Source organism: Sulfitobacter litoralis (assembly GCF_900103185.1).
GTDB classification, from domain to species: Bacteria; Pseudomonadota; Alphaproteobacteria; order Rhodobacterales; family Rhodobacteraceae; genus Sulfitobacter; species Sulfitobacter litoralis.
The window spans coordinates 1-57152 of record NZ_FNJD01000018.1; the positions used below are offsets into that span (position 1 = coordinate 1).

The following is a 57152-nucleotide window of genomic DNA, read 5'->3' on the forward strand; positions in this document are numbered from 1 at the left end:
AGGAAGTGATCCCGTTCTTTGCTTTTGATCCCGCCATCCGAAAGATCATCTACACCACCAACGAAATTGAAAGCTTGAACCGTGTAATCCGCAAATCGATTAAGACGCGGGGATCGTTCCCGACCGAAGACGCAGCCACGAAGCTGATCTACTTGGCGATCCGCAAGTTTGAGAAAGGCGGCCGAAATGTTCGAGAATGGTTTGCGGCCCGCAATCATTTCGCCATAATGTTTGAGGATCGCTTCAATGCGTGACTGTATCTAAAACCCGCATGGGCCAGACCAGATACACAAAGTTCATGACACTCCCGTAATCAGCCGCAACCCCACCACAGATCGGAACATTCCACCGCGCCTTGCGTTTTCACCAAGAACCCAAATGGTGAAAGGACTTTCCATGATCAAGAAATCAGGCTCCGCAAAATGGACAGGCAACCTCAAAGAAGGCAAAGGTCACGTCTCTACCCAGACCGGCGTGATCAGTGACCAGCCCTACGGCTTTAACACGCGCTTTGAGGGCAAAGACGGCACCAACCCCGAAGAGCTGATTGGCGCGGCCCATGCGTCCTGCTTTTCTATGGCCCTGTCGATGATCCTTGAAGACTACGATCTGATCGCGGACAGCATCGAAACCAAAGCCACCGTATTTCTCGAACAAAAAGATGGCGGCTTTCACGTGCCGAAAATTCACCTTGATGTTGAATGCGTGATCCCAGATGCCACGCAAGAGCAGTTCGAAGAGGCGACAAAAACCGCCAAAGAAAACTGCCCGATTTCCAAGCTGATGACCGCAGAGATCACGATGGACGCAAAACTGTCCTGACCCTGCCCAAGGAGGGCCGCGCTTGCCGCGGCCCTTGCACTTCCCCCTTCACCCTTTTCTCAAATACTCATTCCACCCTTGCACCCCGCGCCCCCCCGTCCATATTGGACATATGATCCGCATCCTCCCCATCGTCCTCGCCGTGCTCTTCGGGCTTGCCATGTACCGCTTTTCTGCGTGGCGCACCGCCAAGGAGCTTGACGAGAAATCGACCGAGCTTTTGGACCCTGCCCTGCGCGAAATGACATCGAAACTGGCCAGTGCCCTCGATCTGCCGCGGATCAAGGTCCATATCTACGAGGTGGCCCCCGTCAACGGTCTTGCAGCGCCGGATGGGCGGATCTTCATCACCCGCGGCTTTTACGATAAATTCAGGTCCGGTGCTGTCACTGCCGAGGAACTTGCCAGCGTGATCGCGCACGAGCTGGGCCATGTGGCCTTGGGCCATTCCCGGCGACGGATGATTGATTTTTCCGGCCAGAATGCCATGCGTGCAGCACTTGGCATGATTTTGGGGCGCATTATCCCGGGTGTCGGCGTCTGGATCGCCAACATGCTTGCGAGTTTGCTGGCAGCACGGCTATCGCGCGGTGATGAATACGAGGCGGATGCTTATGCCGCCGCTCTTTTGACCAAAGCAGGCATCGGCATCGCGCCGCAAATCTCTTTGTTCAAAAAGCTTGAAGCGTTAACACAAAGTAACCACGGGACGTCGCCCGCATGGTTGCTTAGCCATCCTAAAACGGCGGACCGGATCAGTGCGTTGACTGCGTTGAAATCCGCGTGGGACCGCTAACCGAGCGCTTTGGCAAGCCGCGGCAAACGCGCTTTTTTCAGCAGCGGACGCATTTCCCATGGCTGCCCCGACAGGCGGCGCGCTTCTTCCAGAACAGAACCGGCAACCTGTTGAATTAGCTCCGGCTGGGCCAGCCAGACACCGTGCAGATAGCTATCGGGATCCACCCGTGCCAAGCCTTCTTCGGCCAGAGTGCCACGGGGAAAATCCTTGGCATTCAGCGTCATGATGATATCGGCATGGCCGGTGATCGCGGCGGCCAGCACGTGTATGTCGTTTTCGTCCGGCAGGTACAACCGTGCCGCCAGACCGGGGCTTGGGGGCACTTCTGCCTTGGGCCAGGCGGCGCGCAGCACCGCGATCTCAGCGCGGGCCTGCGCCTCGCCCTCGGGGCCAAGCTTGATCGCGGCGCGCGCCCATTCCTCCAACAGGCGCGCTGACCATAGCGGTTCAAATACCCCCGCCCGCGCCGCACCCATCACCATTTCACGCATCACGGTGGGATAGAGGACGCAGGCGTCGATCAGGATGCGCAGCGTCACGACAGACGGAAGAACAGTGACTTTAGGTATCCCGTTTCGGCCAGTTGTGGCAACTGCGGGTGGTCCGGACCGGCGAAACCGGTGTGCAGCAACGCCGCTCGACGTCCTGCACGTCCAATGCCGCGCACGGACGCAGTGCGGAACTGCGTCAGATCGGCCGCGTGCGAACAGGAACACAGTCCCAGCACACCATTCTCTGCGACCAGCTGCGCTGCCAAACGGGCAACACGTTCATAGGCACGCAGCCCTGCTTCAAGCGCAGGCTTGCCGGGGGCAAATGCGGGCGGGTCACAGATCACGACATCAAACTCTTCGCCCTCGGCACGCAGGGCAGTCAGTATATCAAACGCATCCCCCTGCCGCGTCGCAAAACGGTCCGATACGCCCATGGCATCGGCACCCTGCTGGGCCAGTTCCAACGCCGGAGCAGACCCATCGACCGCAACCGCAGAGGATGCGCCATTTGCCAGCGCTGCCAGAGAGAACCCACCGACATGCGCAAACACATCCAGCACGCGTTTGCCCTTGGACAGGTTGGCCGCAAAGGCGTGGTTGGGGCGTTGATCGTAGAACAGTCCGGTTTTCTGGCCGCCTGTAAGGTCTGCCATATAGGTCGCGCCGTTCATCGGCACCGGCACTGCCGCGCCAGGCGCGTCGCCATGAAGCACACCGCTGACGTCATCCAGCCCTTCAAGGCTGCGCGTCCGGCCCGCTGCGTTCTTCAACACGTGGCGCACACCGGTTTGTGCGACCAGCGCCGCGGTCAGCGCGTCGATATGGACGTCGGCCCATGCGGCATTCGCCTGGATAACAGCCGTATCGCCAAAGCGATCGATCACGACACCGGGTAGCCCGTCGGCTTCGGCGTGGATCAAACGGTAAAACGGCGCGTCATACATTTGGTCACGCAATTGTACGGCGCGCTTGATATGGGCCTCGAACCAGCTCTGGTTCACCACCGCTTCGGAATTCTGGTCCAGCATCCGGCAGAAGATCTTGGAGGCCGGGTTCACCGCGACCACCCCCATCACCTGACGCGCACTGTCTTCCAGCAGCGCGAGGCTGCCAGGGGTCAACGCTTTGGTGCGGCGGTCGGTGACCATTTCATTGGCATAAACCCAAGGAAACCCGTGCCGAATGGCGCGGGCATTCGCCTTGGGCAGCAGGCGCACCACAGGCAAATCGGAAGGGTCGGTCGAAGCGGGAGGGGAAAGGGGCGTTGTCATACCGCCCCCATTAGTCGGTTCCACGCGTTTGGGGAAGCGCAGACTTCACCGTCACGCTTAATAGGCGGCAAGTTTCGTGCGTTTGTAGCTGCCCGGTGTCGACAGCTGTTGTTCGATCGCGCGGGCAAGATCGTGGATCAGCACTGCGTTATCTGGCTGCGCTTCGGCAACGGGCGGAGCAAAACTGTTGAGTTCGACCGCGACCTGACGGGGCTCTGCCAGTGTCTTGCCGTTGCGCGCGTCCACTACGGTCAGAATGAACTCGGCCGATGGTACGGCTGTCGCAGACCCTGCAGCGGGATTGTGAAAGCGCAGGACCTCTACCTCGAGCGTCGCTGGAACGGGTCCATAGGCGGTGACGGCACCCTGTTGGATTGCGGCCTCAAAGATAGCACGCACCTGATCGCGGTGATCGGCGTTGGCTGCGTCATGCCAGATGATGTCCGCCGATTGCAGCAAGTTGGTTTCTTGGGCGACACGAAGATGATTGGGCAAAAAGACATTGGTTTGCTGGATATGAACAGCATCCAACAGCGTATCGGGCTGGTAAGAATTAAGGTTATCCAGCAAAGACATACGGGACGAGGATGTATCATACATCGCATTCCGGCTGGCAATATCCGCCGGTGCACAACCGGACACGGCAGCGGCAAAGGCCAAAGCGATCAACAGGTTTTGATGTTTCATATTCCCCTCCAAAAGCTGCCGGTGAATAGGACTGTGCAGCGTTGATATTGTAATGCCGTCCAATTAAGGCGGGAATGGGGCGAGAATGTTCAGAACTTAAGGCAACATTTGGGTATTTCGGCACGTTTACGTCTTATTGTAGCGTTATTTAGCTTCGAGGGCGTGTTTTCCACCCGCCACGCCGTCGGGGCGTGGCCATACCGATCAACCCCTCCTGCATTACACCTGTCATCGGATGGTCCCTATTTTCCGGTGCAACCTGATCCAGCAACGCGCGTAAGGCAGCCTTGGTATCTGCCTCCATCGGCAAGCTCAGGGCCCAATCCAGGAAGATCGACCGGCACTCTGGCGGCGAGATATCCGGTATGCGGTAGGATTCATAGATCAACCCCTTAGGGTCGTTCAGATCACCTTTGGTCATGACTGTCCCCTGTCGGCCTTATCAACGTAATCGGCCAATGCCTCGCCAATGATCGCCGCGGCCTGCGCATAGCTCCGAGTCAAATGGTCGTGCAGTTCTTTCGGTGTCTCGACCTCATGCGTGCGACACAAGAACCGCAAGCCCGCCTGCCCCAAAGACTCCTCGCGCAGAACCGATGGTGACAGCAACCGCGTCGCGGCCTGCAAAGCCCAGCACGTGCGATAGACCTTGCGCAACACCTCTGCCTGATCGACACTGACGATCTTTTGCTGTTCCGCATGCGCAATGCCGCTGGCGATATCGCGCGCCGTCGTCCCCGCCAGCAATGCACCCGCCTGCGCCAACAGCTCGATATCCTGCAAGCGCCCCGGCCCGTTTTTGGCGTCCCAAATGCCGCCCGCAGCCTTGGCTGTGGCAAGACGCGCGCGCATGGCGGCGACCTCGTGCAAGGTATCGGCGCGGTCGCGCGGGCGTGCGAGCACCTTGTTACACAGCCCCGACACCTCCTGCATCAGGTCATCGGGGCCTGCCACACATTCGGCTCGGGTCAGCGCGAGATGCTCCCAGACCCAAGCCTGCCCCATCTGGTAACTTTCAAAGCTTGCAAGACTGGTCGCTACCGGGCCTTGCGTGCCGGAGGGGCGCAAACGCATGTCCACCTCGTAAAGCTTGCCTTGGGCCATGGGGGCGGTCATCGCAGTAATCATCGCTTGGGTCAGGCGTGCGTAATACAGCCGCGAGGCAAGCGGCCGCTTTCCGTCAGAGCTTTCGACATCGGCGGAATCGTAGACGACAATCATATCAAGATCAGAGGCCGCGGTCAGGCGGCGCGCACCAAGCGATCCCATCCCCACCAATACAGCGCCGCGTCCCGGTGGCGGCCCATGACGCCGCGAAAACTCGTCAATCACCACGGGCCATAGCCCGCGCAAAACAGCCCGCGCGAGATCGGCATATTGTGCGCCCACCGTCGCGGCATCAAGCAACCCGCGCAGGTGATGCACACCGATCCGAAAGTGCCATTCCTTTGCCCATCGACGGCAGGTATCAAGCCGCGCTTCGTAGTCCTCTTCGGCCTCCAACGCTTCTGTCAGACTCTCGAGCAACCCATCTTCACCGGGCCAATCGCTAAAGAAATCGCCGCCGATCACGGCATCGAACACTGACGCATTGCGCGATAGATAAGCCGCCAAGGCGGGCGATGCACTAACGATATCTACAAGTAAATCAGACAGTTGCGGGTTGATCTTCAACAAAGAGAACAACTGAACGCCCGCGGGCAGCCCTCCCAGAAATCCATCAAAGGCCAAAAGCGCCTCGTCCGGCTTGGTGGCCCGTGCCAGCCGCGCCAGTAGGCCGGGCTTGAGCTCTGCAAACAGCTCTGCCCCGCGGGCGCTACGCAAAGCGGGATAACTAAGCCAACGATCAACAATGGCGGCGTCAAAGACATGTTCGTCAGGGGCGGCAGCCGGTGTAGGGCTTGAGGTCGAGCCCGCAAAGAACCCTTCGGTCAGCTGGTGGACCTCTTCCAGTCGCCGTTCAAGATCGCTGCGCAAGGCCGGCAGATCCATGTCCATCATCGCGGCCAAACGGTCAAAGCCTTCATCGGACTGTGGCAGCGTGTGTGTTTGCGCGTCGCGGATCATCTGTACCCGGTGCTCGACGGTGCGATGTGCGCGGTAATGGTCGCAAAGGGTTTCGGCCGCGTCTGCGGGAATCCATTCCTTATCGGCCAACACAGCCATGCCTTCGCAGGTGCCGCGCACCCGCAAGTCAGGGTCGCGCCCACCCGCAATCAACTGGCGGGTCTGGGTAAAGAACTCGATCTCGCGGATGCCGCCGCGCCCGAGCTTCATATTGTGGCCTGACAGCGAAACCTTGCCCCCCAGCCCTTTGTGTTCGCGAATGGCAAGCCGCATGTCATGCGCATCCTGTATAGCGGCAAAGTCCAGATGCTTGCGCCAGACAAAGGGGCGCAGGACCGACAGAAACTGATCCCCCGCCGCCAGATCCCCGGCCGCGGGTCGCGCCTTGATATAGGCTGCGCGTTCCCACGTCCGGCCTAGACTTTCATAGTATCTCTCGGCGGCTTCCATCGCCATGCAGACCGGCGTGACACCGGAATCGGGCCGCAAGCGCAGGTCGGTGCGAAAAACATACCCCTCGCCCGTGAGATCGTTGAGCATTCCGCTCATGGCGCGGGTGGCGCGCACAAATGCGGTGCGTGCGTCGTGGAAATCAGTCGGATCAAAACGGGTCTCGTCAAACAGGCAGATCAGATCGATGTCAGAGGAGTAGTTCAGCTCGCGTGCGCCCATCTTGCCCATGGCAAGCACGACCATCCCCGCGCCGGTATTGGCGTCCTCTTCGGTCATGCCGGGCAGTTTGCCGCGTTTGACCTGCGCCTTCAGCCCTGCCGTCAGCGCGGCTTGCGTCGCGGCATCGGCGAAATCCGTCAATGCACCGGTCACGTCCTCCAGCGACCACGCGCCTGCCAGATCGGCCAGCCCCGTCATCAACGCCACACGCCGCTTGCCCTGACGCAGGTGGTTGGCAAGCTGGTCGGGGGCCACATCGCCTGCGCCGTCAATCACCCGTTGGACTGCTGCAGCGGGATCGTCGAACGCCTTGCGACACCAGTCGGTTTCCTTTTGCATCAACGCTAACAGGTATGGCGACGTCGACCCTGCACCCGCAACAAGAGCTGAAATCTCGGGGGGCGCATCAGGAAACAACGCGCGCGCATCCTGCGCCTGATCGGTCGTAAAAATGCGGGGACAGCGGGTGATCTGACGGGCAAGTGTTCTCATATGCCCAGCATTCGCTGGTTACTGGGGCTTCGTCAATGGGCGGAAAGACAGTGCTAAGCCCCAACAAACGCGGCCAAAACCAAATAATGTAAAAAACATTTACATTAAACCTTGCAAAGCAGGTCTAGCATGCCGATCTATTGTAATGTGAAAGGCATTTACATTGCCCACCACCGCACCGGCCCGCAGCGTTCAGGGCCACCACACTCTGACCGAAAGGGAACTTGATGACACAGAGCTATGCACCCTCGTACGCCGCACAACGCAGTTGGCTGGGCCGTGCCGAGGATTTTCTTGACGACAAGGGCAAAGGGGCGTGGATCGCCGCCATGGTTGTCGGCTTTATCGCATTCTGGCCGCTTGGCCTCGCCGTTCTTGCGTATATGATCTGGAGCAAACGCATGTTTAAATCTATGTCTTGCAGCAAACGTGCCCGCCGTGGCGTTGTCACCGGACGTTCTACTGGAAACGCCGCATTTGACGCCTATAAGGCCGATACGCTTGCCCGTCTGGAGGAAGAGCAAACCAACTTTGAAGCCTTCCTGACCCGCCTGCGCGACGCCAAGGACAAGGCCGAGTTCGACCAGTTCATGGCCGAACGGTCGACCGATGAAGATGATGCGCAAAAGGCCTAAGGCTTTGCGCAAAGACAACCGTGCCCTCCGCCATGGCGGGGGGACACCCATTCTTGAGGGACGAAACATGATGACCCCCACCACCCCTGATCCATTCGACCAGCCAGAATTCTATAGCGGTATCCCGACCAAACGGTTCATGGCGTGGGTTGTTGATGCTTTGTTGGTGCTGATTGCCAGCGTGCTAATCGTGCCGTTCACCGCCTTTATCGGGTTGTTTCTATTCCCGTTGTTGATGCTAATCGTGGGCTTTACCTACCGTGTTGCGACGCTTGCCAGCGGGTCGGCCACATGGGGGATGCGCCTGTTCGGCATGGAACTGCGCACCGCACGCGATGAACCGCTTGATCTGGCGTCGGCCTTTTTGCACACGGCAGGCTATAGCGTAAGCGTTGCCATGATGCCGTTGCAGGTGATTTCGATCATCCTCATCTGTTCCACCTCGCGCCACCAGAGCCTGACGGATGTGATCCTCGGCACGGTCCCGCTGAATCGTCGTGCCGAAAGCGTGAACTGACCCAAACTTGTACTTGGCGCGGTTTGGTCCAGTTGTTAGGATTTCGCGGAACAACAACGGATTTTCATGCGCCATACACTCCCCATCGCACCGCAGTTCTATGTCACTGCGCCGCAGCCCTGCCCTTATCTTGAAGGTCGGATGGAACGTAAGCTGTTCACCGCCCTACAAGGAGAGACTGCGACCAAGCTGAACAACAGCCTGTCGGGTCAAGGGTTCCGGCGGTCGCAGAATGTGCTGTACCGCCCGTCTTGCGCCGATTGCGCGGCCTGTATGTCCGCGCGCATCAACGTGGCCGACTTCAGCCCGAGCAAGGGCCAAAGGCGCACGATCAAACGCAATGCCGGACTGGCACGACGGGCCACGTCGCCGTGGGCCACAGAAGAACAATACGATCTATTTCGCACCTATCTCGACAGCCGCCATGCGAATGGTGGCATGGCGGATATGGATGTTTTCGAATTTGCCGCGATGATAGAGGAAACACCGATCCGCAGCCGCGTGATCGAATATCATGACAAGCAAACCCGTGAGTTGATCGGCGTGTGCCTGACGGATGTGCTCGAGGATGGGGTGAGCATGGTCTATTCTTTCTACAGTCCCGATCGCCCCCGTGACGGGTTGGGCAACTACATCATCCTCGATCATATTGAGATCGCCCGCTCGGCGGGTCTGCCCTATGTCTATCTAGGCTATTGGGTGCCCGGCAGCCCCAAGATGGGGTATAAAGCTAAGTTCTCGGGACTTGAGGTCTATATGGGGGGCGCGTGGCAAAAGATGCGTAACCCCGATGATTTTTCCCCCGACCAGCATCCGCTGAACACCGTTCCAATTGCCGAGCAGGTCGCCAATATCGCGCTGCCCGATCTAAGCCCGACCCGCCGCTGATATGCGACTGCGCTGCGCTTTTAACTACTCTCATTCTTAATGAAACGAAAAAAGGCACCCCGAGGGGTGCCTTTTGTTTTATCAAAACCGTGCTGCCCGTTTAGTTCGGGATCAGATCCGGCACGATTGTCACGATCACCGGGAACATCCACAGCAGCGCCAAGGCCCCAACCTGGATCAAGACGAAAGGAATGATCCCGCGATAGATGTGCGACGTGGTCACGCTCGCCGGCGCAACGCCGCGTAGGTAGAACAACGCAAAGCCAAAGGGCGGCGTCAGGAACGACGTTTGCAGGTTCACCGCGATCATAATAGTCACCCATTTCGGATCGAAGGTGCCGCCATAGATCACCGGCCCGACAATCGGGATCACGATGTAGATGATCTCGAGGAAGTCGAGCACGAAGCCCAGCACAAAGAGCACCAGCATCACGATCAGGAACACCGTCAGCTCGTTGTCAAAGCTTTTCAGCCACTGCTGGATATAGTGTTCACCGCCAAAGGAGATCACCACAAGGTTCAGCAACTGAGACCCAATCAGGATGGTAAATACCATCGAGGTCACCTTGGCCGTCTCGCGGACCACGGGGCTCAGCACGCCCGAAGTATAGAGGATCCAACACGAGAACAGCAGACCAAACACCGCGTATAGATACGCGCCGTAGGCCACGAAGAAGGCAAACCAGCTTTCGACGCTCACGCCCTCCTGGTTGATGCGAAGGTCAAAGTTCACGCCCACAAGGATGCTGATCAGGATCGCCAGCGTAGACCAGATGATCACCTTGGGTGAGCGGTCCATATCCTTGAGCTTGCGATATGCCGCCAGCATGATCGCACCACCAGCCCCCAAAGCCGCAGCAGGCGTCGGGTTGGTGATGCCGCCAAGGATCGACCCCAGCACCGCAACGATCAGGACCAGCGGCGGAAAGACCACGCGGATCAGTTCGTTACCAGCGCAGAGCTTCAGCGCATAGACCACACCATACATCACAGCCACGAAGGGCAGCGCCATCAGCACCACCAACGCCCCCGATGATGTTGCAGGGCCAATCAGCAGGATGTCCACCAACACGGCAAGAACCAGACCGATAGCGCCGATGATCAAGGGGCGCTTGTCCGCCGAAGGTGCCACACCGCGACCCGTCGTCATGACCAAGGCCAGCAGGATCAGGATGATTGCGACACCGGTGCCAATCGGCGCGGCGTCAGCGATCTTGTCTGCCTGCTTTTGGGCCAGGGCTTCTTCGGTCAGCTTTTCGCTGGCCTGTTGACCACCTGCGGCTTCGATCGCGGCTTGTTCGGTCACCGCTTGATCCCATGCACTTTGCCCGTGCAGTTCGATCATCGCGGCCTGACAGGTTTCACCGACGTTCGTGCGCAGGCTCGCACCCTGCCCGATGTCGCTAAAGCTGGACACAACAGTCGACTGGCTGCCCACCATACCAAGGTTGCCCAGAACAATCGTCCCGACGATCAGCAGCGCTGGCATGCCAAGGAACCAGGTAAAACCTTCGCCCCGCGTGATGGGTTCGGCATTGGTCGCCCCCATTGGCACAGCAGGTGCTTTTTCAGGGTTCAGCAGCGCGTATACAAAGGCATAGAGCGCATAAAGCAGCGCCAGCATGATCCCCGGCAGCAATGCCGCTTGAAACAGCGTGCCCACAGACACGACCGCAGGCTCGCCCAGATAGGTCAATGCATCCGTACAGCCAGCCGAGGTTGCCCGTGCTTCTTGCGCCGCTGAGTACAAGTCACCAGCCAATGTGCCCAACAGAACAATAACAATGGACGGTGGGATAATTTGCCCCAAGGTACCAGACGCGGCGATGACACCGGTTGAAAGCTCGGGCGAATATCCGTTCCGCAACATCGTAGGCAGGGCAAGCAGGCCCATCGTAACAACGGTCGCGCCCACGATCCCTGTCGAAGCGGCAAGAAACGCGCCAACAACGACGATCGACACGGCCAGACCACCGGGTAACGGGCCAAACACCCGCGCCATCGTTGTTAGCAAGTCGTTAGCAATCTTGGAACGCTCGAGCGTGATGCCCATGAGAACGAACATCAGAACCGCCAGTAGCGTCTCGATCGACTGCCCCGCGAGGACGCGTTCGTTCATCCGGTTCACGATAAAGCTGACGTTCCGGTCGAGTGCGACTTCCCACCCTTGCGGGAAAACCGATTCACCAATCAGCGGTAAATCGGGATAGCGGAACTTGGACACCGCGTCGTTGGGAACGCCAGAGTTCACCAGATCACGATACGCCTGGGACGATTGGTCAATCGCCTGATGCACCATCAACCCCGCACTATCGAGCGCGGCAATGATGCCGAAAGAAATGATACCAGCACCACCGATGGCAAAGGCCACCGGAAATCCGGACAGGATGCCGCCAAAGAGGCAGGCAAAAACAATGATCAGGCCAACTTCGACCCCGTCGAGACCAAATAGCATGGGACGCCCCTTGAATTAATGTGTGCCCTCATAGGCTTCTTCGCCCTCGCCCAACGTATCGCGGTCGAGATATTTATCTGCGCTCTCAGGCCCTTCTCGGAACTCTAACAAAGCACGATAAAACACTGATATTGCTTGCAAAATCACCATTGCGCAGAAGGCGCACAGCAGGATTTTGAACAAGAAGTAGCCATTGAATCCGTTCGGCGAAAAGCCGATGGTTTCTACATTCCACTTCAGCAGTCGCGCCTTGCGCAGCAACAGCTCTAGCCGGTCAGATGCCGACGGGTTCGGTGTCACCAGATGGCGCCACAGGAAGAACCAGCCATAGAGCCATGTGACAATCGCAAAGGGGATCATGAAGAACAGCGCGCCGAACATGTCAATCACGCGCTTGGTGCGGAACTTGGCACCGGCATAGAACAGGTCAACCCGTACGTGGCCGCCTTGCACAAAGGTGTAAGACACACAAAGACACACGACCAAGGCGTTGAAAAGCTTTAGTTCTTCGGCAAACCAACTGATGTCGAATTGCAGCGGAATACCAAAGCCGATAGAGATATCAGGCCGCGTAAAAATGCGCTGCATGAAGACGATGATGATCTGTTGCAGCACCATCAGCAATCCGGCCCATGCAAAGAAACGCCCCGTTGCATTGGCGAAACCTTCCAGCCCGCGCACGCACGCCCACATAACGCTGCGCTTCCAAATCCCTATGGCCGTGACGATCACCAACCCGATCAGCAGGACAAAGAACAGCTCTGCCGAGGCACCGTAGTAGATGAACCGCATCAGCGCTTCGCCATTGGACCAGTCCAGCCACATGGACGGGTTCAGCAGCGCTGCGAAGAAATTGTAGAATGCCTCGAGTAGGTTGCCCAGAACAAAGCTGATCAGGTTGCCCTCTTGGAACTGGTCCAAGCAGCTGATTTTGGCCCCTTCCGCCGCGCGGAAAAATCCTGCGCATACTGCATCTTCTGCCATTGATATCCCCCCTTCGCGCGCCCGGTTTCAGCGCGGGCTTGGTGCGAAAATTATCCTCGGTTTGCGTGCCCTGTTTCAGGGATGCAAAGTCGCGTGCGGGGCCGCCCCAAAGGCAGCCCCCATGTCATCCCAACGGGATGACTTACATTTTGCCAAGAACGCGCTGGCGTTGCTCGACATAGTAGGCGTCGGATTTCGACAGCCATTCTGCCGATGCGGACAGCGAGGATTCAAAGCTGGTACGGATGTCAGCGAACAGGGTATCGTCCATGTTCTCGTCCATAACCTCTTTGGAGGCGGCACCGAACGCATCCCAAACATCGTCGGGGAACTGCATGGTTTTAACACCCTGCTGCTGCAAACGGGACAATGCGGCACCGTTATTAGCCAGCGTTTCGGCCAGACCTGTGTGCGTCGTCGCCATCGATGCATATTCGATGATCTTTTGCTGTGCAGGCGTCAGGTCGTTGAACACATCAAGGTTGACCGATGCTGTCAGGCCCGAACCTGGCTCGTGGAAACCAGCGGTGTAATAGATCTTGGCGACTTCCTGGAAGCCCGCGCGTTCGTCCGCAAATGGGCCAACCCACTCAAGACCGTCCAGCGCGCCCGATGACAGCGCCTGATACAGTTCGCCACCGGGGATGTTCTGAACCGACGCGCCCAGTTTACCCAGAACCTTGCCGCCCAGACCGGGCATGCGGAATTTCAGGCCATTGAAGTCTGCAGCAGAGTTGATTTCTTTGCGGAACCAGCCACCGGACTGCGACCCGGAGTTACCGGCGAGGAACATCTTCATGTTGAAGATTTCACCGATCTGGTTGTGCAGATCATGGCCGCCGCCGTGCAGGTACCAGTTTGTCAGCTCCTGGGCTGTGGCACCGAAAGGCACGGCGGTGAAATATGCCAGACCGGGGTGCTGGCCGATAAAGTAATAGTCGGCGGCGTGGTACATATCCGCCTGACCGGAGGATACGGCATCAAAGACTTCGAACGCGCCGACAAGCTCGCCGGGGGCTTTCTTTTCGATGGTCAACGTGCCGTCAGACATTTCGTTAACCATATTGTTCAGATAGGTGGCAGCGTCATCGAGCACGGCAAAACCACGGGGCCAAGCGGTGACCATGGTCAGTGTGCGTTTGCCTTGGGCATAAAGCGGTGCGGCCAGTGTGGTTGCAGCAGCGGCAGACCCGCCAAGCGCGGATGTCTTCAGAAATGAACGACGGTCCATGTTGGATACTCCTCCCGAGTAATATGAGGGTGCCCGCGCTTCATTATATGCGCGCAGGTCATTTCAAGTGACACTCAATTTACGCAAATGCCCGAACATGAAAATACCAACTACTGCGTAGACAGCACAGTTTTACCGCCCAAATATGCTGCAGACGACTGAAGTGACCCGCCATATCTTGTGCACCCGCACGCATAGCGGGTGAAAGGCTCGCTGCATCTAGCACTTTGATTCGCGAGGATTTCCCAGTATCAGCCATGCATGCGCCGCCCGTCATTCCTGATCGCCCCCACCTATGCTCAAAAGCTGACGCTCATTGCTGCCGTCCCTTTGGTGCTGGCAGTGACGGCGATTGCCTTTGTGGTGGCATTACAGGCTCGCGCCGTCGCGAACCGCGAAATCTCGACGTTAGAACAGCAACTGATCGACGCCAAAAAAGTCGAGCTGCGCAACTATGTCACCCAAGCACGCAATGGGTTTTACTTTGTCTACGGCTCTGCCTCGCCCGATGACGGGGCAGCAAAATCGCAGGTCGCACAGATCCTGTCAGCGATGATTTATGGCGAAGAGGGGCAATTCTTTGTCTACGACTACGACGGCACCGCGCTCGTCAGCCCGCGCCAAACCGACCGGATCAACCGCAACTTTGCCGGCGAGACGGACAGCCAGGGCACTGCTGTGGTGGACGAACTGATCCGCATCGCGCGCAATGGCGGCGGGTATCACACCTATATGTGGCCTAAACCGTCGACCGGTGAAGACGCACGCATGATCACCTATGTGACGTCGTTTCCAAGTTGGCAGTGGGCTGTGGGCACGGGTGTATTCATCGATGACGTGCTCGCCAGCGGTGCCACCGCCCGTTTCGACGTCTTGGCGCGGGTGCATCGCACGTTCTTCTATATTGGCGCGATCACGGTCACCGCGCTTTTTCTGGTCTTCGGGTCGGGCATGCTGGTCAACCTGCGCGAACGCCGCCTTGCGGATGCCAAGCTCAAGAAGCTCACCCAACGGGTATTTGATGCCCAAGAAGAAGAACGCGGGCGTGTGGCGCGCGAATTGCACGACGGGATCAGCCAGATTCTTGTGGGGGTGCGCTATGCGCTCGACAATGCGCGCCGCAGGCTTGAACGGGGCGACACCCGCGCAGCAGAGCCTTTGGCCAAGGGGATCGACAGCCTTGCCGAAGCCATCGCAGAAGTCCGCCGTATCAGCCGTGAGCTACGCCCCAGCATCCTTGATGATCTAGGCCTTGGTCCGGCGCTGAAAACTCTGGTAGAACAGTTTGCACTACGGACAGGCGTGAAATGCCAATTCAACACCGTGGTGTTTCGCAACCGTCTGGACGACGAGGCTAAGATTGCACTGTACCGGATCGCACAAGAGGCGCTGACCAATATCGAACGCCATGCCCGCGCCACAGAAGTTATTGTCGACCTGCGTGGACACCGGCAGGGGGCGACGCTCTCTATCTCTGACGACGGGTTGGGGCTATCCAAGACGCGCTCTGTTTCAGGCGGGTTGGGGCTGCGCAATATGCAAGAAAGGATTGAACAGCTTGACGGGACGCTGACGCTGCAAGCCTCGGCCCAAGGCGGCACCCAGATCACCGCCACCGTACCACTGACCCATATGCTGCGCCCGCCGCCGATCGCCCTGCCCTGACCCCGATGAACTTCCTCCTGCCGAAAGCAACCTCATGCCCCCTTTAGCCTCTCCGCCATCCCAAATGATCAAGGTCATGATTGTCGACGATCACCCGATGGTCGCCGAAGGCATTCAGTCGATCCTAGAAAGCTACGATGATATCGAGGTGGTTGGCTGTCTGCCCAACGGGCGCGCTGCCATTGATAGCGTCGCACAACTGGCACCGGATGTGATCTTGATGGACCTCAACATGCCCGAGATCGGCGGACTTTCGGCGACTGAAATTTTGCTGGAGCGCGAACCTGATACCCGCATCGTGATCCTGTCCATGCACGATAACCCCGAATATATCTCTTCGGCGCTGAGCCACGGTGCCTTGGGCTATATCCTCAAGGACGTACCAACCGACGAGATCAAGCTGGCGATCGATACGGTGATGGCGGGCAGTCGCTATCTGTGCACCGGTGCGCAAGGGTCGCTTGAACCCAAGGACGCAACGCGTGAATCCCTGACCGAGCGGGAGCAGACGATCCTGCTGCAGCTGGCACAAGGGAAATCCAACAAAGAGGTCGCGGTGACCTTGGACATCTCCGTGCGTACCGTCGAGACACACCGCAAGAACATCAAACGCAAGCTCGGCATCTCGTCGACTGCGGGGCTGACGCGTTATGCGATGGAACATGGGGTGTTGCAGGGAACGGGAGTCCGGCTTTAGCGCCGCAAAACCGGTTTAAACGGCTACAATTTTTCAATAATTAGAAAACTTACGATTTCACGCAACAAATGAAAAGATTTTCAGCCCTCAGCGACACTTTTAGATCAAATATGCCATTGACGCCCCTTTGCGCCGATCATAATGTCCATGGACGCAACGAAGGGCCTTTGGTTATGACAGACCTAGCGATTACAGATATCGTCGTCATTCTAAGACACACGCGCATGGGCCGGTAACGGCAGACCATACCAGTCACCATGCGCCCCCGTCAAAATCGGGGGCTTTTTTTTGCGCAACGCACCTTTTGTTAAACCACCGCCTGACGGAGCACCAAGATGACACGTAAAATGACCGGAGCGAAGATGATCGTTCAAGCCCTGATTGATCAGGGTGTCGATACCGTATTTGGCTATCCCGGCGGCGCTGTCCTACCGATTTATGACGAGGTGTTCCAACAAAACAGCATCAAACACGTGTTGGTGCGCCACGAACAAGGCGCGGTTCATGCCGCCGAAGGCTATGCGCGCTCGACTGGGAAACCGGGCGTTGTGCTTGTGACCTCTGGCCCCGGTGCCACCAACGCTGTGACTGGTCTGACGGACGCCTTGCTCGATTCCATTCCGCTTGTGGTTCTGACGGGGCAGGTGCCGACCTTTATGATCGGCTCTGACGCCTTTCAGGAGGCCGACACCGTGGGCATCACCCGCCCCTGCACCAAACACAATTGGCTGGTGAAAGAGACCGACAAACTGGGCGCCGTCCTGCACGAGGCATTCCACGTGGCCACCAGCGGACGCCCCGGTCCAGTTCTTGTCGACATCCCCAAGGATGTGCAGTTCGCCACGGGGCAATATACCCCCAAGAAACCGTCGACCTCGCATTATCAACCGCCCGTCAAAGGCGACATGACCGAGATCACCGCACTGGTAGAAGCCATCGAATCTGCCAAACGCCCTGTCTTTTATACTGGCGGCGGCGTCATCAACTCTGGTCCCGCGGCCTCGCAACTGCTACGCGAATTAGTCGAGGCGACAGGCTTTCCCATCACCTCTACGTTGATGGGCCTTGGCAGCTATCCTGCGTCGGGCGACAAATGGCTGGGAATGCTGGGGATGCACGGTCTTTACGAGGCCAATATGGCGATGCACGACTGCGATCTGATGATCAACATCGGCGCGCGTTTTGACGACCGTATCACCGGCGTTGTCGATCTGTTCAGCCCGAAGTCGAAGAAAGCGCACATCGACATCGACCCATCGTCGATCAACAAGATCATCCGTGTCGACATTCCTATCGTCGGTGACGTGGGCCATGTGCTGGAAGACCTGCTGAAAGTCTGGAAATCCCGCGGCCGCAAGACCAACTCCGACGCGGTTGCCAAATGGTGGAAACAGATCGAGGAATGGCGCAATGTTGACTGCTTGAAGTTTGAACAAACAGGCAAGATCATCAAACCGCAATACGCGCTCTCGCGGCTTGAGGCGCTGACCAAGGATCACGACCGCTATATCACGACCGAAGTGGGCCAGCACCAGATGTGGGCGGCACAATACCTGAATTTCGAAGACCCGAACCGCTGGATGACATCCGGTGGGCTTGGCACGATGGGCTACGGCTTTCCTGCCTCCATCGGTGTGCAGATGGCCCACCCCGACGCGCTGGTGATTAACGTCGCGGGCGAAGCGTCGTGGCTGATGAACATGCAAGAAATGGGCACCGCGATGCAATACGGCCTGCCGGTCAAACAGTTCATCCTGAACAATGAACGTCTGGGTATGGTACGACAGTGGCAGGAATTGCTGCATGGCGAGCGTTATTCCCAAAGCTGGTCTGAATCCCTGCCCGACTTTGTAAAGCTGGCAGAGGCTTTCGGGGCCAAGGGCATCATTTGTTCCGACCCCGATGATCTGGACGATGCCATCCTGGAGATGTTGAACTACGACGGCCCCGTTATCTTTGACTGTCTGGTGGAAAAACATGAAAACTGTTTCCCAATGATCCCGTCGGGCAAAGCCCACAACGATATGATGCTGGCGGGTGCCGGTACGCAGGGTGTGATCGACGCCAAAGGATCGGTCTTGGTCTAAGCCGCGAACGGCACAAGCAAACACATCGGCGCGGCCGCGCGCCGACATTGAATACATCTTAAAAGGACAGTGTCATGTCAGCCCTAAAGATCAAAAAAGGCGCCACCAGCCATTCAGCCTACAACCTGCGTCCCAACTTTTCGGATGTGATTGAACGGCACACGCTTGCAGTTCTGGTTGAAAACGAACCAGGCGTGCTGGCGCGTGTCATCGGCCTGTTTTCAGGCCGCGGTTATAACATCGACAGCCTCACCGTTGCAGAGGTCGATCATACAGGCCACCTAAGCCGCATCACCATCGTCACCTCGGGGACACCGCAGGTCATCGAACAGATCAAAGCGCAACTGGGTCGGATTGTACCGGTACATGAGGTGAATGACCTAACCGTTGAAGGTCCGGTGGTCGAACGCGAGCTTGCCATGTTCAAGGTCAGCGGCACAGGCGAGAAACGCGTCGAAGCACTGCGTCTGGCGGATATCTTTCGTGCCAATGTCGTTGACAGCACGTTGGAAACGTTTGTTTTCGAGATTACCGGCGCGCCCGAGAAGATTGATGCCTTTGCCGAATTGATGCGCCCCTTGGGGCTGGTCTCTGTCGCGCGGACTGGTGTTGCAGCGCTGTCTCGCGGCGACTGATGCGCTCACTACGCCCGGGGTCGGCCTAGCCTAAACAGGCTGGGCCAGATTCCGTTGACGAAGCGCTGCGGGCGGTGTTTTTCTGGGCCGGAAATGCAAGACATCGCCCCCGAGAGTATCCCTTACGGTCGTGTTTGAGTGCTGCATTAGTTTTTCCGGCAGATCGGCATCCGCTTTGCTTTTCACGATGGTGGGATTGAACGCCTTGCGCAGCTTGGCATCCTGATAGACTTCGAATTGAACCAGGTCGCCGGCATCAAAGGGTGTTTCGGAAAGGTCTAGGCTGTCCGGATCGCCGTGAAAGTAGGCGAGATCGCCGTGATCTTCACACCAGAAGACGGCTTTATTGGCTCTCGCGTCGCTCCAAAGCACTACTCCGTACATTTCCGAACCCCTCCTAAATACTTCTAGACATGAGATATACTCGCGCCATTTTGATAAATTGTCGATTTTTTTACGAATTCAATTTGTGTCGGCCGCTACTTCATTTGACGCTAATCAGCGTCAAATGACATCCAATAAGGGCAAACCCACTTGCCAATTCATTCAAAGGTTGTGATGTTTAATTACTTTATTCTAATGGACTTCTTTTATGACAAGCCCAGCTGATATTAGAACGATTTTTGGCGAAAATTTAAAACTATTAATAGCAGACTACCCGTCGGTGACCTACCTCGCACATGAGCTCGGCGTCAACCGGACCCAGTTAAATCGCTACCTCTCCGGGGACAGTTTCCCCCGGCCCGACGTTCTGGCCAGAATTTGCAAGTTTTTCGGCGTCGACGCCCGGATTCTGTTGGAACCTCTAAATGACATAAAAAAACCTACGCCCCCGTCATCTGGACTGATGCGCGATTTTGTAGCGGCCCGCGCGCTGGATCTTCCCGAAGCCATGCTTCCCAGCGGGTTTTACCGCTTTTCACGCCGAAGCTTCCTGATCCCGGAAAAATTCGCTGTCGGGCTTTTGATGGTCTTTCGTCGCGGTCGCAGAACCTATGTGAGAGGCTATGAAACAACGATGGCTATGCGCATGCAGGGGTTACCGCTTAAACCTGAGTTTCGTGAATATCGCGGTATTGTCTTGATGCAGGAAGAAGGTATCGCAATCATCGCCTCACGGCGCGGCGCGATGACGTCATCTTTTAACTATCTTGGTCGCATCGGGACGTTCAACAATAATTTCTGGGTCGGCTATATTACCCGTACCGTACCCGAAAGCGCCATTGGCCTGCGTGCAACCCGCTTAGTTTATGAGTACCTGCCCCAAACACTGCCAGCGGCGCTGAAAGTCGCCCGTAGCGGCGGCCTATTTGCCGAGGAAGAGCTTGAGCCCTTCCATCGGCGTTTGCTGCGCACCGAGCACGCGTTTGAATAATCCGCGCGCTAGCCGAGTTGTGGTCGGCGGGCTTGGGGCCAATGGGTCGTCTCGTGCCAATGCTGGGCAAGTTGCAGCAGCTTCGTGTCGCTCCCGCGGGGCCCGATAAGTTGCAGCCCTGCTGGCAGTCCTGCCGCGCTAAACCCGGCGGGGATATTAACGACAGGCAGTCCGATCAGGCCAGCCGGCACCACCACCTGCATCCAGCGATGATACGTATCCATATCACGGCCCGCGATCTGCGGCGGATGTACTTGATCGACGTCAAAGGGCCACAGCTGGGCGGATGGCAGCACCAGCACATCGACCTTTTCAAACAGCGCGGTCACACAGCGGTACCAATCGGACCGCGTCAGGCTGGCCTTTTGTACCTCATGTGCCGCAAACCCAAGGCCGCGTTCTACCTCCCACTGGGCGGCGGGTTTAAGGTGCGCACGCGTTTCCTCGTTTTGGTAAAGGGGGCCAAGTCCGTCTGCTACGGCAAAAGAGCGTAGGGTAATCCAGCTTTCCCACATCGCTTCCGCATCGAAGGGCGCGGGAAGATGGGTGATTTTGTGGCCCAAGGTCGCCATCTGGCCCAATGCCGCTTGACTGGCCGCGTCGATCCCGTCCTCATACGGAAAAGCCCCACCCCAATCCCCCAGCCACCCGATGTGCAGCGGCCCAAGCGAAGCGTCCATTTCGGGAAGGTTTGGTTCTGGCGACAGACCCAGTGGCTGATCGGGGTCGTTACCGGTCATGGTATCCAGCAAAGCCGCCAAATCACGCGGGGTGCGCGCCATCGGTCCTGCGGTGCTGAGCTGATGCAGGAACATATCCCCGTCAGGCTCTGCCGGAACAGTGCCCCAGCTTGGCCGCATACCATAGACGTTGTTCCAGCCAGCGGGATTGCGCAGGCTGCCCATCATATCTGAACCGTCCGCGACGCTCAGCATACCGCAGGCCAGCGCTGCTGCCGCCCCGCCCGACGATCCACCAGCAGAGCGGGACAGATCATAGGGGTTCCGCGTGGCACCGTAGACCGGATTGAACGTATGGCTGCCAAGTCCGAATTCGGGCGTGTTGGTTTTGCCGATGATGATGGCCCCCGCCGCACGAATACGGCTGACGAACACACTGTCCTTCTGCGCTATAGTGTCGGCAAACAGAGGTGAGCCTTTGCTGGTTGGCAACCCCTTGGCATCAGACAAGTCCTTGATCGCAATGGGAATACCGTGCAGCCAGCCGGTTCTGGGCGTTGCATCGGCCTGTGCGGCCTCTGCCATCAGGTCTGCCCGGGGACGCAGCGCGACGATTGCATTGACCTGCCCGTTGACGGCGTCAATGCGCGCCAAGGTTGCCTCCATCAGCGTGACGGCGGTCAAGCTCCCGTTCGCCAGCGCTTCGGATTGGGCCAACGCCCCGATGTCTAGGATATTCATGGCTGTTTCCTCCGTTCGGGTCATAGAACGAAAGGCGGCGTCCAGATGCAAGGGGCGGCAACGCGAATGTCGCACGTCATCTCTGCGACCACGCGGTGCTGCCTAGAATATGGCCTTAGCCTTGCGCCTCGGCGCGGGACTTACCCGATACCGCAAGCGCCAGTGCGGCCCCCATCAACCCGTCAAGATCACCGTCCAGAACCCCTTTGGTGTCCGAGGTTTCATAGTTGGTGCGCAGGTCTTTAACCATCTGATAGGGCTGCAGAACATAGGACCGGATCTGGTTGCCCCAGCCTGCGTCGCCTTTATTCTCATGGGCTTCGTTGATGGCAGCGTTCCGACGATCAAGCTCCATCTGATACAGCCGCGATTTCAAAGCCTTCATTGCGATGTCACGGTTCTGGTGCTGCGATTTCTCAGAGCTGGTGACGACGATCCCCGTGGGGTGGTGTGTGATCCGCACGGCAGAATCCGTGGTGTTCACGTGCTGACCACCGGCACCGGAAGAGCGGTAGGTATCGATGCGGATATCGCTGGGGTTGATGTCGATTTCAATATTATCGTCGACCACCGGATATACCCAGATAGAGGTAAAGGACGTGTGGCGTTTCGCAGCGCTGTCAAAGGGGCTGATCCGCACCAGACGGTGCACACCGGATTCCGATTTCAGCCAACCATAGGCGTTCAGACCGCTGATCTTGTAGGTGGCTGATTTAATCCCTGCTTCCTCGCCCGCGCTTTCGGATTGCAGCTCGACCTTATACCCCTTCTTTTCGGCCCAACGGACATACATCCGCGACAAAATATTGGCCCAGTCACAACTTTCGGTGCCGCCCGCGCCGGCGTTGATCTCGAGGAAGGTGTCATTCGCGTCGGCCTCGCCGTTCAGCAACGCCTCGAGCTCTTTTTGGGCGGCTGTTTCGGCCAGTGACTTCAAAGAGGCTTCGGCCTCGGCGATCACCTCGTCATCGCCTTCCATCTCGCCCAATTCGATAAGCTCGATGTTGTCGGCCAGCTCTTGTTTGATGCCCTCATAGGTGGCGATTGAATCAACCAGCGCCTGACGGTCGCGCATCAGCTTTTGCGCGGCATCGGGATCATCCCACAGGTTGGGGTCCTCGACGCGGGCATTGAATTCTTCCAGCCGGTAGGGCGCGGTTTCGACATCCAAACGCTGCGCCAACAGCTCCAGCGATTTGCTGATCTGATCTGCTGTGTTTTGTGCATCTGCGCGCATGGTGTCCTGCCTTAAAATAGATCGCGGCCCCGAATAGCCGGGGCCGCGTTTCAAATAGACCAGCGCGGCAACTTGGGCAAGCGCTAGGGCGGTTCGTGTACCGTCAGTACAATCCGCCAGAATTGATCGAGCCAAAGCTGGCCTTGGGCCCCACGCGCGCTTTTTTACCGGTGGAGGTCGTAACCTCGCGTGCGCCGCTGCTAGACTCGTTCACCAGTGGCAGATCGGCACCCATCGCGAAGCCACCGTCAAAGGTGATCCCGAACAGGGGCTCTTCGCCATCACGGAAATATTCAGCCACAACATTCGAGCCCGAGGCACTGTCAGACAGGCGCGCACCGCTGAAGCGGTCAATCTTGATAAAGCGCCCACCGGGGGGCACTTCGAACGGACCGCCACCATATTTTTGAATCGCCTCGCTCATGAAGCGCTGGAACACCGGACCGCACATACCAGCCCCATATGCCCCACGCCCCAGCGAGCGCGGATTGTCGAAACCGATATAGCAGCCTGCTACGATGTTGCTGGAAAACCCAACGAACCAAACGTCTTTCGCATCATTTGTCGTACCGGTTTTGCCTGCGATTGGCACTGGCAGGTTCACCGCGCCGCGGGCCGTCCCGCGATCAACCACGCCCTTCATCATAGACGTCAGCTGATAGGCGGTAATCGGGTCCATGACCCTTTCGCGGTTAGAGATAATGCGCGGCCCGACACCGGGGGCAAGCGTTTCCAACTGGCAGTCGTTACAGATCCGCTGGTCATGCTTATAAACGGTGCGGCCATAACGGTCCTGCACACGGTCAACCAAGGTCGGCTGCACCCGTTCGCCGCCATTGGCGAACATCGCATAAGCTGACACCATCTGGTACAGCGTTGTTTCCTGCGAGCCGAGCGCGTTAGCAAGTACCGGCGACAGGTTGTCGTACACCCCGAACCGTTCGGCGTAATCGCCCACGGTGTTCATCCCGACCTCTTGTGCAAGCCGGATGGTCATCAGGTTGCGCGACTGTTCGATCCCCGTCCGCAAGGGCGTGGGCCCGTAAAACTTGTTCGACGAGTTGCGCGGCCGCCACATGCCCTGGGGTGTATTGATCTCGATCGGCGCATCTACGACGATGGTCGCGGGGGTATAGCCGCTGTCCAGTGCCGCAGCATAGACGAAGGGTTTAAAGCTTGACCCCGGCTGGCGCTTGGCCTGCGTGGCGCGGTTAAACACCGATGCCTGATAGGAAAAGCCGCCCTGCATCGCGATCACACGACCGGTGTTCACGTCCATTGCAACAAAGCCGCCCTGCACTTCGGGAATTTGACGCAAGGTCCAGCGGATAAATGACCCGTCGCTATCGGTGGTCATGCGACGCACAAGCACCACATCCCCGACCTCAAGCAGATCTGCAGGCACCTGTGCCCGCGGGCCAAGCTTGCCGTTTTCCAGACGTTTGCGCGCCCACTGGACATCCTTGGCAGGAATGGAATGACCGCCCTCTACTTCGTCCACGCCTTCGATCCCGATACGGGCGGCGCCATTTTCAAGGTTTAGAACGACCGCCGGATACCATTGATTTTCCAGATCGACATCACGCGGCACCCGCACGTCAGACAACGCTTCGCGCCAATCTGCCTCTGACGTCAGCTTTTCAGTCGCGATTTTCTTGCCGGTGCCGCGATAGATACCAATGCCCCGGTCATATTGTTCAAGTTGAAGCTGCAGGGACTGTGCCGCGATGGGTTGCATTTCGTTGTCGATGGTGGCGCGCACGGTCAGACCGCCAGTGAAAAATTCACCCTCGCCAAAGTTTTCAGACAGCTGGCGGCGAATTTCATCGGTAAAGTAATCACGCGGCGGCAGTTCTGCCTTAAAGCTTTCGAAATCACCATTCTGCACCGACCGCAGGGGCTGCGCGACTTCGGTGTCATAAGCAGCGGCGGTGATATAGCCGTTTTCCTTCATCTCACGCAGAACAAAGTTCCGACGCGACAGCAGCCGCTCTTTTTGGCGGACAGGGTGATAGTCAGACGGCGCTTTGGGCAAGGACGCGAGGAAGGCGGCCTCATGCGGGGCCAGCTCCCCCAGTGTCTTGTTGAAATAGGTCTGCGAGGCCGCAGCCACACCGTAGGAGTTTTGGCCAAGGAAAATTTCGTTCAGGTAAAGTTCGAGGATTTTCTCCTTCGGGAGCGTTTCTTCAAGGCGGGCGGCAAGGATGATTTCCTTTACCTTGCGCTCTGCGCGTCGGTCGCCAGACAGCAAAAAGTTTTTCATAACCTGTTGCGTGATGGTCGACGCACCGCGCACGTCCTTGCCCCGTGTGCGCACTGCATCCACCGCAGCGGCACCGATGCCGCGCAGGTCATAGCCTTCGTGGATGTAGAAGTTCTTGTCTTCGGCCGAGATGAAGGCCTGTTTAATCAGGGGCGGGATCGTGTTGGCCGGCGCGAACAGGCGGCGTTCCTTGGCGAATTCGTCGATCAACCGCCCCTGCCCCGAATAAATCCGGCTGATCGTCGGGGGCGTGTATTGCGCAAGGGATTCGTGGCTGGGCAGATCGCGGCCATACATCCAGAACACCGCGCCGATGGTCAGCGCGACCATACCGATGCTCATGGTGAGGGTGGTAAAAATACCCCCGAAGAAAGACAGGATCAAACGAAACACGGCTGGCAGTTCCTTGCAAGGAGGGTTGGTGACCCGTCTATACGCAACCCTGCGGGAATCGTCAAAACACGATGCAGTGGCCCTGTGCGGTAACCCGCGCACCAATACTGCGATTATATTTGCTGTGGATTACTGGCGAATCAAAGGCTTAAGCGCTGCATCCGCGTCGCGCCACTTGGCAATTGAATCGGCAATCGCCGAGACCATTACAGCACGCCAGATCGGGTCCCGCAGATTAGCCAGATCCCGTTTGGAGCTGAGAAACCCGATTTCGATCAGGACCGACGGAATATCGGCGGATTTCAACACCGAAAAGCCCGCATTGCGCAACGGGTGCCGGTTCATTGGCCCGCCGGCAGCTTTCATCCCCTCAAGCAGCGCGGTGGCGGCAGCGACGGACCGTGGCTCTGTCTCTTGGCGGGCGAGGTCTAGCAGCACGCTGGCCACCTGATCGTCCGAACCGGTCAGATCAGCCCCCGCGATAATATCCGCGCGGTTGTGACGGGCCGCCAGATGATCTGTGGCAGAATCACTGGCGTCATCCGACAGCGTGTAGACCGTCGCACCTTTTGCCCCGCCTTGGGGCAAACTATCGGCATGAAGCGAAATAAACAGATCCCCCTCTGCCTGATGCGCGATGGCGACACGAGTTTCCAGCGCAACGAAGTGATCGGTATTACGGGTCAGCACTACATCGATCCCGTCGCGCACCAGCGTGTCCCGCAGCGCTTGGGCAAAGGAAAGCATCAGGTCTTTCTCTAAGATACCGTCGGTTTCAGCCCCCGGATCGACCCCGCCGTGTCCGGGATCCAGCACAACGCGGAACGGGCTGGCTTTGGTATCGGCCTCAATCTTCGGCGGCGCAGCAAGCGCCATGGTCCACGCGGGATCCACAGGCGCACCAGCGGCTTCGGCAAACTCTTCGACGGTGGCCGATTTCAGCTTGATCTCGAGCGTGGCCTGACCAGAGCCCTTATTCACCGGCATCCCGATTTCGCGCGGGATCATTGGTTCGGCCAGATCCGCCACCAGACGTGACCAACCGGGCTGGAACGGTCCAAAGCGCAATCCGCTGATCCGCCCCGGCTCTGGCAGCAGGTCTTGGGTGTTGACCCCGCTCCAATCGGCCTCGCGAAAATCAACCACCAACCGTGCTGGATCATCCAGCAGGAACACGCGAAACGGCACGCCCTGGCTTAGCCCCAACGTCAAGGTTGTCCCGCCGAACCATCCATCCGAGATCGCACTTTTGTCCGGTTCAACCCGCGCAAGCGCCGTCAGATCCTGCGCCGAAGCAGGCAAAGACAGCGCGCAAACCGTTGCGATGATGGGGAAAATACGCATGCCTGTCACCGTTCTGCTTGGGGTGGTTGCGGCGGGTATAACATTCCGCCGCCCCCCGAACCAGCCTTTCAGCGTGCTGCCATATAGGCCTTGAGCCGCCCAAGACCCTCGGCGATGTCTTGTGTGCTGCGCGCATAGGAAAAGCGTAGCGTCTGATGCCCGCGTACCGGATCGAAATCCAGCCCGGGCGTTACAGCCACGCCAGCCTTGTCCAGAATGTCACGCGCCAATTCGCGGCTGTCCGTGGTCAGCGACGACACATCCGCATAGACATAGAAAGCCCCGTCAGGGGGAGCAAAACTGGTGAACCCGGCGTCGCGCAGGCCCGTGATCATCATCGCACGATTGGCGCGGTAGACGTCCATGTTTGCCTCAAGCTCTGCCGTGCAATCCATCGCAGCAAGGGCGGCCACCTGACTGGCGTGCGGTGCACAAATAAACATATTCTGGGCGATCCGCTCAACCACGCGCACGTGATCCTCGGGCACAACCATCCAGCCCACACGCCACCCCGTCATAGAGAAATACTTGGAGAAGGAATTGATCACATAGGCGTCGTTCGAAATCTCAAGCGCGGTAACGGCTTTCTTTTCATACTCGATGCCATGGTAAATCTCGTCCGAAATAAAGGACGCACCCTGCCCTTGGGTCGCGTCAATCAGCGCAGACATCGCGCCATGGTCCAGCATCGTCCCCGTCGGGTTGCCCGGCGAGGCGACCAACAGCCCCTGAAGGTCCATATCGGCGAAATCCGACGGCACCGGCTGCAAACGGTTCTCGATCGAGGTCGGCAGATCAACCGGTGTGAGGTCCAGCGCCTTGAGAATTTGGCGATAGCTGGGATAGCCCGGCGCACCGATACCGACGCGATCGCCCGTATCAAACAGCGATGTGAACGTCAGAATAAAGCCGCCCGACGAACCAGAGGTGATCACCACGCGGCTTGGGTCCAGATCAACATTGTACCACTCGGCATACATCAGCGCGATCCGCTTGCGCAGCGCCGGCAGGCCAAGCGCGACCGTATAGCCAAGCGCGCCCTGCTCCATCGCGGCTGTCAGCGCGGCGCTGGCCCCTTTGGGCGCGCCGGTGCCCGGCTGACCGACTTCCATATGGATGATGTGGTGCCCCTCTGCCTCGGCGGCAGCGGCGGCCTGCATTACATCCATCACGATAAAGGGATCGACCTGAGACCGGGTTGAATTGCGCATGAGCTTGATCCTACTGTTGGGCTTGGACCTTTCACCGCACCCCGCTGGTGCCGTCAACCCTTGTGCGTGCGTCCAAAATCGCGCACCAACCCTGCAACCGGTGCCTGCACCCCCGCGCAACAACAAGCGAGTGACCCTGATGAAAAAGCTGATCGCCCCCGCCTTGATGGCCCTGTCCCTGACAGCCCCCGCCCAAGCGATGGACCTGACCGAACTGACCGACGCCGAGCGCGCGCAATTCCGCGCGGAGGTTCGCGCCTATTTGATGGAAAACCCCCAAGTCATCATGGAAGCGGTCAACCAGCTACAGCAACGCGAGGCCGAAGCGCAGGCGCAGGCAGATTTCACGCTGGTATCTGACAATGCAGCGGCGATCTTTGATGATGGCTATTCCTATGTCGGCGGCAACCCTGACGGCGATTTAACCATCGTCGAGTTCATGGATTACCGCTGCGGCTACTGCAAAAAAGCGTTCTCCGAAGTCGAAAAACTGGTGAACGGCGACGGCAACATCCGTTTTATCGTGAAAGAGCTGCCGATCCTGGGCGAGCAATCCATGGTCGCCTCGCGCTTTGCCATCGCGACCAAGATCGTGGCGGGCGACGAGGCCTATAAATCTGTTCACGACGCCCTGATGAGCTTTAACGGTGACATTACGCAGACGTCGCTGAGCCGCTTGGCCAGCAGCTTTGATCTGGATACCGACGCGATCCAGAAAGAAATGGACAGTGCCGAAGTCACAGCCGCGATCGCAAACACACGTGAGCTGGCTCAAGCGATGCAAATCTCTGGCACCCCGACGTTCGTAATGCAGGATGAACTGCTGCGCGGCTATCTTCCCTACGACCAGATGAAAGCCATTGTCGCAGAAAAGCGCGACTAAGATGCGTCTGGCACTGGTGTTTTGCGTGACCGCCCTTCCGGTGGTCGCGCAAACCGACTTTGGGGCGCTGACGGATGCTGAGCGTTTGGCGTTCGGAACAGAGCTACGTGCCTTGTTGCGTGCCGAGCCGGAACTGGTCGCTGCTGCAGTGACACCCCCGAACTACGCGGCCGAGGCATATCAAGAGAAGGCGCAAGCCGATCTCGACCTTATTGCGTCCCTCACACGGCAAGTGCTGGCGGGCACGCAGATTGCGTTGTTTACCGGTGAAGACTGTACGGACTGTGCAAATGCTCTGGAAGAAATTAAAGCGATATCAAATACATACGACGTGACGTTCAAGCATCACGTTATGTCCGATCCGGCAAGCGCTGCCTTGGCAGAACAGCTCGGGATGACAGATGTTCCGTTTTACGTCATGCCCGACCGTATCCTGCGCGGCCATATGCCTGACATCGTCCTGCGGCGCTATTTGACGCAATAGCGGCTAAAGAAAGCGCTGGTGATAGCGCACCATGCGTTTGAAGTGCGCGTCCAACGACCGCTTGAGATGCGGCGCTTCCTTCACGTTAAGAATGTAATCGACCAGTAGATCATATTGCTTGATCTGACGCGGCAGGCGGTTTGACGGGGTCAGCCGTGACTGCCGTTCCTCTTCGTCGATGACCTGCACCACCTGCTTTTCCGGCCATTCCAATACCGGCGCGTTGGCCACCATCGGCTTGCCGTTCATCAAGGGCAATTCGGCGTCGTAATGGGCAAAGATCGACCGCTCTAATGGCTCCACTTCGGATTTGGTCGCGACGGGCCACGCCCAGACAAATGCGATTTCCCACACGTCAATCTGACGGTTTGCAATCACGTCCGAGCGTGCGGACGTCAGATGCCGCCGCACCCGTGTACGGATGCCATCAACGGACTGGCCCACGTAAATTGGATTGCCGTCTAGATCGCACAGCGCATAAACGCCGATTTGATTGGTCAGCGCCGCCAATGCTTTGCCACGAAACGCCTGCGCCGCGTTCATGCCACTGCGCCCAAGCTTTGGCGTTCCAGAATGGGGGCGAACAGCACCTCGTCCAGATAACGCACCACCGGCACAGCAACGCCGTCCCCTGCCACGCGGTAGGCATTGTTATAGGTGTCGGGCATCTTGTAGCTATCGGGCAGCCCCATCAGCCGCGCCACCTCGCGCGAGGACACAAGCCGCGCCTTGGTCTGGTTGCCTTTGATAAACATCAGGATTTGCCGCGATGATCCGCCCGCGGGCGTCCGTAGGCACCCTGCGATCCCGTCGGTGCGCAGCTCTGCCCGCTGACGGACGTTGCCGTCTGCATCAGGGCGACCACGTTTATAAATCGTACCGACGACCGTACGACCTGCCTTACGCGCCACACGCAGCCGTTCAAGGCTGGGTGGTGACATCAGTGTCAGCAAACGGTCGGTGTCCGCTGCACTGAACCACGGCATCGTGGCGCGGCGTTCTAGCACGCCCTCTAGCGCTTGTTCATCGGCGGGGGCGTCGTCAAGCTTCCACCAGACCCAGTTCGACCGCACAGGACGCGACGCAGAAGCCAGGAACTTTTGCAACTTTTTGCCGTGAAAGACGTGGGACGGCTTTGGCACCGTCAGACCCGAAATGTCGATATCCTCGCGCACACAGACCACGAACAGTCGCGGGCGGCTTTGTGGCAGGAACCGCCGCGCGTCAATCTCGAGCGCACCAACCTTGTATCCAAGCCGCACAAACGTCGCGAGCACCGTGTTCATATCAGCGCCACTGTTGCGTGACACCAGCCCGACCACATTTTCAAAGGCGATGATCCGCGGCGCAAAGCCCGCTTGGATCGCCGTCGCGATCTTGTCTGCCCAATGCGCAAAAACGCCACTGCGCGCGCCGCTGAGCCCCTGGCCCTTGCCCGCGAGGCTAAAATCCTGACAGGGACTGGAGGCCCAATACATATCCACCTGACGCGATAGCAAATCATCCGGCATCTCGGCAATATCGCCGTGATGCAGCGCATCCTGCCCCCAATTTCGGGCATAGACCTTGCATTTCATTGCATCGATATCATTGGCCAGCACACAGTCCCACCGGCCCTGCAAAGCCGCACGCACCATGCCACCGCCGCAGAAAAACTCGGCGTATGTAGGGGTCTTGGCGGCGTGATCAGGCATATCTATTGATATGGAATACGCAAATATCTGTCGATGGCAAATGCGCCGCTTTGGGCAAAGTCACTCGGCTGCTTGCTCGGCCGCTCGGGTCTCTGCCTCGATGGCTTCGGCGCGGGCTTCGACCTGTTCGACGATGTGGTCGATCATGCCCTCGTTGCCCAGCTTGTGACTTTGCTTGCCCGCAAGATAGACCATGCCCGACCCGTTGCCGCCACCGGTAAAACCAACATCCGTCATCAGCGCCTCGCCGGGGCCGTTGACGACGCAGCCAATGATGCTCAGGCTCATCGGTGTTTTGATATGTTCCAACCGCCGCTCCAGTGCTTCGACGGTTTTGATGACGTCAAAGCCCTGACGCGCGCAGCTGGGGCAGCTGATAATGTTCACGCCACGGTGGCGCAGGCCGAGGGATTTCAGGATTTCGTAGCCGACCTTCACCTCTTCGACGGGATCAGCAGACAATGACACACGGATCGTGTCACCAATGCCCATCCACAGCAGGTTACCCATACCGATCGCCGATTTGATCGTGCCCGACGTCAACCCGCCAGCCTCGGTGATCCCGAGGTGAATGGGCGCATCCGTGGCTTCTGCCAACTGTTGATAGGCAGCGGCAGCCATAAAAACGTCGGATGCCTTGCAGCTGATCTTGAATTCGTGGAAATCGTTGTCTTGCAGGATTTTGATGTGATCCATCCCGCTTTCGACCATCGCGTCGGGGCAAGGTTCGCCATATTTCTCAAGCAGGTGCCGCTCAAGCGAGCCTGCGTTCACGCCAATACGGATGGAACAGTTGTTGTCCCGCGCGGCCTTGATCACCTCTTTGACGCGTTTTTCGTCGCCGATATTGCCGGGGTTAATCCGCAGACAAGCGGCCCCTGCCTCGGCGGCCTCGATCCCGCGTTTGTAGTGGAAATGGATATCGGCCACGATCGGCACGGTCACTTCGCGCACGATTTCTTTCAGCGCCTTCGAGCTTTCCACATCAGGTACCGACACCCGCACAATATCAGCGCCCGCATCAGCAGCAGCCTGAATCTGCGCGATGGTCGCTTTGACATCGGTGGTCAGCGTGTTCGTCATCGTCTGCACAGTGATCGGCGCATCCCCCCCGACCGGCACATTTCCCACCATGATCTGGCGGGATTTCCGACGGTAAATGTTGCGCCACGGGCGAATGTGATTGAGGGACATGCAAAGCTACCTTTGGCAATGAAACAGTCGAAGGATCGGTCAGGGCCGGTTCGCCCTACACCTATTCAGCCCGTCGCGTTGTTGCAATGGTAACCGGCTTATTCAGTCGGCGAAGTCGCGGCATTCTTCAGCTCGGCCACCATCGTGGCAAGCGCGGAATTCTCTTCCAGCACCGCAGGTTCATAAAGTTCAGCCAAGGCCTGGCGATGCAGTGGCAAATTGGACGTCACAGCACCGCGATCACCGACAGGTCCGAAATACTGACCATCCATCGCGAAATAGAGCGCACCAGATTCGCCCGTCCGCAATGTTGGGGGTTCTTCGGTTGCGGGGATATCCCAGCTGTCGCCCTTGTTCATGATGCCTTCAAAGATGACCTTGCCGTCGGCAGCACGGACCCGCACCCAAGACGGATAGGCCGCAACCATACGCACCTGCGGCGCGGAATCTTCGACCACCTGCGGTACGGTACCGGGGGCCACATCCACCACATCGCGCTGGATATCATCATTTTGCGCAACACGTTGCGGCGTCACGCCAACCGCTGGTGACGGCGATCGCGAGATCGAAGCAAAGCTGCCGATGCTGCGCGGGTCAATCGTGGAAATCGGCGCATCACGGGCCACAAGCACGGGAACATCCAGCGCCGCCGGACGATAAAGCCGATCAAGCGCATCCGACCGCGGGGCGGCCATCGTTGCCGGAACGTCGGGGTCCTCGGCTGTGTCGGGCGCAGCGGCAAGCGCGCCCTGCAGCGGGTCAAGGTCGGACAGTACAACGGGGGTTTCGTCCACGGGGGACACCTGCACGCGCTGCACTTCTTTCAGCACGCTCCAACCGCCATACCCGATCCCGCCAATCAGCGCGACCAGCACCAGAACCGACCCCAATGCACCGGGTTCGATTCGTGCCAGAAAGGAGTCTCCCACTGGCGTGAAGGGGGTCGCGGGGCGGGAAAAGATGTCGCTTTCACCGGTATGTTTCAGACGTTCTTCGCGGGACGGCTTTTTAACAACCGAGGCTTTCGACGACATGCCATGCGCGACAGCAAAGCCGGATTCAGCACAGAATGCGGCAAAGGCCTTGTCGGGGTCCATATTCAGATAGCGCGCATAGGAACGCACATAACCCGCAATAAAACCAGGTGTATCAAAGGCTTCCGGGTCAGCATTTTCAATTGCCGCGATATAGGATGCTTTGATCCGCAGTTCGCGCTGCACGTCCAAGAGCGATTTACCAAGGGTCGCACGTTCGCCCCGCATCAAATCACCTAGGCGCAAGTCGAAAGCGTCGAAGCCTTTGGCTTCAACTTCCTCGTCATCTGCTGACTTGAAGGACCACCGCCCAATCATAAAAATGTCCCGTAGCTATGCCCGCTGCCCTTAATCGAAACAACATGTTGATTCGAGATTAGGCTTTTCTTTCGTTATCGGTAGCATAAATCAACGGACTATACGAAATATTCGGGGTCACCCCGCCATTTCGGCACGATTCAGCGCACAATGGGACCATAGGACGTCCATCGCGTGAACCAGCCCTTCGATTTCCAGCGGGCCATGCACAGGCGACGGGGTAAAGCGTAAGCGCTCTGTTCCGCGGGGGACTGTGGGGAAGTTGATCGGCTGCACGTAAATGCCATGATCTTCCAGCAAGCGGTCGGACAAAATCTTGGTATGAACAGGGTTCCCGACGATCACAGGGACGATATGGCTGCCGTGATCGATGATCGGCAAGCCCAACCCCTTCAGCCGCAGTTTAAGCACTTTGGCCTGCTGCTGATGCTTCTCGCGCAGCTCGGGCGCGGTCTTGAGAAATGCGACCGATGCCGCAGCGCCTGCAGCCACCGCAGGCGGCAACGACGTGGTAAAGATAAATCCCGGCGCGTAGGACCGGATCGCATCACACATTTTGGCGGAGGCCGCGATATAGCCACCCATCACGCCATAGGCCTTGGCGAGCGTGCCGTTGATAATATCAAGCCGGTGCATCAGGCGGTCACGTTCCGCAACCCCTGCCCCACGTGGTCCGTACATCCCTACGGCGTGGACTTCGTCGATATAGGTCAGCGCGCCGAATTCGTCTGCAATGTCGCAAATCGCCTCGATCGGGCCAAAGTCGCCGTCCATCGAATAGATTGATTCGAACGCGATCAATTTGGGCGCTGCGGGATCGTCAGCGGCCATTAGCTCGCGCAGGTGATCCACGTCATTGTGCCGGAAGATACGCTTGGCCCCGCCATTGCGGCGCACGCCTTCGATCATAGAGGCATGATTCAACGCGTCGGAATAAATGATCAGACCTGGAAAGAGCTTGGGCAGCGTGCTCAGCGTTGCGTCGTTGGCGATATAGGCGCTGGTGAACAGCAACGCGGCTTCTTTGCCGTGCAGGTCGGACAGTTCTTCCTCAAGGCGCTTGTGGTAGATCGTGGTGCCCGAAATGTTGCGCGTCCCGCCAGAGCCGGCCCCGGTCGCATCAAGCGCCTCGTGCATGGCGGCAAGAACAACTGGGTTTTGCCCCATCCCAAGATAGTCGTTCCCGCACCAGACAGTGATGTTTTTATCCTGCCCGTCAGGTTGCGTCCAGACGGCGTGCGGAAACTGCCCGTTGCGGCGCTCAATGTCGATAAAAGTCCGGTAGCGACCTTCCTCGTGCAGCCGGTCAATCGCCACATCAAGCTGTTTGGTATAGTCCATTGCGCCTTGCTCCTTCGTCGGTGGCGGGACCAGCAAAGGCAACCGGATCATTCGCCATATTCGTGCCTTGGAATGAATACCGTTTAGAACCATTCAATTCAATGCTTTAATGGGCACCGATTGTCGCAGGCCCTGCCGCAAGGCCCCCCGCAGCACGACCAGATGATGCGCATCGGAAACCCATGGGCTGCCCTGCGCACTGCAAGCGGATGTTTTCCAAGCGATTCTCGTACGGTTTCTATGGTGATACCCCGCGCATGTACCCCACCACTGGACATGGCCAAGCGCGCTGATACGGTCGCGCTAATATCCACCCCGACAGAAAGGTTTACCTCACATGTCCCTACCCGACGTCTTGGCACGCATCGACAGCGATCTGGATGCGGCCACCGACCGCCTGCTGGAACTGCTGCGCATCCCCTCTATTTCAACCGACCCCGCGTTCAAGGAAGACTGCGACCGCGCCGCCGACTGGCTGGTCGAGGATCTGAACAGCATCGGTATTGAGACCACCAAACGCCCCACCCCCGGTCACCCGATGGTCGTGGGTCATGTCGACGGCCCCTCAGACAAGCCGCATATCCTGTTCTATGGCCACTATGATGTGCAACCCGTTGATCCGCTAAACCTGTGGAACCGTGATCCCTTTGATCCTGCCGTTGAAGACACAGCAAAGGGCCGCGTGATCCGCGGACGCGGTGCGGCGGATGACAAGGGCCAACTGATGACCTTTGTCGAAGCGTTGCGGGCGTGGAAAACCGTGAACGGTGACTTCCCCTGCCGGATGACGTTCTTCTTTGAGGGCGAAGAGGAATCGGGCTCGCCATCGCTCGTCCCGTTCATGAAGGAAAATGCCGAAGAGCTGCGCGCCGATTATGCGATGATCTGCGACACGGGCATGTTCCAGTCCAAGGTGCCCTCTATCGTGACAATGTTGCGCGGATTGATGGGCGAAGAGGTCACCATCACCGGCCCCGATCTGGACCTGCATTCCGGCATGTACGGCGGCGTATCAATGAACCCCGCGCGCGTCCTGTCCAAGGTGATCGCATCGCTGCATGACGACGCAGGTCGCATCACCGTGCCGGGATTCTATGACGGCGTGCCCGAGCTGCCCGACGATATTCAGGCCCAGTGGCAGGGCCTCGCGTTTGATCACGACAGCTTTCTGGGCGACGTTGGCCTGTCCAAACCCGCCGGCGAGCAGGACCGTATGCCGATCGAGATGATCTGGTCGCGCCCCACCTGCGAAGTCAACGGCATGTGGAGCGGCTATACAGGCGCGGGTTTCAAGACCGTGCTGCCGTCGCAGGCACACGCCAAGATCAGCTTCCGTCTGGTCGGCACGCAAGACCCCCACGTCATCCGCGAAAGTTTTCGCAAGATGGTGACCGATATGATGCCCGAAGACTGTACAGCGAGCTTCCACGCGCATGGGTCAAGCCAAGGATCAGTGTTTGAAACCACCGCCCCCGCGTTCGAGGAGGCGCGCAAGGCACTTACAGACGAATGGAATGTGCCCGCCGCCTATGTCGGGTGCGGCGGGTCGATTCCCATCGCAGGCCACTTCCAGAAAATTCTGGATACCACGCCGGTGTTGATCGGATTCGGCAAGGATGACGATGCCATCCACTCTCCGAATGAAAAATACGATCTAGAGAGCTTTCACAAAGGTATCCGAAGCTGGGCACGGATACTGGATGCAATGACCTAAGAAAACGGGCGGGCCTCGCGGCCCGCTTTTCCCTTTTTAGGACGAGGTAAATCAGACAATCTAAAAAGGGATAAGTGGCGCGGTTGACGGGGCTCGAACCCGCGACCCCCGGCGTGACAGGCCGGTACTCTAACCAGCTGAGCTACAACCGCGCAGTAAGGGCGGAATAAGATAACCAGCCCGGAGCGTCAAGCGATTAACCGCAGAAAATTACAAAGAATTCTGGAAAATTTCAGCGCAGACCGCGCAGGGCAAAATACGGCCTCGGGCACCTCAAAATTGGGTGAAAACCAATGGCCTGAACCCACAAGCAAACCACGCCCCCAAGGGCGTGTGCTTGTCATCATGATGTATGATAAAATGCAGCGGTGGCGCGGTTGACGGGGCTCGAACCCGCGACCCCCGGCGTGACAGGCCGGTACTCTAACCATCTGAGCTACAACCGCCCACTGCGTACTTCGTCGTTGCCGTCGAAGCGTTTGGTGGTGATAGGGTCTGCTCGCGATGGCGTCAAGCAGGGTTTTGCACCGAATGGCAGGAAAATTGAAATTTTCTTTGGGCGGCAGCAAAATGCCCTGCCCGCCCCTGTTCTAGCAAAAGAAAAACCCGCGCTTTGCAGCGCGGGTCTATGTCATTTCTCGGAGTACGTGCCCCAGACGTGGTCACTCGGGGCTGGCGGCATATCCTTGGTTTGATGCAGCCGGTGCAGATTTACCTTGGCGATAAGATGGCCGGTGATCGGTGCCGTCACAAACAGGAACGCCATCACCAGAACTTCGTGCAGCGACCCTGTCTCGGACGCAAAGGAATATATCATCGCCGCCATCAACAAGGACCCGACACCCAGTGTCGACGCCTTGGTCGGCGCATGGAGCCGCGACATGCAGTTATCGAGCTTGATCAACCCGATCGATCCGACGAGCGTGAAAAACCCGCCTACGATCAACAGGGCAGAGATGATGATTTCGGGGATTAGGGGCAGATCACTCAATGATATCACCTCGTAGGACAAAGCGCGCGATGGCCACGGTGGATACAAATCCAAGCATGGCAAAGATCATCGCGCTTTCAAAATAAATGTCGGTGCCCAAGCGGATACCCAGCAAGATGATCAGTGCAATCGCGTTCACCACCATGGTATCCAGCGCCAAAATACGGTCACCGGTGTTCGGGCCTTTCAGCAATCGCAACATCGCCAACAACTGCGAGATCGACACGGCAGCAAAGGCGATATTCAAAGCAATCAGAATCATTCGAAAATCTCCTTCAAGCGCCGCTCGTAGCGCTGTTTGATATCGTCGCGCACTTCGTCAGGGTTTTCAGCATCCAGCGCATGGACCAACAAGGCTTTTCCGTCTTCCGACACATCCGCCGACACAGTCCCTGGCGTCAAGGTAATCGTGCCAGCCAGCATGGTAATCGCCTCGGGTGTGCGCAGCTCCAACGGGATCACAACCCAAGCGGGGCGCATGTTCTTGTTCGATTTAAACAAGACAATCATAGCGACCACGACATTGGCCACCAGAATATCCCACATCACCATGACCAGATATCCCACCAACTTGACCGGCTTGGCAACCGGAGGGCGGTCAGGCCAATAAGCGGCAGTCGCAATAGGGATTAACAGTCCAAGCATGACGCCAAACACAACGGTGCCCAGCTTGATTTCATTGACCAACAGACACCACGCGATCGCAAGGATCGCGGTCAGCATCGGGTGCGGAAGCAGTCGGGACAACATATCAGTGATCCTTTTCTGGTGCAGCGGCGGCGTCTGCGCCTTGGTCATCTGTAGCATAGCCTGATCCGTCGGCGTCACCGTGAGTGTCTTCGCCGTGATCGTCGGAAATCTCTTTACCCGGCGTGGTCAACACCACGGATAGATAGCGTTCGGGATTAAACAGCTGTGCCGACGTCGCCTCTAGCACGCGGGTGACGGGGCCCGCCGCAACGGTCAGCGCGACAAGAAGCGCCAGCAGGCCGCCAACAGAAACCATCGGCAAAACGCCCTGCCCCTCAGGTACCACCGGCGCGGCGGCGTCATCCTCTACCGGCGTTTCAGCCCGCTGATGCGCGTTCCAGAAAATCTGGCTGCCAGCCCGAGAGAAACCAACCACCGCGATCAACGACCCGACAAGGATCGTCGCCCAGACCCACCACATCAGATCAGCGCTGCGTGCCGCATCCAGAATCAACAGCTTGCCGACAAAACCTGAAAGTGGCGGCAGGCCTGTCATGGCAATCGCCGCAACAAAGAACATGCCCGCCACCAGTGCGCCACCTGTCATGGGGGGGGCATCCACGAAAGAGACCTCTGCCGCGCCGCGCCGACTGCGGATCACATCGATCAGCATGAACAGCGCCGCAGCGGCAAACGTGGAATGGATCGCATAATAGAGTGCGGCGGAAATCCCTGCGGGGGTAAAGACCGACACGGCAGCCAGCAACATTCCCATGGATCCGATCACCGAAAAGGCGACCATCCGGTCGGTCCGCTTCGCGCCCAACACGCCCGCCATCCCAAGCGCCACGGTCAGCAACGCCGCAGGCATCAGCCAGACGTCAAACAGTCCTTGCGTGATCTCAAGGTCAGGAGGGAAGACCAGCGTGTAGAAACGGATGATACAGTAAGCGCCAACCTTGGTCATGATCGCAAATAGTGCCGCCACCGGTGCCGGTGCTTCGGCATAGCTGGCGGGCAGCCAGAAATGCAGCGGCAGGATCGCGGCTTTTACCGCAAAGACCAGCAGCAACAGAACTGCAGCGACGCGAATACCAGCGCCATCGGCTGCGTCCAATGTCGCCACGCGCATTGCCAGATCCGCCATGTTCAGCGTGCCGGTTTCTGCATAGATCGTGCCAAGCGCGAACAGGAATAGCGTCGAGCCCAAAAGATTATAGAGCACATATTGCGTGCCCGCCCGTAGACGCCGCTGCCCGCCCGCATGGATCATCAACCCGTATGACGCAATCAGCAGCACTTCGAAAAACACAAAGAGGTTGAACGCATCACCGGTTAAGAAAGCGCCCAAGATCCCCATCAACTGGAACTGGAACAGCGGATGGAAATGCCGCCCGCGATTATCCCAGCCCGACCCGATCGCATACAGCAACACCGGTACCGCAAGCACACAGGTCAGCAGCACCATCAACGTCGACAGGCGATCCGCGACCAGAACAATGCCAAAAGGCGCGGCCCAATTGCCAAGCTGGTACAGGCTCACCGTGCCGTCAGAGGCCTGCCAGAACAATCCAACCGCCAGCATCAGCAGCGCCAGCGTGCCCGCCACTGACAAGACGCGCTGGATCAACAGATGATAGCGTGCGGCCAATACCATGAAAGCCGCCAACATGGCCGGCAGAACGATGGGAAGAATAAGCCAATGGGTCATGCCTTGCCTCCTCCGCGCTGTGAGGGTTCGGCGTTTTTGGTTCCTGCCAGAGTGTCGGGGTCGTTCACCAGATCATCGCCCGCGCTGAGGTAGGACCCGACCGCGATCATCACGACCACGGCTGTCATCCCGAAGGAAATAACAATTGCCGTCAGTACCAGCGCTTGGGGAAGCGGATCGGTATAAACCTCTACCCCGTCCCGCAGGATCGGGGGGGCATTCAATGCCAACCGGCCCGAGGCAAAGAGAAAAACATTGACCGCATAGCTGACCAGCGACGTGCCGATGATCACAGGAAAGGTTCGCAGACGCAGGATCAAATAGACCCCGGCAGCAGTGAGAACGCCAATGGCGGAAGCGACTAAAAGCTCCATATCAGGTCTCCGTCTCGGTTTTCGGTTCATCCCGTGACGGGTCGATATCCATAGCGTGTTCACTTTCCTCGATGCCTGCACGACGCCCCAGCCGCGAGAAGCTTTCAAGCGACAGCATCACCGCGCCGACCACCGCAAGGAACACCCCAAGGTCAAAGCCCATCGCGGTTGCCAGCTCAAATTTCTCCATTGGGGGGATGCGGAAATAGCCGAAAGCAGAGGATAGGAAAGGCGCACCGGCAAACCACGCACCGATGCCGGTCACGCCAGCGCAAAGCACCCCTGCCCCGATGATGCCGTGATAAGGATAGCGCTGGCGGTTGTCGGCCCAGGCAAAGCCGCTGGCCATATATTGCATCACGACCGCAATCGCCACGATCAGACCGGCGACAAACCCGCCGCCCGGTTCATTGTGCCCCCGCAGGAAGATATAGACACCGACCAGCAACACGACAGGCATCAAAACACGGGTCAGCACCACCATCATCATCGGGTGGGCGTCGCCCGCGCGCTTTTCCTCATAGCCACGGTTCAGCAAACGTGCCCGCACGGGGCCGGACAAGAGCGCCTCTGTCAGGGCATAGATCACCAGCGCGGCAATCCCGAGCACGATGATTTCGCCAAAGGTGTCAAAGCCACGGAAGTCTACAAGGATCACGTTCACCACATTGGTGCCGCCGCCGCCCTTGTAGGAGTTCGCAAGGTGGTAGTCGGCGATAGAGGCAATCGGGAAATTCGACATCAGGATCGAATAGATCAAGCCCGCCGCGGCCAGCCCTGCCACAACCGACACCACGATATCGCGGCTGCGGTGCAAAACAGTGCTTTCCTTAGGCGTGCTGTTGGGCATGAAGTTCAATGCCAGCAACAACAGCACGATCGTCACCACCTCGACCGAGATCTGGGTGAGCGCAAGATCGGGGGCCGAGAAGTAGTTGAACCCGACGGATACCATCAGGCCGATGATCCCCATCAGGATCAGAACCGCCAGACGGTTGCGGTGCACCGTGACCAAGAACCCCGTTGCGATCATCAACATCAGCCAGCCGGCAAATCCAACCGGCGTGATCGGCAGCATCTCGCGCGTAGGTGCGCCGTCGGTGCCGGTGAACCATGCGTGTGCCCCGATGGCGACGACGGCGGTCACAAAGATCGCGGCATAGCGGGTGAAGGACCCGTTGTGCAAACGCTCCGATACGAGGCTTGCGAGTCCGACAGCGCCTGCGATGATCCGATCAAAGATGTCCTTCGCCTCGGGGCGCGGGGTCGCGGCCCAAAGACGCGCCAACGGGTTCCACGCCGCCAGCAGGATCAAACCACCGACCACAGCAATCGCTGACATCCCGAGAGCGGGCACAAACCCGTGCCACAGCTTGATATGTTCGCTTGGCATTTCAGCAGCAGAGCCGATCACGGCTTGCGTCACGGTACGAACAAAAGGTTCCGCCAGAAACGGCGCCACACCGATCACGATCACGGGGATGATCAGCAAGGCGGGCGAAATCCACAGACCGAATTCGGGATCGTGGGGCTTGGCCGGATAGTCGTTCCGGACCTTGCCAAAGAAGGTATGCGCGATAAAGCGGAAGCTATACGCAGCGGAGAACAATGCCCCCAGCGTCGCCACAGCCGCCACCAGATAGGGCGAACCGAACAACGTTGTGCGCAGCGCCTCTTCCAGCATCATCTCTTTTGACAAGAACCCGTTCAGCAACGGGATACCCGCCATCGACAACGCGGCCAGCGTTGCAATCGCAAAGGTGATCGGCATCAAACGGCGCAGCCCACCCAAACGGGTCATGTCGCGGGTATGGACCGCGTGATCGACAATACCGGCGCTCATGAACAAGGCCGCCTTAAAGCTCGCGTGGTTCAGAATGTGAAATACAGCCGCCATCGCGCCAAAGGACGTGCCAGTGCCCAGCAGGAACGTGATCAAACCCAGATGCGACACGGTGGAAAATGCCAACAGCGCCTTGAGGTCGTTTTTAAAGATCGCGATCAGCGCACCAAGGACCATCGTGATCAACCCGGCAGAGCAGACCAACACGATCCAGATTTCCGTGCCCGACAGAACCGGCCACATCCGCGCCATCAAGAACAGCCCCGCCTTCACCATCGTGGCAGAGTGCAGATAGGCCGACACAGGCGTCGGCGCGGCCATGGCGTGTGGCAGCCAGAAGTGGAACGGGAATTGCGCGGATTTGGTGAAACACCCCAGCAGAATCAGGATCAGCGCGGGGATATACAGCGGCGACGCCTGAATAAGGTCACGATTTTCAAGGATCACCGTCAAATCATAGCTGCCCACAATCTGCCCCAGCAGCAGCATGCCACCGATCATCGCCAGACCGCCCATACCTGTCACGGTCAACGCCATCCGCGCGCCTTGGCGCCCTTCGGGAAGATGCTTCCAGAACCCGATCAGCAGGAAGGACGATAGGGACGTGAGCTCCCAGAAAATGAGCAACATCAGGATGTTGTCAGACAGAACGATCCCGACCATCGCGCCTTGGAACAGCAGTAGATAGGTGAAGAACGCGCCCATATTGTCGTCACGCGACAGGTAGAACCGCGCATAAAGGATGATCAACATCCCGATCCCAAGGATCAGACCCGCAAACATAAACCCCAACGGATCGAGAAAGAGGTTTACGTTCAACCCCAGCTGCGGCAGCCACGTGAGGCTGGCGGTCACGACCTCGCCCGCTAGAACAGCCGGCGCGTGTGTCGCAAGGCCGATCGCGGCGCAGGCCGTCACCAGAAAGGTCACCAAAAAGCAGCTTTGACGGCCTGCCTGATACATCAGGCCGGGCAGCAAGGCGCCAAGAAACGGGAGGGCTATAATCAGGAACAAAGACATGGCCGCAACTATGTCATGAGCCACGCCAAAACGACCAGCCCTCTTTTCGCAAATTGCGATGGAAAAATACGGATTTATGAGCGCTTCTTGTCGCAGCAACTGAACTTTGCTGCGGCACGATGATTTAATTTAGGTCCATTTCGCGAATATGTAAGAGAGCAACCGCATCCGCCGCACAAAAAAATGCGGCAGTCGTCTAACTGCCGCAGCACATTTGATAATTCCGCGCGCCTTGGGGCGGTGCGAGTTTACAGATTCTCTAGGTCTTCGGGTAGCGCCCCTTTGAAACCGGTGGCGACCACGAATTTCTCGGAACTGTCGGACCGGCTGGCAGGTGGCTTGATGTTGGCGACCTTGGCAAACCGACGCTTGAGCAGCTGCTGCAAATCGCCCTCCGCCCCGCCGGCCAGCACTTTGGCGACAAAGGTGCCGCCGTCTTCCAGCACATCAAAGGCAAAGTAAGCCGCAGCCTCGCACAGGGCAATGATCCGGTTGTGGTCAGTCTGTTTGTGCCCCGAGCTTGAGGCCGCCATGTCCGACATCACCACATCGGCCTTGCCACCCAACCAGCCTTTGACGATCTCGTCTGCGTCGTCTTCCATGAAATCAAGTTGGTGCAATTCGCAGCCTGCAATCGGCTCCATCTCTTGTAGGTCGATCCCAAGAATCGTGCCGACGTTCTTGCCCTTCTTTTCGCCCAGAACATTGCAACGTTTCACCGCGACCTGACACCAGCCACCAGGGGCTGCCCCCAGGTCAACAATCCGCGCACCCGGCACCAGAAAGCGGTATTTGTCGTCCAGTTCCATGATCTTATAGGCGGCACGCCCGCGATACCCTTCGGCATTGGCGCGTTTAACGTAGGGGTCGTTTAATTGGCGCTGCAACCAGCGGGTCGAGCTCAGCTTGCGCCCGCGTGCTGACTTTACCTTGACCTTGAGGTCACGTTGACCGCGCCCCGATGTGTTCTTGCCTGTGGGGGTCTTCCCGCCCGCAGCACCGCCCGTTGGCGTCTTGCCTGTCGGAGTTTTCGCCATCAGCCTAATCCTTCTTCCAAAACGCCGTCCGCGCTCATCTGGGCATATAACAGCCCCTCGCGCAGACCCCGGTCTGCAACACTTAATCTATCTGTCGGCCAGCACCGCATCAACGCCTGCAAAATCGCGGCCCCTGACATGATCAACGCCTGACGGTCCAACCCGATACGCGGATCGGCGCGCCGGCCACCCGGCCCCATCGCAAGATAGGAATGGATCACCTTGTCGATCTGCGCCGAGGTCATCCGAAGCCCGTCCACTTTGGTCCGGTCGTAGCGCTTTAGACCCAAATGACTGGCAGCGACAGTGGTGACCGTCCCCGAGGTGCCAACAATCTGGAACCGATCCTGGGATTGAATGGATTGATAGGGGGTAAAGTCCGTCAGGTTCTCCTCGAAGAACCAGCTCATCAAGGCGAAACGCGCGGCGTCGTCTTCCACATCAGAGAATTGGTCGCGCAAAGTCGCCACACCCAACGGCACACTGATCCAATCGACCACACGCGCGGCAGGCACATCAGTTTTCGCCTGATGGAAGCCGCCATGCAGCCGCATGATGGACTGCGCACGGTCGGCTTTGGGCACCTTGGAGATGTCGATCCAGACCAATTCGGTCGAGCCGCCGCCAATGTCCACCACCAGCAGGTTGTGGGTTTTGCGGTTCACCAGTGGTGCGCAGGAAATTACCGCAAGCTGCGCTTCTTCCTCGGGCTTGATGATATCAAGTTTTAACCCCGTCTCGCGCTGGATACGCTGCATAAATTCGGCACCGTTGGCGGCACGACGACACGCCTCGGTCGCAACAAGCCGCATACGCCGCACCTTGTTACGGCGCAGCTTTTGCTGGCAGATGCGCAATGCCTGAATGGTACGCGTCATCGATCCGCGCGACAATCGCCCGGTTTTCTCAAGCCCTGCCCCAAGCTGGACAGACTTCGAGAAGCTATCGACGACATGGAAACCGCTGCCTTTTGGCTGTGCGATCAGCATGCGACAACTATTTGTGCCCAGATCAAGGGCCGCATAAAGTTCGGTCGATCTGGGCGGAACTGGCGCGGGGCTCAGAGCCGGCGGTACATCGAGCGCGCCCGCACCTTTGGGACGCTGTGGCGCCATGATTGCGCCTTTCATATTGAGTTACCCCCAAGGTAATGTTTCTGCGGGCAAGGAGCAAGCGGGAAACCTGAAAACAGGCACGCTCAAGCCTATCGTCAGCCTCACAACCATCTTGAGAATTATGACACCCCGCCCCCCTCGCCTGTGGCGCGGACGCGCTGTAATGTCGTCACGTCGCAGACGCCGTTTTGAATGTCGAAAAATGGCGTCGGGGACAGATCAACAGCCGCTAAGAAAAACAAGCACAGCAGAGGAATCAATCATGCCCGAAGTTACCATCGTCTATTGGCGTGATATTCCAGCACAGGTCATCGTTGGCAAAGGCCGGCGCGGATCAAAGCGCCCGCTGCCCGAACGGTTTGAACAGGCCATCGACCGCGCCGCGATGAAAATCGGCGCGGATGACAGCGATGCCTATCTTGCCGAATGGCGCAAGGCCGATCCCTATACGGTCGACGGCGATCCCGACGCCGTGGCCGATGCCGAAGTCGTACGTATTGATGCCGAATACGACCGCGACCGCATCAAGACATTGATTGCCAATGACGGCTGGGCCTGACCGCCTCTTGCCGGTGCAAAAGTTGATCCCCTCATGAAAGAAATGCTCATGTCCCTTTTGAACTTCCGGCGCAAGGAAGCCCCAGCGTTTGAATTGCCCACTCCCGAGGTCGCGGCCTTTTTGCAGGACTATTCGATCGAGGTGATGCCCCGCACAGCGGAAAAGGTCGAAGACTTCCGCGATCTGCTGCCCGAGGGGACACGGGTCTATATCGCGCATATCGATGGCACCCCGATCGAAGACATGGTCGCCACCGCAGCACGTCTGAACGCCGACGGCTACAAGGTCATGCCCCACTTTCCCGCGCGCATCATCAAGGATCGCGCGACGCTGGAAAACTGGATCGCCATGTATCAGGGCGAGGCTGACGTAAAGCAGGGCTTGCTGCTGGCCGGCGGCGTCACCACACCGCACGGGGATTTCAGCGATTCCATGCAGCTGATGGACACGGGCCTGTTTGACAAACACGGGTTTGAGCGTCTGCACATCGCAGGCCACCCCGAAGGCAACCGTGACATCGACACCGACGGCACCCGCCTGCGGGTCGACGATGCCCTGCGCTGGAAACAGGGGTTCTCCGAACGGACCGACGCGAAAATGGCCATCGCCACGCAGTTTGCGTTCGAGGCACAGCCAATCATCGAATGGGCCGAGAGCCTGAAACATGCGGGCATCGACCTGCCGATCCACATCGGCATTGCAGGCCCCGCCAAGCTGCAAACCCTGATCAAATTCGCCATCGCCTGCGGGGTCGGCCCGTCACTGAAGGTGCTGCAAAAGCGCGCGATGGACGTTACCAAACTGCTGTGGCCCTACGAGCCGACAGATGTGATCACCGAACTGGCCGCCCACAAAGCCGCCAACCCAGATTTCAACATTACCCATGTGCATTTCTTCCCGCTGGGTGGGATCAAAACGAATGCAAACTGGGCCATCGAGAATGGCGGACCTGCTGCGCAACCAGCCAATTCCGTCTAAGGAAAGACTGAACACCATGACCAGAACCGTCGTCGAATCCAAAACCAAAACAGCAATCATCGGCTTTGACGAGCCCTTCTGCGTGATCGGGGAACGTATCAACCCCACCGGCCGCAAGATCCTCGCCGAAGAGCTGGAGCGTGGCGATTTCAGCCGCGTCGAGGCCGACGCCATCGCACAGGCCGCAGCAGGGGCAAATATCCTGGACGTGAACTCCGGTGCCGTGTTCTCGAATAAAATGGCCGAAGATCCGCGCTACGCCGACAACAACTTTGTCGAACCGATGCTGATGCCTGAGCTCATCCGCGTCGTGCAAAACGCTGTTGATATTCCGATCTGTATCGACAGCTCTGTTCCTGGCGCGTTGGAAGCGGGTCTTGAGGCCTGCGAAGGCCGCCCGCTGCTGAATTCGGTCACAGGCGAAGAAGAGCGGCTGGAACTGGTGCTGCCTTTGGTCAAGAAATACAACGTGCCGGTGGTGGCGATCTCTAATGATGACACTGGCATCTCCGAAGATCCCGATGTGCGGTTTGAAGTTGCCAAGAAGATCGTTGAACGCGCCGCAGATTTCGGCATTCCAGCCCACGACATTGTGGTTGATCCACTGGTGATGCCGATTGGGGCGATGGCGACGGCAGGGCATCAGGTTTTTACCCTCGTGCGTCGTCTGCGCGAGGAACTGGGTGTGAACACCACCTGCGGCGCGTCAAACATCAGCTTTGGTCTGCCCAACCGCCACGGCATCAACAACGCCTTTCTGCCCATGGCGATGGGGGCTGGCATGACCTCGGCGATCATGAACCCGATCACGCTGGCGGTGAACCCGACAAAAATTGCCGAGAAGAAAGCCGAACTGGTCGCGGCGGGCATCATTCTGCCGGACGAGATCGACGACGAGACATTTGTGACGCTGCTTGGCATGGGATCGACCAAACCCACCCCCGGCAAAGAGATGGAAGCGATCCGTGCTGCTAACTTCTTGTTCGACCGTGACCCCCACGGCACCGAATGGATCAAGTTCAACAAGGTCGCGCCCAAGGCCGGCCAAGAGGGTCGCGGACGCGCGGGCCGCAAGGGGGGCCGTCGCCGGTAATGGGGATTCTCCCTACCGCCAAGAACAAAAACCTCGCAAACTCTGGTTTGCGGGGTTTTCTTTTGGGGCGAAAGGCTTTTTTCCGGCAATCAGAGGTTGACCGCATACCTCAAGCACGCATGATCTAGGCGCAAAGCCGAAAGGGCTTTGTATTATCCTAGACACTGGTAACGACCACCTCACATGGCGCATTCCGGCAGTCCAAGTTCGGTCAAAAAATGAACACAACTGTGTGGCTACTATGAAATGGCAAGACGCGACCCGTAGGTGGAACCATGATGACATGCTTTGAGGGAATTACCACGCAGCCCGTTTTTTGGGCGGCTGGCAGTGTCGGCCTTATTGCGGCGATCGTCATGATTTCTATGCTTTGGGTCCAGCGCTTTCGTGGCAAGCTTTACTACGCGCTCACCTTCTTTGCGATGATCTATACGCTGCTTATCGTTGGCGCAGAAGCCTCAGCGGTGGCCTTTGATTGTCAGTACAAGTTAGGCGTTGCCGCGTGGCTCGGGAACGCGCTGGTGCCGGTGGCGTGGTGTTTCTTTGTCTACGCTTACGTCCATCAATCCAGCTGGCTTGGCAAAAAACGGGTTGTTGCAGCACTTGTGCTCGCGCCTGTGCTGTCCTTTGCTTTTGCTGCGACAAATACACATCACGGGCTGGTCTACGATCACGCGACCACGATCCCACCAGGCGCGCGCCAGATCGACTACATCCACGGGCCCGGGTTCTACGCCATTATGGCCGTGCTCTATGCCTTTGTTGGTGCCACCTACTATGGTCTTTACAAGGGGTTCAGGCGGTCGCGCCGGTCAGCGTGGCCGCTGCTCACGATGCTTGCCGTCGTAACGATGACCCCGCTTGCAGCAAATGCAGCCTATATCTTTCTTGGCTTCACCATTTTCGGACTGGACCCGACATCGTTTATGTTCAGCGTCGGTATCTTTGCCTTCACGTTTATGCTGCTCACAAACAAAACGTTGGATATGGCGTCGGTCGGGCAATCTGTCTTGTTCAACACCATGAGCGAAGCTGTCGTCCTTGTGGATAATAACAAAAACGTCGTCTTGATGAACACAGCTGCAAAGAAACGCGGCTTCTGCAAGGTCCCTAAGGACGAAGCCGCCGCCCTTCTCGCCACTATCGATACCCGTAGCCTAAGGACCACCGAGGCATCCGTGACCATCGACGAACGCGTCTATGATCCTCGGGTCCAAGAGATCGAAAGCCCGTTGGACCCAGACGGCACCATTTTGGGCTGGAGCGTCACGTTGGTCGACATTACCGACCGCATCGCCATCACCCGCGCCCTCGAAAATGCGTTGCTACGTGCGGATGAGGCCAATCGTGCCAAGGACGAATTCATCTCGGCTGTCAGCCATGAGCTACGTACGCCGCTGACGTCGCTCAAGGGGGGCTTGGCGCTCGCCCTCAGTGGCCGCCTGGGTGATATGGACGACCGCGTACGATCTCCGCTTGAAATCGCACAGCGCAACGGTGTGCGCCTGTCTCGGCTGGTCGACAACATTCTCTTGTCCCAGAAAATCGATGGGGACGCCCTTAGCCTTGATCAGCAGCCGGTCGATCTGGGGGCCCTTTTAAAAGACAGCCTCGAGGAAAACCAAATGTTCGCTGCCGAACAGCGGATCAAGCTCGTCCGGCCCAAGGGTGATCAATCCGCGATTATCACCGGTGACGCCTTCGCACTTCGGCAGATCATCGACAACCTTGTCTCGAACGCGATCAAATTCTCTGATCCCGACAGCATCGTCGAAGGCGCGCTGTCGGTCTCTGACGGCCACGTGCGCCTGTCGATCAAAGACAATGGGCGTGGTATTCCTGATGGGATGGAAGATCAGGTCTTTGGCCGGTTCGCGCAGGTCAAAAACGGCGGCCAATTCGCGACGCAGGGCTCCGGTCTGGGGCTGCACATCTCGCAGCAGCTTGCCCGGCAGATGTCGGGTAAGATCTTTTACGAAAGCGAAGTCGGCCAAGGCTCGGTATTTCACATGGACTACGCCACTATCGCGGCACACCAAGTGAAGGTTATCCACGCAGCAGATCCCGATGCGACGGACGCATCTGCCCTTCAGCACCGTGGCGACCTGCCGGAAAACGCACAGGTATAACGCCCGAAACGAGTTCGTAAGTATATCAGGAATAAAGGAGATGGTGGTCCCAGCTGGATTCGAACCAGCGACCTCTCGCTTCGGAGGCGAGCACTCTATCCAGCTGAGCTATGGGACCATATGGGGGCGGTATAGCCAGACTGCCCGCCCCCTGCAATTACAAAATCAGTTCATTTTCACGCAAAGAGATCATGCGCCAATTCAAGCGCTTCAATCAGCGTATCGATCTCAGCATTGGTGTTGTACATTCCGAAAGAGGCGCGGCAGGTGGCGGTCTGCCCCAGATGCTGCATGAGCGGCCCACAACAATGCTGCCCCGCCCGTACGGCAACGCCCTTTTTGTCCAAGATGGTAGAGATATCATGCGCATGCGCCGCACCGTCCAGCGTAAAGCTGAAGATCGCGGCCTTATCCGGCGTGGTGCCTTGAACCTGCAACCAGTTCAATCCTGCCAGACGGGTCACTGCATAGTCACGCAAGGATGCTTCATGGGCCGCAATATTCTCCATTCCGACGTTCATCATATATTCTAATCCGACACCCATGCCGATGGTCTGCACGATGCCGGGGGTGCCCGCCTCGAACCTCATCGGCGTGTCGTTGTAGATAATGCCGTCTTTGGTGACTTCGCGGATCATATCGCCGCCGCCCAGAAACGGGCGCATCTCGGCCATGCGGTCGGGGTGGATATAGATCGCGCCGGACCCTGATGGACCATAGAGCTTGTGACCGGTGATCGCATAGAAATCGCAGCCGATATCCTGCACGTCCACGGGCATGTGCACCGCCGCCTGCGACCCGTCAACCAAGACGGGCACACCTTTGGCATGGGCCCCTGCGGTGATCGCCTTGACGTCCACCACCGTGCCCAGAACATTCGACACCTGCGTCACGGCAATGAGCTTGGTCTTGGGGGTGATGGCGTCGATCACGGCTTGGGGATCAAGCGCACCGGTCGCATCCACATCTACCCATTTGATCACCACGCCTTGGCGTTCGCGCAGAAAATGCCACGGCACGATATTGGCGTGATGCTCCATCACCGACAGGATAATCTCGTCCCCCGCCTGCAGGTTCGGCATGGCCCAACCGTAAGCGACCAGATTGATCCCTTCTGTCGTGCCGGAGTTGAAGACGACGTGATCCTCGTTCCCGACGTTTAAGAACCGCGCAACGGTTCCGCGCACGGATTCGTACTGGTCGGTCGCCAGATTAGAAAGATAGTGCAAGCCGCGGTGAACATTGGAATATTCATGGCTGTACGAGCGGCTGATCGCATCAATCACGACCTGCGGCTTCTGCGCCGATGCACCATTGTCGAGATAGACCAGCGGCTTGCCGTTCACTTCACGGGACAGGATCGGAAAATCGCGGCGGATGGCGTTTACATCATACATCAAGAAGCACTCCTTGGGCAGCAATGCCCACGATAGAAAGAAGCAGGCTCATCCCCAAAACGACAGCCGCCATAGCAATCAGCAACACGCCAATCGCCTTGCCCAAACCAGTGAAGTCGAATGCCGCGGCAATGAAGTTCACCAATATCCAAAGACCGATGATCCCGGTCCCCAGTGATGCCAGTACCGACACACCAGGAGAGATGTACATAAGCAGAAAAATTGCCACTTGCGCAATAATGCGCAAGACCTGCAAGAACACGACCAATGCCAGTATATCGCCAAGGTTCCCGTCACCACCAAGCGCGCGGCCTGTCCAGAACAGCCCGTGCGTGGTGATCACCAAGACCCCTGTCAGCAGTACGAACATCGCCAAGGGACTGGTAAAGAACGCGGGCATGCCTGGAGTCGGCTGCAGCACAAGGCTGACCGAGAAAATCAGCGTGTTCACCGCCGCCGCCAGCGCAAGCGCGGTCCACAATACATTGCGATCAAGGCGCCAGCCAATAATCTGCTGTGCCGCCGCGCGAGGGTTGCGCAGGCTTAGAATGACCAACTCGGACAGAACCGATCGTATGTCAGGGGCGTTCATGGGCGTGTCCGATATGCGACCAGCAAGCCGCTGATCCAGAACCATAAAAATACGCAAAGCCAGATCAATCCGACAATGCGCAGCTCGATCCCTTCGCCGACGAACCCTGCTGTAAGTCCGTGCAGCAACACAAGGGGGCTGGACGCCAGCAAGGCCCAGAAAAGCGCAAGACGGGTGCTATACCCGCTCGGGCGACCGCGCATCACCTTGAGGATGATTTGCGTGCCGGCCGCGAGCATATAGAAAATCAACGGCGCGATGAACAGCCATGCCATCAGGGTCGCCCCCAGCAACATGTCCAGCTCGGTGCCGTTGACATGGGCTTCGCGGGCCAGACGCGGGGTCTGGGCCACGAAAAAGATCAGACACGCGACCATCAGATAGATCAGGTTGCGATCCTCCCGCGGGCCCTGCCCCAACAACCGCCGCACAACGGCGGCGGGGTTGCGGTAGCTGGCCACGATATCGCGTGTCGCCGCCATCAGGCTGCGTGCCGCTCAAGCCACTCGGCAAGCCGTGCGGTGATCTCTTCGCGCAGAGTTTCGTCCTCGATCTCTTCGACAGCCTCGGCCAAAAACGACAAGGTCAGAAGATCGGTCGCGACGTTATGCGGTACACCACGCGAGCGCAGATAAAACAGCGCGTCCTCGTCGATTGCCCCCGAAGTGGAGCCGTGAGAACAGGCCACATCATCGGCGTAGATTTCAAGCTCGGGCTTGGCGAGGAACTGACTATCTTCATCCAGCAGCAACGACTGGCTGATCTGATAGCCATCGGTCTTTTGCGCGTCTTTCTTGACCAAAATCTTGCCTTGGAACACGCCGGTTGCCCCGTTACGCAGAACCTTTTTGAAGACCTGACGGCTTTCGCAGTTCACCGCATCATGGGTGATGAACACCGTGTCGTCGTGGTGGAAATCACCCCCGTCGCCCACACAGGCCCCCGCCACATGGGCAGCAGCATCATCACCCGTCAGTTCGATCACGCAATCGTTGCGCGTCATCACGCCATTGGCGGTCAGCGTAAAGGATTTGAACGCGGATTCAGTCCCCAGACGGGTAAAGATATGCGTTGCTGCGCGTTGTTCATGGTCACGCCCTTGGGCGCGCACATGGTGGAACGCAGCGTTGTCGCCGACCTCGACTTCGAGCACACCGTTAAAGCGCGCAGCCACAGGGCCGTTCTCCAGCAGCGTGAATTCAGCACCGGCATCCAGCTTAATGACGTTGTGCAGCATGACATCAGCGGTCTCGGAGGTCCGGCGATAAACGATGTTCACCGGCTTGGAGACTTTGTCTGTCACATGGATCAACACGCCATCCGCGGCAAACGCCGTGTTCAGCGCTGCCAAGGGGCGCGCCACAGGCGTCTGACCGTTCTTTTCCAGCGTCCCATAAAGATCACGCGCCCAATGCAGGTCAGCGTTCGCTTGGGCCAGCCGTTCGATGGTGATGCCCTCAAGCGTCAGATCGTCCGACGCATCTGCATCGAACACACCGTCAACGAACACCAGCTTGAGCCGGTCGATCTGATCAAACAGAGCCACGTCTTCCGACGCGCGCACCGCGGCAGAGACAGCCTGCGGCTGGGTCAGCGTATCAGGGCGGGTGTATTTCCAGTATTCGTCACGACGCTCCGGCAGACCTGCCTGTTGCAGCCGCGATAGTGCGTCTTTGCGTGCCGCATCGGACCAGCCCCCTTGGGGCAGATCCAACGTGGCGATCAACGCCTCGGTCGGGGTTTGTTGTGTCGCTGCTTCGGCCATTACGCCACCTCGGACAGGATGTCGGCATACCCGTTGTTTTCAACTTCAAGCGCCAGCTCGGGACCACCAGTTTTGATGATCCGACCGTCAGCCATAATGTGCACAACGTCGGGTTTGATGTGGTCCAGCAGACGCTGGTAGTGGGTGATCACGAGGAAGCCGCGCCCTTCGGTGCGCAGCGCGTTCACGCCGTCGGCAACCAGTTTCATCGCGTCGACGTCCAAACCGGAGTCTGTTTCGTCCAAGATGCACATCTTTGGCTCGAGCATCGCCATTTGCAGGATTTCATTCCGCTTTTTCTCGCCACCGGAGAAGCCCATGTTGACGGGACGTTTCAGCATCTCTGCATCGATCTTCAGCTCTTTGGCACGGGCGCGCACAACCTTGAGGAACTCTGCCGCTGACATTTCTTCTTCGCCACGGGCCTTGCGCTGTGCGTTCACAGCCGTCCGCAGGAAAGTCATGTTGCCGACGCCGGGGATTTCAACGGGATACTGGAACGCAAGGAACAGGCCTGCGGCGGCACGCTCTTCTGGCTCGAGGTCCAGCAGGTCAATGTCACCCAGATGCGCGGAGCCTTCTGTGACCTCGTAGCCGCCTTTGCCGGACAGCACATAGGACAGCGTGGATTTACCGGAACCGTTCGGCCCCATGATCGCGTGAACCTTACCGGCTTCGACTTCCAGATCGACACCCTTCAGGATTTGCTTATCTTCTTCTTCCAGTTTGACCTTCAGGCCTTTGATGCTCAGCATGGGAGGTTCCTTTTCTTGCGCTTTGGCGCTGCAATGACAGTGAATTGAGTGAATGAAAACCCCGCCAAGGGGCCGTCATCGGTGTAAGATTTCATGCCGCTCTCCCTGCCTGTAAGGCTTTGGGAAAACGCGCATAAAGGGCGGTTCGGCAGGCATCTATGCCCGCCTGATAGGAAAGCGGTGACAGCGGATCGGGTAGAACCGCTGTGGGGATATCTTCGATCTGCATCGGGGCCTGCATCGGCCGACCGACGGAAGCTGCATAGTCGAGGTACTTCAACCGTGACTGCCCCGCCGGGGCCAACCAACTGTTGGGCACGCCATAGGCATCGGCCACAATCAACCCGTGCAGGGATGATGCAAATACATGATCGCATGTTGCAATCGCGTCGCAGACCGCCTGCGCATCGCCGCGTGGATCGATCAGTTGATATCGTGTATCGCTGGCGACAAGCGTTTGAAGCATGGGATCATCAATCAGCGAGTGGTGCGGCACGATACCGATCCTGCCGTTCGGTGCCCGTTTGTGCGGCCAAACGGCATTGATCAACAATCCCGGATCGCCAAACTCGGACAACTCCAAGCCCAGCAACGCGGCGGTAATCGGTCCGCGTACCAGCGCTATATCCACATGGTCGGTAAACCCTGTGCCCTGCACCGGATGCAACAATCCTGCCCCCCAGATCACCGGCCGATGATCCTGCGCCTCGCTAAAGTTGCGCTTTACCACCTGCAACAGCGATCCGATCGCCCAGACATCGGCCTTGCGCACACCAGCATGCTCCACAGGCCGGCCCGAGACATGGGCCAGCACCACAGGGCTGATGGCGTCCCCGAAATTCGGGACCGCCTTCCACCAGTGCAGGCGCAAGGGAATGGTGTCAGCCGATAGTTGCATCAGCTTGCTGCGTCCTCGTACACGGCAATGATCATGTGTCATCCCCCTTGCGCAGCACCAAAAGCGCTACACGGATCGCGGCATAGATCATCGCAAAGATCAGCATCTGAAAGAACGTGTCCTCAAACGCGGCGAGCGTCAGCCCGCCGCCCCGAACCAGAGCCATCAGCACCCAGAAAACCAAGGCGGCGATGGTCACATCCCATGTCAGTTTGCGCATCATCGCGATTACCCCACGGACCCTTCAAGAGAGATCGCAACCAGCGCCTGCGCTTCCATTGCGAACTCCATCGGCAGTGCCTGAAGCACGTCTTTGCAGAAACCGTTGACGACCAAGGCCACCGCCTCTTCCTCGTCCATCCCGCGCGAACGGCAATAGAACAGCTGATCGTCATCCACCTTGGATGTGGTTGCCTCGTGCTCTACGCGGCTGCTGTTATTCTTGACCTCGATATACGGCACCGTGTGGGCACCGCACTGGTCGCCGATCAGCAAGCTGTCACATTGCGTATAGTTGCGCGATTCCTTGGCTTTGGGGTGCATGGTGACCAACCCGCGATACGTGTTCTGCGCCTTGCCCGCCGAAATCCCCTTGGACACGATGCGCGACTTGGTGCGCTTGCCCAGGTGGATCATCTTGGTGCCGGTATCGGCCTGCTGCATATTGTTGGCGATCGCGATGGAATAGAACTCGCCTTGGCTGTCATCGCCGCGCAGGATGCACGACGGGTATTTCCACGTCACAGCCGAACCGGTTTCAACCTGCGTCCACATCACCTTGGCACGGTCACCACGGCAATCGGCACGCTTGGTCACAAAGTTATAGATCCCGCCCTTGCCGTTCTCGTCACCGGGATACCAGTTCTGAACGGTCGAATATTTCACCTCGGCGTCTTCTTCGATGATGATCTCAACCACCGCGGCGTGCAGCTGGCTTTCGTCCCGCTGCGGCGCGGTACAGCCTTCAAGGTAGGAGACATAGGACCCCTTGTCGGCAATGATCAACGTGCGCTCGAACTGGCCAGTGTTTTCCGCATTGATACGGAAATAGGTCGACAGTTCCATCGGGCAGCGCACGCCCGGTGGCACGTAAACAAACGACCCGTCAGAGAAAACGGCCGAGTTCAACGTCGCATAAAAGTTATCATTCACCGGCACGACCGAGCCAAGGTATTTCTTGACCAGTTCCGGGTGCTCGCGG

Annotated in this window: 53 protein-coding genes and 3 tRNA genes (1 of these 56 running past the window's edge); 18 read left to right on the forward strand and 38 right to left on the reverse strand. The window is 58.2% G+C overall.

Annotation, left to right across the window (positions count from 1 at the left end):
* From BLQ98_RS13485 to BLQ98_RS13495, 3 genes are all read left to right on the forward strand, one after another.
* A partial coding sequence (locus BLQ98_RS13485) for a transposase (protein WP_141135338.1) occupies positions 1-254 on the forward strand: 254 nt, incomplete at its 5' end.
* A gap of 142 nt (positions 255-396) precedes the next feature.
* Positions 397-822, forward strand: a complete 426-nt coding sequence (locus BLQ98_RS13490; RefSeq protein WP_093733835.1) for an OsmC family protein — start codon at positions 397-399, stop codon at positions 820-822.
* Positions 823-934: 112 nt separating this feature from the next.
* The gene (locus BLQ98_RS13495) at positions 935-1618 is read left to right on the forward strand and encodes a M48 family metalloprotease (protein WP_093733836.1); all 684 of its coding nucleotides are present in this window, start codon (positions 935-937) and stop codon (positions 1616-1618) included.
* Here the strand turns inward: BLQ98_RS13495 and BLQ98_RS13500 are convergent.
* The 5 genes from BLQ98_RS13500 to BLQ98_RS13520 all read right to left on the reverse strand — a co-directional run bounded on the left by BLQ98_RS13500 (position 1615) and on the right by BLQ98_RS13520 (position 7304).
* Positions 1615-2160: an RSP_2648 family PIN domain-containing protein gene (locus BLQ98_RS13500; protein WP_093733837.1), complete on the reverse strand. Its 546-nt coding sequence runs from the start codon at positions 2158-2160 to the stop codon at positions 1615-1617. The genes BLQ98_RS13495 and BLQ98_RS13500 overlap by 4 nt on opposite strands.
* Positions 2157-3386: an RSP_2647 family RNA methyltransferase gene (locus tag BLQ98_RS13505; protein WP_093733838.1), complete on the reverse strand. Its 1230-nt coding sequence runs from the start codon at positions 3384-3386 to the stop codon at positions 2157-2159. The genes BLQ98_RS13500 and BLQ98_RS13505 overlap by 4 nt, the downstream gene beginning before the upstream one ends.
* Before the next feature lie 57 nt (positions 3387-3443).
* On the reverse strand, positions 3444-4073 hold the full coding sequence (locus tag BLQ98_RS13510) for a DUF6778 family protein (RefSeq protein ID WP_093733839.1): 630 nt from the start codon (positions 4071-4073) through the stop codon (positions 3444-3446).
* Between the two features lie 148 nt (positions 4074-4221).
* The gene (locus BLQ98_RS13515) at positions 4222-4494 is read right to left on the reverse strand and encodes a hypothetical protein (RefSeq protein WP_093733840.1); all 273 of its coding nucleotides are present in this window, start codon (positions 4492-4494) and stop codon (positions 4222-4224) included.
* Positions 4491-7304 carry a bifunctional [glutamine synthetase] adenylyltransferase/[glutamine synthetase]-adenylyl-L-tyrosine phosphorylase gene (locus tag BLQ98_RS13520; RefSeq protein ID WP_093733841.1) on the reverse strand — a complete coding sequence of 938 codons (2814 nt, stop codon included), beginning with the start codon at positions 7302-7304 and terminating at the stop codon, positions 4491-4493. The genes BLQ98_RS13515 and BLQ98_RS13520 overlap by 4 nt, the downstream gene beginning before the upstream one ends.
* A gap of 227 nt (positions 7305-7531) precedes the next feature.
* Here BLQ98_RS13520 and BLQ98_RS13525 point away from each other — a divergent pair, with 227 nt between their 5' ends.
* The 3 genes from BLQ98_RS13525 to BLQ98_RS13535 all read left to right on the forward strand — a co-directional run bounded on the left by BLQ98_RS13525 (position 7532) and on the right by BLQ98_RS13535 (position 9344).
* Positions 7532-7939, forward strand: coding sequence for a DUF2852 domain-containing protein (locus BLQ98_RS13525; RefSeq protein ID WP_093733842.1), 408 nt, complete (start codon positions 7532-7534; stop codon positions 7937-7939).
* A 70-nt stretch (positions 7940-8009) separates the two neighbouring features.
* Positions 8010-8456 (forward strand): RDD family protein, encoded by a 447-nt coding sequence (locus BLQ98_RS13530; RefSeq protein ID WP_093733899.1) that lies wholly within the window; start codon positions 8010-8012, stop codon positions 8454-8456.
* 66 nt (positions 8457-8522) lie between these two features.
* The gene (locus BLQ98_RS13535) at positions 8523-9344 is read left to right on the forward strand and encodes an arginyltransferase (protein WP_093733843.1); all 822 of its coding nucleotides are present in this window, start codon (positions 8523-8525) and stop codon (positions 9342-9344) included.
* A gap of 100 nt (positions 9345-9444) precedes the next feature.
* Here the strand turns inward: BLQ98_RS13535 and BLQ98_RS13540 are convergent, their stop codons facing one another.
* The 3 genes from BLQ98_RS13540 to BLQ98_RS13550 form a co-directional block, all read right to left on the reverse strand.
* Positions 9445-11799: a TRAP transporter large permease gene (locus BLQ98_RS13540; RefSeq protein ID WP_093733844.1), complete on the reverse strand. Its 2355-nt coding sequence runs from the start codon at positions 11797-11799 to the stop codon at positions 9445-9447.
* 15 nt (positions 11800-11814) lie between these two features.
* The gene (locus tag BLQ98_RS13545) at positions 11815-12783 is read right to left on the reverse strand and encodes a TRAP transporter small permease subunit (RefSeq protein WP_093733845.1); all 969 of its coding nucleotides are present in this window, start codon (positions 12781-12783) and stop codon (positions 11815-11817) included.
* Between the two features lie 142 nt (positions 12784-12925).
* Positions 12926-14014, reverse strand: a complete 1089-nt coding sequence (locus BLQ98_RS13550; protein ID WP_093733846.1) for a TRAP transporter substrate-binding protein — start codon at positions 14012-14014, stop codon at positions 12926-12928.
* A gap of 261 nt (positions 14015-14275) precedes the next feature.
* Between BLQ98_RS13550 and BLQ98_RS13555 the strand changes: the two genes are divergently transcribed.
* From BLQ98_RS13555 to ilvN, 4 genes are all read left to right on the forward strand, one after another.
* Positions 14276-15679: a cache domain-containing protein gene (locus tag BLQ98_RS13555; protein ID WP_093733847.1), complete on the forward strand. Its 1404-nt coding sequence runs from the start codon at positions 14276-14278 to the stop codon at positions 15677-15679.
* Between the two features lie 76 nt (positions 15680-15755).
* Entirely contained in the window at positions 15756-16376 is a 621-nt protein-coding gene (locus BLQ98_RS13560) for a response regulator (protein ID WP_237271700.1), read from the forward strand.
* Positions 16377-16711: 335 nt separating this feature from the next.
* Positions 16712-18463 (forward strand): acetolactate synthase 3 large subunit, encoded by a 1752-nt coding sequence (locus BLQ98_RS13565; RefSeq protein WP_093733849.1) that lies wholly within the window; start codon positions 16712-16714, stop codon positions 18461-18463.
* A 74-nt stretch (positions 18464-18537) separates the two neighbouring features.
* Positions 18538-19098 (forward strand): acetolactate synthase small subunit, encoded by a 561-nt coding sequence (gene ilvN, locus BLQ98_RS13570; protein ID WP_093733850.1) that lies wholly within the window; start codon positions 18538-18540, stop codon positions 19096-19098.
* Between the two features lie 30 nt (positions 19099-19128).
* Here the strand turns inward: ilvN and BLQ98_RS13575 are convergent, their stop codons facing one another.
* A complete protein-coding gene (locus BLQ98_RS13575) occupies positions 19129-19482 on the reverse strand; it encodes a hypothetical protein (protein ID WP_093733851.1) in 354 nt (117 codons plus the stop codon).
* A 208-nt stretch (positions 19483-19690) separates the two neighbouring features.
* On the opposite strand from BLQ98_RS13575, the gene BLQ98_RS13580 reads away from it, so the two are divergent.
* A complete protein-coding gene (locus tag BLQ98_RS13580; protein WP_093733852.1) occupies positions 19691-20473 on the forward strand; it encodes a helix-turn-helix domain-containing protein in 783 nt (260 codons plus the stop codon).
* An 8-nt stretch (positions 20474-20481) separates the two neighbouring features.
* On the opposite strand, the gene BLQ98_RS13585 is transcribed toward BLQ98_RS13580, so the two are convergent.
* The 5 genes from BLQ98_RS13585 to BLQ98_RS13605 all read right to left on the reverse strand — a co-directional run bounded on the left by BLQ98_RS13585 (position 20482) and on the right by BLQ98_RS13605 (position 28342).
* Positions 20482-21894 carry an amidase gene (locus BLQ98_RS13585; protein ID WP_093733853.1) on the reverse strand — a complete coding sequence of 471 codons (1413 nt, stop codon included), beginning with the start codon at positions 21892-21894 and terminating at the stop codon, positions 20482-20484.
* 115 nt (positions 21895-22009) lie between these two features.
* The gene (gene prfB / locus BLQ98_RS13590) at positions 22010-23131 is read right to left on the reverse strand and encodes a peptide chain release factor 2 (RefSeq protein ID WP_093733854.1); all 1122 of its coding nucleotides are present in this window, start codon (positions 23129-23131) and stop codon (positions 22010-22012) included.
* A gap of 103 nt (positions 23132-23234) precedes the next feature.
* On the reverse strand, positions 23235-25787 hold the full coding sequence (locus BLQ98_RS13595; protein ID WP_093733855.1) for a penicillin-binding protein 1A: 2553 nt from the start codon (positions 25785-25787) through the stop codon (positions 23235-23237).
* Positions 25788-25916: 129 nt separating this feature from the next.
* Positions 25917-27131, reverse strand: coding sequence for an N-acetylmuramoyl-L-alanine amidase (locus BLQ98_RS13600; RefSeq protein WP_093733856.1), 1215 nt, complete (start codon positions 27129-27131; stop codon positions 25917-25919).
* Positions 27132-27199: 68 nt separating this feature from the next.
* Positions 27200-28342, reverse strand: a complete 1143-nt coding sequence (locus BLQ98_RS13605) for a pyridoxal phosphate-dependent aminotransferase (protein WP_093733857.1) — start codon at positions 28340-28342, stop codon at positions 27200-27202.
* 139 nt (positions 28343-28481) lie between these two features.
* On the opposite strand from BLQ98_RS13605, the gene BLQ98_RS13610 reads away from it, so the two are divergent.
* Together BLQ98_RS13610 and BLQ98_RS13615 are read left to right on the forward strand one after the other, a co-directional pair.
* The gene (locus tag BLQ98_RS13610) at positions 28482-29225 is read left to right on the forward strand and encodes a DsbA family protein (RefSeq protein ID WP_093733900.1); all 744 of its coding nucleotides are present in this window, start codon (positions 28482-28484) and stop codon (positions 29223-29225) included.
* Position 29226: 1 nt separating this feature from the next.
* On the forward strand, positions 29227-29709 hold the full coding sequence (locus BLQ98_RS13615; RefSeq protein WP_093733858.1) for a disulfide bond formation protein DsbA: 483 nt from the start codon (positions 29227-29229) through the stop codon (positions 29707-29709).
* A gap of 3 nt (positions 29710-29712) precedes the next feature.
* Here the strand turns inward: BLQ98_RS13615 and BLQ98_RS13620 are convergent, their stop codons facing one another.
* From BLQ98_RS13620 to hemA, 5 genes are all read right to left on the reverse strand, one after another.
* The gene (locus BLQ98_RS13620; protein ID WP_093733859.1) at positions 29713-30252 is read right to left on the reverse strand and encodes a GIY-YIG nuclease family protein; all 540 of its coding nucleotides are present in this window, start codon (positions 30250-30252) and stop codon (positions 29713-29715) included.
* Positions 30249-31403, reverse strand: coding sequence for a DNA cytosine methyltransferase (locus BLQ98_RS13625; RefSeq protein WP_093733860.1), 1155 nt, complete (start codon positions 31401-31403; stop codon positions 30249-30251). The genes BLQ98_RS13620 and BLQ98_RS13625 overlap by 4 nt, the downstream gene beginning before the upstream one ends.
* A 60-nt stretch (positions 31404-31463) precedes the next feature.
* A complete protein-coding gene (gene ispG, locus BLQ98_RS13630; RefSeq protein WP_093733861.1) occupies positions 31464-32597 on the reverse strand; it encodes a flavodoxin-dependent (E)-4-hydroxy-3-methylbut-2-enyl-diphosphate synthase in 1134 nt (377 codons plus the stop codon).
* Between the two features lie 98 nt (positions 32598-32695).
* Positions 32696-33949 (reverse strand): helix-turn-helix domain-containing protein, encoded by a 1254-nt coding sequence (locus BLQ98_RS13635; RefSeq protein WP_093733862.1) that lies wholly within the window; start codon positions 33947-33949, stop codon positions 32696-32698.
* 117 nt (positions 33950-34066) lie between these two features.
* On the reverse strand, positions 34067-35290 hold the full coding sequence (hemA, locus tag BLQ98_RS13640) for a 5-aminolevulinate synthase (RefSeq protein ID WP_093733863.1): 1224 nt from the start codon (positions 35288-35290) through the stop codon (positions 34067-34069).
* A gap of 337 nt (positions 35291-35627) precedes the next feature.
* On the opposite strand from hemA, the gene BLQ98_RS13645 reads away from it, so the two are divergent.
* Complete coding sequence (locus tag BLQ98_RS13645) at positions 35628-37004, forward strand: M20/M25/M40 family metallo-hydrolase (protein WP_093733864.1); 1377 nt, start codon at positions 35628-35630, stop codon at positions 37002-37004.
* 75 nt (positions 37005-37079) lie between these two features.
* Here BLQ98_RS13645 and BLQ98_RS13650 read toward each other — a convergent pair.
* The 10 genes from BLQ98_RS13650 to BLQ98_RS13695 form a co-directional block, all read right to left on the reverse strand.
* Positions 37080-37156, reverse strand: a tRNA-Asp gene (locus BLQ98_RS13650).
* Between the two features lie 217 nt (positions 37157-37373).
* Positions 37374-37450 (reverse strand) — tRNA-Asp (locus tag BLQ98_RS13655).
* Positions 37451-37635: 185 nt separating this feature from the next.
* Positions 37636-37995, reverse strand: coding sequence for a Na+/H+ antiporter subunit G (locus BLQ98_RS13660; RefSeq protein WP_093733865.1), 360 nt, complete (start codon positions 37993-37995; stop codon positions 37636-37638).
* Positions 37988-38257 (reverse strand): K+/H+ antiporter subunit F, encoded by a 270-nt coding sequence (locus BLQ98_RS13665; protein WP_093733866.1) that lies wholly within the window; start codon positions 38255-38257, stop codon positions 37988-37990. The genes BLQ98_RS13660 and BLQ98_RS13665 overlap by 8 nt, the downstream gene beginning before the upstream one ends.
* Positions 38254-38745, reverse strand: a complete 492-nt coding sequence (locus BLQ98_RS13670; RefSeq protein ID WP_093733867.1) for a Na+/H+ antiporter subunit E — start codon at positions 38743-38745, stop codon at positions 38254-38256. Before BLQ98_RS13670 ends, BLQ98_RS13665 begins: the two co-directional genes overlap by 4 nt.
* 1 nt (position 38746) lies before the next feature.
* Positions 38747-40396 (reverse strand): monovalent cation/H+ antiporter subunit D, encoded by a 1650-nt coding sequence (locus BLQ98_RS13675; protein ID WP_093733868.1) that lies wholly within the window; start codon positions 40394-40396, stop codon positions 38747-38749.
* Positions 40393-40770, reverse strand: coding sequence for a Na+/H+ antiporter subunit C (locus tag BLQ98_RS13680; RefSeq protein ID WP_093733869.1), 378 nt, complete (start codon positions 40768-40770; stop codon positions 40393-40395). The genes BLQ98_RS13675 and BLQ98_RS13680 overlap by 4 nt, the downstream gene beginning before the upstream one ends.
* A gap of 1 nt (position 40771) precedes the next feature.
* The gene (locus tag BLQ98_RS13685; protein WP_093733870.1) at positions 40772-43633 is read right to left on the reverse strand and encodes a monovalent cation/H+ antiporter subunit A; all 2862 of its coding nucleotides are present in this window, start codon (positions 43631-43633) and stop codon (positions 40772-40774) included.
* Positions 43634-43881: 248 nt separating this feature from the next.
* Positions 43882-44670 carry an RlmE family RNA methyltransferase gene (locus tag BLQ98_RS13690; RefSeq protein WP_093733871.1) on the reverse strand — a complete coding sequence of 263 codons (789 nt, stop codon included), beginning with the start codon at positions 44668-44670 and terminating at the stop codon, positions 43882-43884.
* Positions 44670-45785 carry a Ppx/GppA phosphatase family protein gene (locus BLQ98_RS13695; protein ID WP_093733872.1) on the reverse strand — a complete coding sequence of 372 codons (1116 nt, stop codon included), beginning with the start codon at positions 45783-45785 and terminating at the stop codon, positions 44670-44672. Before BLQ98_RS13695 ends, BLQ98_RS13690 begins: the two co-directional genes overlap by 1 nt.
* Positions 45786-46047: 262 nt before the next feature.
* On the opposite strand from BLQ98_RS13695, the gene BLQ98_RS13700 reads away from it, so the two are divergent.
* From BLQ98_RS13700 to BLQ98_RS13715, 4 genes are all read left to right on the forward strand, one after another.
* Entirely contained in the window at positions 46048-46344 is a 297-nt protein-coding gene (locus BLQ98_RS13700) for a virulence factor (RefSeq protein WP_093733873.1), read from the forward strand.
* Positions 46345-46392: 48 nt separating this feature from the next.
* The gene (locus BLQ98_RS13705) at positions 46393-47322 is read left to right on the forward strand and encodes a methylenetetrahydrofolate reductase (RefSeq protein ID WP_093733901.1); all 930 of its coding nucleotides are present in this window, start codon (positions 46393-46395) and stop codon (positions 47320-47322) included.
* 16 nt (positions 47323-47338) lie between these two features.
* Positions 47339-48415, forward strand: a complete 1077-nt coding sequence (locus tag BLQ98_RS13710) for a dihydropteroate synthase (RefSeq protein WP_093733874.1) — start codon at positions 47339-47341, stop codon at positions 48413-48415.
* A gap of 275 nt (positions 48416-48690) precedes the next feature.
* Positions 48691-50544: a sensor histidine kinase gene (locus tag BLQ98_RS13715; protein ID WP_244148436.1), complete on the forward strand. Its 1854-nt coding sequence runs from the start codon at positions 48691-48693 to the stop codon at positions 50542-50544.
* 41 nt (positions 50545-50585) lie between these two features.
* On the opposite strand, the gene BLQ98_RS13720 is transcribed toward BLQ98_RS13715, so the two are convergent.
* From BLQ98_RS13720 to sufB, 9 genes are all read right to left on the reverse strand, one after another.
* A tRNA-Arg gene (locus tag BLQ98_RS13720) sits at positions 50586-50662 on the reverse strand.
* Between the two features lie 58 nt (positions 50663-50720).
* Entirely contained in the window at positions 50721-51941 is a 1221-nt protein-coding gene (locus BLQ98_RS13725; RefSeq protein WP_093733875.1) for a cysteine desulfurase, read from the reverse strand.
* Complete coding sequence (locus tag BLQ98_RS13730; protein WP_093733876.1) at positions 51934-52533, reverse strand: Yip1 family protein; 600 nt, start codon at positions 52531-52533, stop codon at positions 51934-51936. The genes BLQ98_RS13725 and BLQ98_RS13730 overlap by 8 nt, the downstream gene beginning before the upstream one ends.
* Positions 52530-53015: a YIP1 family protein gene (locus BLQ98_RS13735; protein WP_093733877.1), complete on the reverse strand. Its 486-nt coding sequence runs from the start codon at positions 53013-53015 to the stop codon at positions 52530-52532. The genes BLQ98_RS13730 and BLQ98_RS13735 overlap by 4 nt, the downstream gene beginning before the upstream one ends.
* On the reverse strand, positions 53015-54298 hold the full coding sequence (gene sufD, locus BLQ98_RS13740; protein ID WP_093733878.1) for a Fe-S cluster assembly protein SufD: 1284 nt from the start codon (positions 54296-54298) through the stop codon (positions 53015-53017). Before sufD ends, BLQ98_RS13735 begins: the two co-directional genes overlap by 1 nt.
* On the reverse strand, positions 54298-55053 hold the full coding sequence (gene sufC, locus BLQ98_RS13745; RefSeq protein ID WP_093733879.1) for a Fe-S cluster assembly ATPase SufC: 756 nt from the start codon (positions 55051-55053) through the stop codon (positions 54298-54300). The genes sufD and sufC overlap by 1 nt, the downstream gene beginning before the upstream one ends.
* A gap of 91 nt (positions 55054-55144) precedes the next feature.
* Positions 55145-55951, reverse strand: coding sequence for a polysaccharide pyruvyl transferase family protein (locus BLQ98_RS13750; protein WP_093733880.1), 807 nt, complete (start codon positions 55949-55951; stop codon positions 55145-55147).
* Positions 55952-55982: 31 nt separating this feature from the next.
* Positions 55983-56174 (reverse strand): hypothetical protein, encoded by a 192-nt coding sequence (locus tag BLQ98_RS13755; protein WP_093733881.1) that lies wholly within the window; start codon positions 56172-56174, stop codon positions 55983-55985.
* A 5-nt stretch (positions 56175-56179) separates the two neighbouring features.
* On the reverse strand, positions 56180-57152 hold the 3' portion of the coding sequence (gene sufB / locus BLQ98_RS13760; RefSeq protein ID WP_093733882.1) for a Fe-S cluster assembly protein SufB. The gene runs 566 nt beyond the window's last position; only the last 973 of its 1539 coding nucleotides appear in the window; its start codon lies off the right edge, out of view; its stop codon occupies positions 56180-56182.

What these genes read in the sequence shown, in the direction of transcription:
- BLQ98_RS13490 (WP_093733835.1), top strand. Translation starts at nt 397, where the DNA reads ATGATCAAGAAATCAGGCTCCGCAAAATGGACAGGCAACCTCAAAGAA.
- BLQ98_RS13495 (WP_093733836.1), top strand. Translation starts at nt 935, where the DNA reads ATGATCCGCATCCTCCCCATCGTCCTCGCCGTGCTCTTCGGGCTTGCC.
- BLQ98_RS13505 (WP_093733838.1), bottom strand. Translation starts at nt 3,386, where the DNA reads ATGACAACGCCCCTTTCCCCTCCCGCTTCGACCGACCCTTCCGATTTG.
- BLQ98_RS13510 (WP_093733839.1), bottom strand. Translation starts at nt 4,073, where the DNA reads ATGAAACATCAAAACCTGTTGATCGCTTTGGCCTTTGCCGCTGCCGTG.
- BLQ98_RS13515 (WP_093733840.1), bottom strand. Translation starts at nt 4,494, where the DNA reads ATGACCAAAGGTGATCTGAACGACCCTAAGGGGTTGATCTATGAATCC.
- BLQ98_RS13520 (WP_093733841.1), bottom strand. Translation starts at nt 7,304, where the DNA reads ATGAGAACACTTGCCCGTCAGATCACCCGCTGTCCCCGCATTTTTACG.
- BLQ98_RS13525 (WP_093733842.1), top strand. Translation starts at nt 7,532, where the DNA reads ATGACACAGAGCTATGCACCCTCGTACGCCGCACAACGCAGTTGGCTG.
- BLQ98_RS13530 (WP_093733899.1), top strand. Translation starts at nt 8,010, where the DNA reads ATGACCCCCACCACCCCTGATCCATTCGACCAGCCAGAATTCTATAGC.
- BLQ98_RS13535 (WP_093733843.1), top strand. Translation starts at nt 8,523, where the DNA reads ATGCGCCATACACTCCCCATCGCACCGCAGTTCTATGTCACTGCGCCG.
- BLQ98_RS13540 (WP_093733844.1), bottom strand. Translation starts at nt 11,799, where the DNA reads ATGCTATTTGGTCTCGACGGGGTCGAAGTTGGCCTGATCATTGTTTTT.
- BLQ98_RS13545 (WP_093733845.1), bottom strand. Translation starts at nt 12,783, where the DNA reads ATGGCAGAAGATGCAGTATGCGCAGGATTTTTCCGCGCGGCGGAAGGG.
- BLQ98_RS13550 (WP_093733846.1), bottom strand. Translation starts at nt 14,014, where the DNA reads ATGGACCGTCGTTCATTTCTGAAGACATCCGCGCTTGGCGGGTCTGCC.
- BLQ98_RS13555 (WP_093733847.1), top strand. Translation starts at nt 14,276, where the DNA reads ATGCGCCGCCCGTCATTCCTGATCGCCCCCACCTATGCTCAAAAGCTG.
- BLQ98_RS13560 (WP_237271700.1), top strand. Translation starts at nt 15,756, where the DNA reads ATGATTGTCGACGATCACCCGATGGTCGCCGAAGGCATTCAGTCGATC.
- BLQ98_RS13565 (WP_093733849.1), top strand. Translation starts at nt 16,712, where the DNA reads ATGACACGTAAAATGACCGGAGCGAAGATGATCGTTCAAGCCCTGATT.
- ilvN (WP_093733850.1), top strand. Translation starts at nt 18,538, where the DNA reads ATGTCAGCCCTAAAGATCAAAAAAGGCGCCACCAGCCATTCAGCCTAC.
- BLQ98_RS13575 (WP_093733851.1), bottom strand. Translation starts at nt 19,482, where the DNA reads ATGTACGGAGTAGTGCTTTGGAGCGACGCGAGAGCCAATAAAGCCGTC.
- BLQ98_RS13580 (WP_093733852.1), top strand. Translation starts at nt 19,691, where the DNA reads ATGACAAGCCCAGCTGATATTAGAACGATTTTTGGCGAAAATTTAAAA.
- BLQ98_RS13585 (WP_093733853.1), bottom strand. Translation starts at nt 21,894, where the DNA reads ATGAATATCCTAGACATCGGGGCGTTGGCCCAATCCGAAGCGCTGGCG.
- prfB (WP_093733854.1), bottom strand. Translation starts at nt 23,131, where the DNA reads ATGCGCGCAGATGCACAAAACACAGCAGATCAGATCAGCAAATCGCTG.
- BLQ98_RS13600 (WP_093733856.1), bottom strand. Translation starts at nt 27,131, where the DNA reads ATGCGTATTTTCCCCATCATCGCAACGGTTTGCGCGCTGTCTTTGCCT.
- BLQ98_RS13605 (WP_093733857.1), bottom strand. Translation starts at nt 28,342, where the DNA reads ATGCGCAATTCAACCCGGTCTCAGGTCGATCCCTTTATCGTGATGGAT.
- BLQ98_RS13610 (WP_093733900.1), top strand. Translation starts at nt 28,482, where the DNA reads ATGAAAAAGCTGATCGCCCCCGCCTTGATGGCCCTGTCCCTGACAGCC.
- BLQ98_RS13615 (WP_093733858.1), top strand. Translation starts at nt 29,227, where the DNA reads ATGCGTCTGGCACTGGTGTTTTGCGTGACCGCCCTTCCGGTGGTCGCG.
- BLQ98_RS13620 (WP_093733859.1), bottom strand. Translation starts at nt 30,252, where the DNA reads ATGAACGCGGCGCAGGCGTTTCGTGGCAAAGCATTGGCGGCGCTGACC.
- BLQ98_RS13625 (WP_093733860.1), bottom strand. Translation starts at nt 31,403, where the DNA reads ATGCCTGATCACGCCGCCAAGACCCCTACATACGCCGAGTTTTTCTGC.
- ispG (WP_093733861.1), bottom strand. Translation starts at nt 32,597, where the DNA reads ATGTCCCTCAATCACATTCGCCCGTGGCGCAACATTTACCGTCGGAAA.
- BLQ98_RS13635 (WP_093733862.1), bottom strand. Translation starts at nt 33,949, where the DNA reads ATGATTGGGCGGTGGTCCTTCAAGTCAGCAGATGACGAGGAAGTTGAA.
- hemA (WP_093733863.1), bottom strand. Translation starts at nt 35,290, where the DNA reads ATGGACTATACCAAACAGCTTGATGTGGCGATTGACCGGCTGCACGAG.
- BLQ98_RS13645 (WP_093733864.1), top strand. Translation starts at nt 35,628, where the DNA reads ATGTCCCTACCCGACGTCTTGGCACGCATCGACAGCGATCTGGATGCG.
- BLQ98_RS13665 (WP_093733866.1), bottom strand. Translation starts at nt 38,257, where the DNA reads ATGATTCTGATTGCTTTGAATATCGCCTTTGCTGCCGTGTCGATCTCG.
- BLQ98_RS13670 (WP_093733867.1), bottom strand. Translation starts at nt 38,745, where the DNA reads ATGTTGTCCCGACTGCTTCCGCACCCGATGCTGACCGCGATCCTTGCG.
- BLQ98_RS13675 (WP_093733868.1), bottom strand. Translation starts at nt 40,396, where the DNA reads ATGACCCATTGGCTTATTCTTCCCATCGTTCTGCCGGCCATGTTGGCG.
- BLQ98_RS13680 (WP_093733869.1), bottom strand. Translation starts at nt 40,770, where the DNA reads ATGGAGCTTTTAGTCGCTTCCGCCATTGGCGTTCTCACTGCTGCCGGG.
- BLQ98_RS13685 (WP_093733870.1), bottom strand. Translation starts at nt 43,633, where the DNA reads ATGTCTTTGTTCCTGATTATAGCCCTCCCGTTTCTTGGCGCCTTGCTG.
- BLQ98_RS13690 (WP_093733871.1), bottom strand. Translation starts at nt 44,670, where the DNA reads ATGGCGAAAACTCCGACAGGCAAGACGCCAACGGGCGGTGCTGCGGGC.
- BLQ98_RS13695 (WP_093733872.1), bottom strand. Translation starts at nt 45,785, where the DNA reads ATGGCGCCACAGCGTCCCAAAGGTGCGGGCGCGCTCGATGTACCGCCG.
- BLQ98_RS13700 (WP_093733873.1), top strand. Translation starts at nt 46,048, where the DNA reads ATGCCCGAAGTTACCATCGTCTATTGGCGTGATATTCCAGCACAGGTC.
- BLQ98_RS13705 (WP_093733901.1), top strand. Translation starts at nt 46,393, where the DNA reads ATGTCCCTTTTGAACTTCCGGCGCAAGGAAGCCCCAGCGTTTGAATTG.
- BLQ98_RS13710 (WP_093733874.1), top strand. Translation starts at nt 47,339, where the DNA reads ATGACCAGAACCGTCGTCGAATCCAAAACCAAAACAGCAATCATCGGC.
- BLQ98_RS13715 (WP_244148436.1), top strand. Translation starts at nt 48,691, where the DNA reads ATGATGACATGCTTTGAGGGAATTACCACGCAGCCCGTTTTTTGGGCG.
- BLQ98_RS13725 (WP_093733875.1), bottom strand. Translation starts at nt 51,941, where the DNA reads ATGTATGATGTAAACGCCATCCGCCGCGATTTTCCGATCCTGTCCCGT.
- BLQ98_RS13730 (WP_093733876.1), bottom strand. Translation starts at nt 52,533, where the DNA reads ATGAACGCCCCTGACATACGATCGGTTCTGTCCGAGTTGGTCATTCTA.
- BLQ98_RS13735 (WP_093733877.1), bottom strand. Translation starts at nt 53,015, where the DNA reads ATGGCGGCGACACGCGATATCGTGGCCAGCTACCGCAACCCCGCCGCC.
- sufD (WP_093733878.1), bottom strand. Translation starts at nt 54,298, where the DNA reads ATGGCCGAAGCAGCGACACAACAAACCCCGACCGAGGCGTTGATCGCC.
- sufC (WP_093733879.1), bottom strand. Translation starts at nt 55,053, where the DNA reads ATGCTGAGCATCAAAGGCCTGAAGGTCAAACTGGAAGAAGAAGATAAG.
- BLQ98_RS13750 (WP_093733880.1), bottom strand. Translation starts at nt 55,951, where the DNA reads ATGCAACTATCGGCTGACACCATTCCCTTGCGCCTGCACTGGTGGAAG.
- BLQ98_RS13755 (WP_093733881.1), bottom strand. Translation starts at nt 56,174, where the DNA reads ATGATGCGCAAACTGACATGGGATGTGACCATCGCCGCCTTGGTTTTC.